The sequence below is a fragment of the Algoriphagus sediminis genome (assembly GCF_030403435.1).
Taxonomy (GTDB): domain Bacteria; phylum Bacteroidota; class Bacteroidia; order Cytophagales; family Cyclobacteriaceae; genus Algoriphagus; species Algoriphagus sediminis.
Genome location: NZ_JAUEPH010000005.1, coordinates 173,015 through 230,685, shown reverse-complemented (window position 1 = coordinate 230,685; position 57,671 = coordinate 173,015). Strand labels below are relative to the sequence as shown.

Below are 57,671 nucleotides of genomic sequence, written 5' to 3'. Positions count from 1 at the left end.
GCCTGTTGCTTTGGTGTACCTCATGGCTGGCACACAGTTTTCCTATAAAATAGTCACAACAGAAGGTGCTACCTTGGCCTTAATCTATGTGGCTATTCTAGGGGTTTTCGGAACAGCAATCGCTTTAATCTTTTTTAATCGACTTGTGAAATCAGCCACACCTGTTTTTGCCAGTTCGGTTACCTATCTAATCCCTATTGTCGCAATTTTCTGGGGCGTCTGGGATGGAGAAACCCTCCTTTTCGGTCATTACTTAGGAATTATTGCTGTCATTTTTGGAGTTTGGATTGGTAATAGAAAGCGATAAACCTTATTTTTCTACATGAAAAATTTTGTGAACCTTCTACTACTTATTTTTAGTCTTCAGGTAATTTCATCCTGCCAAAGCCCTACTCAGAATGAGGATGAGCAGACTAAAACCGAACCCTCTTCGGAGGAGAACTCCATTATTGTCGACTATTTCTTGGGGGATTATGTGACAAAATCTTATCAATCACGGACAGAAGGTTCTGATTGGATTGTGGTGAGAGTTTCAAAGTCTTCGGATGAGCTACTTAAAGTAGAAGTGAGTTCTAGAGCAGATAAAAAGAGACCAACTTGTACTTGGAGCACTACGACCCAAATCAAGGATGACAAAACCCTTTCCACTTTTGCCATGGAGGAGGAAATCCTGATCAAAGTGAATGGAAATACTCTAAATATCCTTGCTGCTAATCCAGAAGAGGATGGTATTCTTAATTATTTCTGTGGAGGTGGGGCTTCTCTTTCTGGAGAAACTTACCAAAAGCTTTCAGAGCCATTGGATGAATCCCAGTTGAAGGCATTTACCATCCAAAAATCCAATAGTCTTCAGGGAATAACTTTCGATATCTCGGCCACTGAGCAGAATCCGAATTCAGAGGTGATTATCACTCCCTCTGGTCTGGAGGCAACTAATGAGCCGATTCGGTTTGAGACTTCAGGGACATTGATGCAGAGCGAAGTAGAAGACTTAAACAGTGATGGCTCACCCGAGCTAATATTATTCTTCACCATGTTTGGAGAGTCGGTTGAAAATTACCTTAAAATTTTTTCAGGGAATAATAATAAATCCATCAGCGAGGTAAGTATACCCGACATTACCGAAGAACAGAAGAAAGGATATGGAGGGGAGGAAGAATGGGCTGTAATAGAAACCTCAGTGGTGGCGAGATTTCCAATTTTTGAAGAAAAGGATGGAGAATGGGTGAGAACTGGAAAAACACGCCAAATCCAATACAAACTAGAGGACGGAGAAAATTCCAGAAAGCTTGTTGTTGACAAGGTGATAGAGTATTAAGGAATTACTTGTCTGCGAAGTATTTCTTTTTTTCTCTTTTACTCATTTCTAGTTCGATAATTTCCTGAGGATGAATAACCTCTAATTCCACCAACTTTGGGATTTCTATAGCTCCGCCCTCAGTTATGAACTGGACGGGTATTAAATCGTAACCCAGCTTATCCCTATCTTTTTTGACAGACTTGAAAGTTGACATTCGAACGTGAGTCCCAGAGCTATAGTTTTCCCCTGCAGATAAAGCTAATTCCTGCCCTGGAAATACCTCATCTCCCAGTTCTACCTTTTGGCTATCCTTTTTTAAGACTGCCAACTTGGTGAAGGTACCATCTTCATGATAGATTTCGATGAAATTATCCTTTCCATCGTATCTAAATTCCCCCTCCTTGGCTTCATACGACATCCTCATATCGGATATCACTCCTTTTCGAGGTGCCACAATTACCGTAGGGGTTTCAAAGTGGAAGGAAACTCCCACATAGTTAGAATTGTATTCTTTCGGCTGCAATTGATTTTCGATATGAGTCATTTGCATCGCTCTTACCATCTGCCCATCAGCTACTGGGATCAAGTAAACTGGATCCTCCTTTATTTTGGCAAGCATATTTCCTTTTGAATAGGAATACGAATATCGATATGAGGTAGCCTGTCCCTCCCTTGAAGGCCTTAATCGTAGGACAGGGGTCCTTCCAGGATTAGCAACCACCAGTGGAGTGCTACCTCCAGGTGTGGTCAAGTTGTTCAGGTTGGAGAAGTTAAATAGCACCGCATAAGGGATGCTCGCAGCATTTGTGGCATAAAAAATAACATTACCGTCTTCGTCCCGCTCGGATTCAAGTTCAACTTGAGCAAAGGATAGACTGGAAAAAAAGCAAAAAAGAAGGGTGAAAATGGGTGATCTCATGAATAATGAATATTAACTAGTCTTTAAGATTAGTTATTAAAAACTCTTTATTCAAACTCTGGTAATAAAATTTAGATTTTTTTAGTTAATGGGTGTCAATAACCCAATTTAGTTCCTCTTCCTCCATGCATGCACCAGCATAGGCATTTGTTGATAGCTTTTAACTCCTTCTTTCACCCCCTGAGTTTTGAGGAAAACATTATTTGCCGCTCGGCTAAATTCAAGGGATATGGGAGGATATCGATCTGCATTCTTCCTTATGGAAAGTATATCGTTCACAATCCCCCTGTTCAAAGTTTTTACCCATTCGGCATATCCCTCAGGATCCATTCTGGAAAAGTCTCTCATGAGATAAAGCAAAAGCCGTAATTGGGAGGTGTAGTTTAGATGTGGATTCTGACTTTCTGAACCTATGACCCATGCCACAAAATTAGCTTCTCCTTCATCGGTCACCCCCAAACTGTGTGACAATTCATGGGCAATAGTAAATGGTTTTTCCAAAGGATGAAGAGCAGCATCAATATAGCTTTCACCTGTAAATGGCCAGTAAATCCCAAGAATTCCCAATCTACGCATCAACCCTTTCGGGGGAACTTGCTTAGTCCTTGGCCTACCGGTGTAGGTAAGCCTCAGAAGATGTGAATGTTCTTCCAGCTCTTTTCTGACTTCTGTTTCAAGTACGGGATAATCCCAAGGAATTTCGAATGCTGAAGTGTCTGAATGAATCTGAGGTCTTAAGCGATTCATTTCCATTTCAGTTTCAAAAATCTCCCTTTTAACCTCTTCCAATTCCAAAGGACGTATGTCTAATCTCAATTTTTTCGTAAGTGGCACTCTTTGATAATTGAAGCCCCAAAGAATCAGGAAAAAGAAAACCAGAGCACCTGTGCCATTTAGGATAGCACGAAAAGTATAGCCCAGTTTATTTCGTAGCGAATCCTTTTTCCTGAGTCGAATGAAAAAGTAAATCAGAACGAGGATTACAGAAAGCCAAAAAAAATAGACGCTTGGAAAAGGAAGAATTCCAAGCGTCTGATCTATGATTTTTCGTATCCAAAGGAAAATTCCCTCAGAGTAAACTTGTTCCGTTTTCTCAGGAAATGTACTGGCTAAAAAGCGAATTCCCAGAAATACCAATCCCAGAATCGCCCAAAACCAGTTTTTTAATTTCATTAATTAAACTCCTTCGGCTTGAACTTCTTTCACTTCAGGAAGCATTCTGGTCAAAAGGTTTTCAATTCCAGCTTTCAAAGTGACCGTACTGGAAGGGCATCCAGAACATGCCCCTTGTAATAGTACTTTTACCACTCCCTCCTGAAAAGAATGAAAAACGATGGCTCCTCCATCCTGTTCCACTGCCGGACGGATATATTCATCCAGAATACCCTTGATTTTCTTCACAGTTTCAGAATCTGCTTCATCAAACAGAGGGTCTTTATCAAAGCTGGCATTAACCACCTTTTTGCCTGACTCCAGATACTTTTTGATATGATCGCGAATGATAGTTTGAATCTCAGCCCACTCTACCGCTTCGTCTTTCGTCACAGTCACAAAATTCGATGCTATAAAAACTCTTTTGACAGCAGCAAAATTGAAAAGCTCTTTCGCTAGTGGTGAATTTTCTGTGCTTTCTGCATCAGGATAATCGAAGCTTACTCCATCCTCAACCAACATAAAATTCGCAACAAATTTTAGCGAATTTGGATTTGGATTGGCCTCCATGTAAAGGTGAACTGGTTTCGCCTGTGCTTGTAACATAGTTTTTTGGTTTTAACCTATTGAACCCATTTTAGAAAATTAAGTTCCCAAATCTTGAGCAGATTTGGGCAAAGCTTAATCAAACGGTTCTCCTGTTGCCGCATACCAAATTCCTCCATAAAGATGCTTCAGGAAGTCATCATCCTCCCAAGCTGAATCCACATGGCCAAGAGCAGTATAAAAAACCCGACCTCCATCAAACTCATGATACCAGGCCATGGGGTGATTTGCACCGTTTCCTCGAGCTACCTCGTAGGTGGTTTCATCAGCATTTATGAGAACTTTGATGTTGGGGTTAATATCTCTGAACTCATAAAGCTCATCGGTCCACATCCAATTTTTCGGTAGATGCCAAGTAGATGGATGATCTTGATCCACTACTTCCAGTCTCAGTGTTTGCTGAGCAGGATGTGCAAGAAAATATGCCCCAATCATTTCATTATACCAGGGCCAATCATATTCTGAATCGGTGGCTGCATGAACTCCAACAACACCCTTCCCGCTCCTGACAAACTTCTGTAAAGAAGCTCTAGTGGTCTCATCGAAGATCGTTCCGGTTGAACTAACCAAAATCAACACATCGTATTTCATTAGATTTTCCTCAGCGAGAACTCTTGGATCCTCAGATGCATGAACAGAAAAAACCTGTTTTGTACCCATTTTTTTCAAAGCCACTACAGCATTCGGAATGGATTGGTGTCGAAACCCTGCTGTTTTTGAGAATACCAAGGCCCTGAATTGTTGAGCACTCACTGAGGCTGACATCAGAAGCATTAAGATCAAAATTGAGCTAATAAGACTTTTCTTCATTTTATTGGGGTTTATCATTTTACAATTTCAAATTTTTCACCGGCAACTTTTCTACTGTAGGCATTGAAGTGCCACCACTCGGAAGTGATCCCGGTAAAACCAGCTTTGGTCATCGCTTCACGCAGAATTTCTCGATTATTTATTTGTTTTTGGGTCAAAACACCTTCCTTTAGCATTTGCTCCTCACGGTCCGGATAGGCGGCATAGCCAAAGAAATCGTAGCCTGTACCCATATCAAGAACTGAATCGGCTGACATATCGAAAATGGTCAGATCCACCGCCACCCCGAAGTTATGTAAACTACCCACCTTTGGATCAGCTACATAAAGTGGCTTGAGACTGTCAGGTTTATCCAGATTGTCCCAAAGAATCTGCTGCACACTGGCAGGGCGGACTCCATCATAAACCATAAAGGTAAAGTCTTCATTAATGCTTTTTAGATATTGTTGAGCCTCTAAAAGCTGTTGTGCCACTTCTTTCTGAAGGTAGGCATTTGTAAGATCCCTGTAAACATCCTCTCCAAAGAAATTATCAGTTGTTGAATACTTTAAATCCACCATGATATCCGGAATCACATCCTGAATATTTACCAGACCCTGATCAATTAATGTTTGTTCCAAAGTCCCAACCGAAGCCTCCTCAGAAGTAACCATAGGTTCAGCTTCCTGCCTCACTTTTTGAGAAAAAGACTCCTGATCACTTTTTGGCGAACGGCAGGATAGTAAACCCAGAAATATCAAATAGTGATAGGGTCGCATATTAGCTTTCTTTATTCACCAATGTGGCAGAAGCCTGCGCAGTGGGAAGAACAACTATATCGGCTAATACTACATGCCTTGGACGGTTTACAACAAACTCTACGATTTCAGCAATATCATCTGCCAAAAGTGGTTCATAGCCTTGGTAAACTTTTTCAGCTCGTTCAGTGTCACCTTTAAACCGCACCTCAGAAAACTCCGTCTCCACTAAGCCTGGATGAATCCCAATTACCTTTATTCCGTACGGATTCAGATCGATCCTCATTCCTTTGGTCAGCGCATCCACAGCATGTTTTGAGCCGCAATACACATTCCCATTCGGATATACTTCCTTCCCAGCAATAGACCCAATATTGATTATAATCCCATTTTTCCGCTCAATCATCCCGGGTATGATGGCTTTTGAAACATAAAGCAGCCCCTTGACATTGATATCCATCATGGCATCCCAATCGTCCAGATTTCCGGTTTGAATTGGGTCCATACCGTGCGCATTACCTGCATTATTCACCAGCACCTGAATATTTTCCCAGTCCTCTGGAATGGTTCCAAGAATCTCAAAAACTTTTTCCCGATTCCTCACGTCAAAGACCAAGGGCAGGAATTTTGTCCCTTCGGGCAAAGCTTTAGCTAATTCATCCAGTCTTTTCTCCCTTCTTCCTGTTGCTATCAAGTCATACCCCATTCTGGCAAGGGTCAATGCTGTGGACCAGCCAATACCAGAAGTGGCTCCGGTGACCAGTGCGATTTTTCTTTCCATAACTGAAAATTAACTATTTCTGAAAATAGTGAAGGACCGCTTATTGAAAATTCAATAGAATCGTGATGGTTTTTGGCTTCACTGAGCCGATAGCATCCGCAAAAAGAGGGTTGGTGTTTTCGGGCTTGTAAATATCCATTAAGCCATGTGAGAAACGAATCTCAGGTGCAAACTTGAAATACTTGAAATAAATTTCAAAACCCATCCCGAGCTCAAGAGTTACATCCTGCCCGTCAACAACCAAATCATCTAAATTCGCTTCATCCTGACCTTTGGTTCTAAATCGGTAGCTACCTCCTCCCAGAAAATACATCCGGGTATTGTTGAATCGCTGAGATCTATATCTAATCAGCAAAGGAAACTCCACCAGTGTCTGCTCTGAGGTGTATCTTTCTATGTTTGTGGGTGGGATGACATTGTCTGGATTCATCGAGTTATCATCCGTGGAAGAAAAATACGTGACATCCACAGAATGCTCATAGAAGCCAATTTTTGGCTGAAGCATAAGGTGAACTTGGTCATGAAACTTCATCATCCCAATAAATCCCAAGGCGAATCCAGGTTTATAGTCGGGCGAAATTCTTGCAACATTTGGTGCTACAGAACCTCCGGAGTTTAGAAAATCATCCGTGTATTTGATCTGATAATAAGAAGTATGCCCGGCCAGAAAAAAACCATACGAGATGAACTGATCATCAGACCCCGCTCCACTCAGCATACCAAACATCCCCTGTCCAAAAGAGATTCCGGATACTGAAAAAACAAAAAATAAGGCAAGAACTACTTTACGCCAACGTAAATCGAGCTTATTCCAAATGTGAGTGGTTTGCATACAGTGCTGGTAAATCCTACTTTTTTAAGTACGGCAAGAAAATCTTCTCCATCTGGAAAGGCCTGTACTGATTCAGGAAGATAAGTATAAGCAGATTTGTCTTTGGATACAACCTTACCTACCTGAGGCAAAACATAGTTGGAATAAAAACCATAAGCTTGTTTCATTGGAAACTTCCTTGGTTTTGAAAATTCCACGATCACCGTTTTACCTCCTGGCTTCAAAACGCGGTACATATCTGCGAGTCCCTTTTCAAGATTTTCAAAGTTCCTTACTCCAAAGGAAACGATAACTGCATCAAACTTATTATCCTCAAAAAGCAATCCTTCGGAATCCCCTAGCTGAAGGTCAATAATGTGATCAAGACCTTTCTTTTTCATTTTCTTTCTCCCCTCGGAAAGCATGCCTTCAGAAATATCCACACCGATAATTTTCTCGGGATTCAGTGCCAAAGCCTCTATGGCAAAGTCTCCTGTGCCAGTAGCAATATCGAGTATCAATTTGGGTTTGTCCTGAGCTAGCATCTTAACTGCTTTCTTTCGCCAGGTGATATCAATTCCCAGACTAAGTACATGATTCAATAAATCATATTTTGGGCTGATGTTATCAAACATCTCCGCTACTTGTGCTTTCTTAGGGTCTCCTTTGTCTTTATATGGAACTACTGACATTCGTACTAATTTGGGTCTGCAATATTACTGAAGAAACCCGAGGAAGCGAAGAATGTTGTAGATATTGATCAATTACCCATTTTCCAAAATGTTCTACTTTTGCAAGAGGACCATTCGCTATGATAAAAGAAGCCAAATTCGTTATAAGTAATTCTAATCCGGGAAATTGTCCCAAACCGGATAGGGCTGAAATCGCCTTTATCGGTCGGTCCAATGTGGGAAAAAGCTCCTTGATCAATGCTATCACAGAACAAAAAGGCCTCGCCAAAACCTCTCAAAAACCTGGAAAAACCCAGCTTATCAATCATTTTCTAATCGATGAGCATTGGTACCTGGTAGATCTCCCCGGATACGGCTTTGCCAAGGTGAATAAAAAGGTAAAGGACGGATGGGAGGCTATGATAAGCACTTACCTGAAAAAGCGAGAAAATCTCTGCGGAGTATGCGTATTGATCGATAGCCGATTACCTCCACAGCAGATTGATCTTGAATTCATCCTTTGGTGCGCTACCGAGGGTGTTCCTGCAGTTTTGGTTTTTACCAAAGCTGATAAGCAATCCAAATCCAAAACCTCCCAAAACATTCAGGCCTTTATACGGAAGCTTGAAAACTTCGTAGAAGAAGCTCCTCAATATTTCATTACGTCCGCAGAAAAAGGCACGGGAAAGGAAGAACTCACAGAATTTCTTGAAGAATTAGTGAAAGAATATGATTCAGGGGAATTGAATCCCTAGACTCTCTATATTTGCAGCTAGAAAACGACCACAATATTTATGGATTTTAAAGATTTAGCAACGGTAGCGGGAAAGCCGGGATTATTTAAAGTGTTAAAGCCCTCAAGAACAGGGGTGATCTTAGAAAGCCTCGATGATAAAAAATCAAAGATGGTGGCAGGCGCTGCACAGCGAGTTTCCATCCTTTCGGATATTTCCATCTACACCACCACGGAAGAAGGCGCTGAGCCATTGCAACAGGTGATGCAGAAAATTGAAGAGGAATTTGAGGGAGACCTTGGCCTGGATAGTAAGCCAGATGATGCCGAGCTTAGGGCCTTTATGAAGCATATTCTGCCTGAAGTAGATGAATCGAGAGTATATGTTTCAGATATTAAAAAATTGATTTCCTGGTATGGAATCATCAGAAAGGAGATGCCAGAAGCCTTGGCACCTGATTCAGAAGAAGAAAAATCAAAAGACTAAATTGAGTCCCGTTATTACGGGACTTTTTTTATGGAAAAAATCACTGAGCAGACATTAGAACTCATTAGAAAAGATTTTGATCTACCCGAGCCTATTCAGGAGTTTAATGAGAATGAGGCCATTTTGCTTTTGAGCAAAGCTTTAAAAGAACTCCTTGATCGGGATTTCGTGCGTTTGCTACAAATCTGCTATCGGGTGGATCTTCCAGAGACGGAATTAAAGAAAATTCTAAATGAAAGTGCCCCAGAAAGCCTTTCTCTTGATTTGGCAACAGCCCTCTGGAAAAGACAGAAGCAGAAAATAGAGATTCGAAAGAGGTATTCTTGAGTTCTTGTCTTCGCTCGAACTAACCCGAATTTTCAAAAAATTAAAAATCTAATCTTTGAAGATTAAAGGCTGTCAGGCTAAGCGCTCGCCTGACCTTCGGGCATAGAGTCGAAGCCTAGAACAAGGGATGGCAATCATTTCTCAATTATCAGGTTTTCTCCACCATGAATTGGGTACTCAGGAACAATGATTATTTTCAACCTTTAACCCAAAACCTCAAAAAAAATGACTCACCCGATCTGGATCATGACCTCGGCTTTCGATACGCTAAGCCTTGATGAAACCATTGAAAAAGCAAAGGAAATCAATGTTCAGGGACTTGATCTTTGTGTTTTCAGAAGGGATGGACAAAGAGATGATTTTGTAGCGACCCATCTGGATTATGAGGATTTTGGCCCTGATCAGGCGAGTAGCATTCTAGAAAAATTCAATGGGGCTAAGCTTCGACTTTCCATTGGAGCCTTCGAAAATCTAATCGGGGGAGATCCGGTGCATAGAGTGGAGAATCAAAATCACCTCCTTCGACTGATTCGAATTGCTCACCTTCTGGGAGGTGATGAAAATGACGTGAAGGTGGGAACCTTTGTAGGATATAATCATGAACTTGGGAATCAGGAAGGAGGCTTCGAAAAAAACCTATTGGAATATCAGAAAATCTTTACTCCGATCATCAAATATGCTGAAGACCTTGGAGTAACAGTTCTTTATGAAAACTGTCCAATGGAAGGCTGGAGACCTGAAAAATTCTCCGGAACATACAACAACCTCACTGGAGTACTCGCCGCCAGGAAATTGATGTACGAATTAATCCCTTCAAAAAATCACGGCGAGATTTATGACCCCTCTCATGATGTTTGGCAGCATACTGATCCTGTAGAAGTAATTGCCCAAACGGATATGGATAGGCTTAAGCGTATCCATGTGAAATCTACCCGGAATCTTCCGGATCCATTTTGGGGAAATATGTATCCCACACAGGCAGTAAATCCTGATTTAGCCAAAAAAGCAGGAGTGCCACAGCCTAGCAGTTCCTGGGATAGACATCATTATGAGGCTACCTTACCGGGATTTGGTTTGGGAGATTCTATGGATTGGAGAGCATTTGTGAATAAGCTGAAAGAAAAAGGCTTTGAAGGACCTTTTGAAATTGAAAATGAGGCTGTGCTTTCTAAGCAAACGGGTAAACTGGGAGCTATTGTTCAGGGATGCAAGGCAGCGGTACAAAACCTCGCCCCGCTACTTTATGAATTGACTGATGAAGGCTGGGTATATCCCTTAAGGAACTTTAAAGAGCTCAAAGATTTTCATCGATCGGATATACCTGTCAAGACCATGGATGGTTTTTAATCGAATTTGAGGAAAAGGGATTCAATTTTCAGAATTTAATTCTGGTTTTCGTACCCTTGATCAACTTTGAGCTGCATTCCTTCAGCTGCCTCAACTGCCAACTGATCACAACGTTCGTTTTCAATGTTCCCTGCGTGTCCTTTTACCCAATGGTACTTGGGCTTGAACTTCATGTGTAGGGGGATATATTTCTGCCAAAGATCTGGATTTTTCTTGCCTTTGAAGCCTTTTTTTTGCCAGCCCCAAAGCCAACCTTTTTCAATAGCGTCTACCACATATTTGCTGTCGGAATAGATTTCCACCTGGTAGTCAGCATGCTTAAGAGCCTCTAATGCTTTGATCACAGCAAGAAGCTCCATCCTGTTATTGGTGGTTAAACGAAAGCCTTCGGAAAGTTCTTTTCTATGCTTTCCGAATTTCAATACTGCTCCATACCCACCAGGTCCAGGATTGCCTTTGGCCGCTCCATCTGTGTAAATTACTACCATCGGTCAAAGAAAATCATAATGCCTGTGGGAAGCAAAAGCAATCCAGGCTTAAGTTGGAAAGACGTTTGTTTTGAAAATTTTGACTGCTATGGAAAGTAGAATAATTCCAAAAATTCTTCTTAGAACATCAAGTCCAGTTTTACCCAGCTTTCGCTCCAGCCAATTAGTGCTTTTCAGAACCACATAAACCAAAGCAAGATTTAATACAATCCCAATGGCTATGTTGATTTGATGAAATTCTGCCTTAAGGGTAAGGATGGTGGTTAAAGTTCCGGCACCGGCAATCAAGGGAAATGCAATAGGGACGATCGAGGCCCCTGCAGTAGCGTCAGGATCAGGTTTAAAAAGTTCGATCCCTAGGATCATCTCCGCTCCAAGTGCAAAAATTATCAAGGCACCTGCTATAGCAAAATCCTCCACACCTATCCCAAAAAGACCTAAAATAGATTCCCCTGCAACCAGAAAAAGAATCATCAAAAGCCCTGCAACCAGTGTAGCTTTCCCAGACTGAACATGTCCAATCTTCTGTCTCAAATTGATGATAATCGGTATAGAACCGAGTATATCTATCACCGAAAACAGGATAAGCGACACGGATAAAATTTCCTTGAGATCAAACATGCCGCAAATGTAGATATTTCTTTTGCAGAAAGGAAAGAAAGAAAGTTTATGGAATTATTAATGATAGAAAATCCATTGAGAAGATTTTGAATGTATGATTAAGACTTATAAAAATAAATCCAAACAAAATACCCGAACACAAGGATGCTTGACATCATGGGAACCGACATTCGGATTAAAAACTCCTTTCCCCTTCCCTCCTTTTTGTATAAGAAATAGGTTACTACTTGGGCCGAAATTGCATATATAAGAGGAAGTTGTAGCCAAATTTTTGATTCTAAGGTAAACGCCGCACCTAAGAAAGGTAGAATGGGCAAAAACAGATATCTTTCCCATTTTTTTATTCTTGAGGACCTGTTAGGTATAGCCTCAATATCATTTCCTTTCCACATAATTTTCAAATTAGAGAAAACTAGTAAGCCACCAAAAAGTCCATTAACCCATCCATCTCCTGATCAGTAATAGCAGGGAAATTGGCAATTCGAAAAGAAGTTGGTTTCAAAGGTCCATAACCACTCCCCAATTGAAAGCCTTGGTCTAATGCCGCAGACTTCACTTTCTTTATAGTCTCCTCAAGGCCTGCCACCCCAAGAACTGTGGTGCTACGGGTAGTGGCATTATCTACTAGAAGGCGAAGACTTTTTGTCCCAATGATACAATCTTCAAGCTTCTTCATTCGCTCACGAAGCGCCTGGTCAAAATGCTGAATCTCAGGCATATCCTTCAGCACTCTGTTCAATAAATAAATTCCAAGGACATTTGGGGTGTAATGCGTCTGGTACCCACGTGCATTTTCGAGCATGAAGCTGAGACTGTTGTACCGTCCAGATTCTCCTTTGCTTTCGGCCTTTTCAATAGCACTTGGGGAAAGAATCAATAACCCAAGACCAGCTGGCAACCCAAAGCATTTTTGAACGGAGGCATACCAAAAATCTGCAAGCTCAAATTTGAGCTCGATGCCAGCCATCGAAGAAGTGGTATCCACAGCAATCAGCTTTTCAGGAAATTTATCCCTGATTTCTTCCAGCTTGGCCATTGGGACCTGAGAAGCATTTGACGTTTCATTTTGAGTGATAGCAATCAAATCATAGTCTTCTGGAATGCTTAATTCTGGAACGTCTATTTCTTCATTCGCAGCAATTTTTTGCCCAGCGCTTTTGGGATTTATATGCTGAGCAAACTTTATCCACTTTGCTCCGAAGGAGCCGGAATAAATATGAAAGCTGGCTGATTCTACGATGGACTGTGAAATTATCTCCCAATTTTCGGTGGCGGAAGAGGTGAATAAAAGCTTATAATCATCAGGCATATGTAGCTTTTCTTTCATCAGGCTTTCGGCCTCCTGATAAAGCCGCATAAATTGATCACTCCTATGATTAGCACTGAGGATTCCTTCAGAATATGCATCCTGCAGATATTTGGGAACAGATTCATAGACCTTAGATGGTCCAGCAGCAAAAGTCAACATGGAAAATAGGTTTAAAGAAAATATTGAATTCCTAGATCGTAGCCCTTCAGGCCTAAGCCGGAAATCATGCCCACACATTCTTTTGAAATAATACTCTTGTGCCTGAACTCCTCACGCTTATAAATATTTGAAATATGAACTTCCAAAACCGGCGTTTCTATCCCGGCAATCGCATCAGAAATGGCTACAGAAGTATGCGTATAGCCTCCAGCATTTAGAAGAATGGCATCATAGGAGAATCCGACTTTGTGAATCTTATCAATTAATTCCCCCTCGATATTGCTTTGGAAATAATGAAGTTCTACCCGAGGAAAAGCATATTTGAGTTGCTCGAAATACTCTTCAAAACTGGTGCTTCCGTAAACCTCAGGTTCTCGGGTTCCCAGGAGGTTCAGGTTGGGGCCATTGATAATTTGGATCTTCAAAACAGGATTGGTTCGATTACTGCTATAAAGTTAAAAGATTCCTTTGGGTAAGTATTCATCATTTGACATTTGAACCTACCAAAATCCGGATCTATTTTTTACTTAGTGATAAGAAATGGACAAATCCTGGGAAATTTACATCAAACGCTTTCGCCATTACCTCAAATTGGAAAGGTCATTAAGTGAGAATTCCATTCTCGCCTACACTCGAGATGTCAATAAACTGGCAAAGTTTGCAAGCCAAAACTTTGAGGGTAAGAGTCCTTTGGGCCTGGAGCTAGAACACCTTAGGAGATTTGTGAATGAACTGGGGAGTATCGGAATCTCAGATTATACTCAGGCCCGGGTGATTTCAGGAATTAAAGCTTTCTACAAATACCTGACGTATGAAGATGAAATTTCTGAGGATCCTGCACAGCTTCTGGAGGCCCCAAAACTGGGAAGAAAACTTCCGGATACGCTTAGCTATCCAGAGATCGAAAAACTCCTGGAAGCTATTCCACTTGGTGAACCTGAAGGACACAGAAACCGGGCAATTTTAGAAATGCTATACAGTTCAGGCTTGCGAGTTTCAGAGTTGACCGAATTGAAATTAGGTCAAATATTTGAAGACATCGGCTTTTTGAGAGTGATAGGGAAAGGAAATAAGGAACGGCTGGTTCCTATCGGTCAGGATGCGATGAAATACCTCAAGATTTATCAAAAGGAAATTCGGGTTCACCAGAAACCGGCCATAGGTCATGAAGAATTTGTTTTTCTAAACCGGAGAGGTAAAAAGCTCAGCCGGGTCATGATATTTTTAATTATCAAAAAAACTGCTAAAAAGGCCGGAATCGATAAAAACATAAGCCCGCATACCTTTCGACATTCATTTGCCACCCACTTGATAGAAGGGGGAGCTGACCTCAGGGCCGTTCAAGAGATGCTTGGGCATGAGAGCATAACCACTACGGAAATATACACTCATCTGGATAGAGATTACTTACGTCAGGTACTAACAGAATTTCATCCCAGGAGGTGAGACTAAGTCTAGTTTTCATAAATTTGCCAAACGCAAAAATCTGACTCGTGTACAAGTCTCTCCTCAAACCCCTCCTTTTCTTAAAGAAACCTGAAGACGCTCACTATATCACATTTGACCTCACCAAATTCGGCTTTAATCTTCCATTGGTTAAGGATGTGGTCAAATCAAGTTTTGAATTCGACGATCCAAGGCTCGAAAGGAAAGTTTTTGGTTTGACTTTCAAAAATCCGGTTGGACTCGCTGCTGGATTCGATAAAGATGCCAGGCTCATTGACGAGATGGCGATGTTGGGTTTTGGCTTCATTGAGATTGGGACATTGACTCCAAAACCGCAAGCTGGTAATCCGCAACCCAGACTTTTCAGACTTCCTGAAGATGAGTCTCTTATAAATAGAATGGGCTTTAACAATGGAGGAGTCTTGGATGCAGTGGAACGGTTACGAAAAAGGAAATCGGACGTAATCGTGGGTGGTAACATTGGTAAAAACAAAGTAACCCCGAACGAAAATGCCATCGATGATTATCTGTATTGCCTGGAAAAACTACACCCCTGGGTGGATTATTTCGTGGTAAATGTGAGCTCACCGAACACACCTAATCTTCGGGACCTCCAGGAAAAAGAGCCTTTGAAAGCTTTGCTCACCGCGGTAAAAGAAGCCAATGATGCCAAGTCTAATCCAAAGCCTATCCTTTTAAAAATAGCCCCTGACCTTACTGATGGGCAGTTGGATGATATAGTAGAAATCGTTTTGGATACCAAAATAGATGGTGTGATCGCTACAAATACTACCATAGATAGGAGCCAACTTAAAACTGACCCAAACCAAGTGGAGGCGATTGGAGCGGGAGGTGTAAGCGGAAAGGTTTTAAAGTCTAGAAGTACCGAAGTGATACGGTACCTTCACACGAAGTCCTCCGGGGCATTCCCCATAGTCGGAGTGGGAGGAATTTCTTCTCCAGAAGATGCCATCGAGAAGCTTGAGGCAGGCGCTTCCCTCATTCAAGTGTACTCGGGCATGATTTATGAGGGTCCTGGGTTAATCAAGCGAATTAAAAAAGGCATATTGGCTTATTTTTCGAGCTAAACTATATTTGTTTAGCCAGAACTCTATCATTCATCAGCACTTGAACCACATACATGGCCGCAAATAAGCCCCGATCAAATACATTCAGAAAAAAAGGAGAATCCCGTAAAACCACAAAATCGGAAAAGAAAGGTTTTTCCATGCCAAAATTTGGTAGTTCTAAAGTGGTTCTGACCCTTGGGGTGATTCTGATTTCTGTGGCACTTTTCCTATTTATTGCCTTTATCAGTTACTTATTGAATGGTCCGGAGGACCAAAGCTTAGTCATGAATGGGGATGGGGAGCCTATTCGGGAGGCTGCCAGAGAGTCGAGTAATTGGCTTGGATATTTAGGGGCAAAGGCCGGGCATCTTTTAATCTATCGCTGGTTTGGAATTGCAGCATTTCTGATTCCGCCATTCTTTTTTATTCTGGGAGTGAAAATGGCATTCAAGACCTCCATTATGTCTTTACCCAGGTATGCTTCCTTTGCCTTATTCTTCACATTTTGGCTTGGATTGCTTACAGGGTATATTGTCATTTTGGTCCAAGGGTATTCCTACTGGAGTTTTCTTTCAGGTGGTTTTGGTTATGAATTAGCAAAGCTTTCAGCGGACTTCCTCAGCTGGGGTACCTTCATTCTGTTAGGTGGGTCATTATTGATATTTTCTATCTTTTTCTTTGACATCAATCAGCTCGAATGGTTTTCCAGTAAAACTGTTCATGAAGGCGATTTGAGTGATCCTGAAGTTCCAGATATGGAACCTATTGAGCCTTTGGCTGGTGCCAATCCATTCGATGACATAAATGAAAAAGAGGAGAAAGAAGAAGAGGAAGAAATCGAGGATGATGGGTCACTCTGGGAGATAAAAACTGAAGAGAAACCTGAGACAAAGACTCCGAAGAAAGAAATCGAGCTATCCGAAGTAAATCTACTTCAGGAGATCGAAGAAAAAGAAGACTCCAAAGAGAAGGCATTTTCAATCAATAAAACTCAGGAAGAGAAAACGGCTGAGGAAGTAGAAAATCTGGACGCTTATGATCCAACATTGGACCTGGCAAAGTACCAATATCCGACGCTTGACCTCCTGAATGAATATGACCTTCAAAAAGTAACGGTAACTCGCCAGGAACTTGAGGACAATAAAAATAAAATAGTCGAGACCCTGGAAAACTTTAAAATCGGAATTCAGGAGATTAAAGCGACTATAGGACCGACTGTAACCCTCTACGAAATTGTTCCAGAACCTGGGGTAAAAATCTCCAAAATCAAAAACCTGGAAGATGACATAGCGCTAAGCCTGGCTGCACTTGGGATCAGAATCATCGCCCCGATTCCTGGAAAGGGAACAATCGGTATAGAAGTACCAAATAAAAACAGAGAGCTTGTGCCTGCGAGAGCAGTATTGAGTACGGAAAAATTCCTCAGGTCAGATAAGGACCTTCCCATAGCCTTGGGTAAAACCATTTCGAATGAAGTGTTTGTGGGGGATTTGGCTAAAATGCCCCACCTCCTTATGGCTGGTGCTACGGGGCAAGGTAAATCCGTTGGCTTAAATATGATTCTGGCTTCTTTAATCTACAAAAAACATCCAGCCCAGTTGAAGTTTGTCCTGGTCGATCCAAAGAAGGTGGAATTGTCGCTTTTCAACAAAATTGAAAGGCACTTTTTAGCGAAACTTCCTGGCTCAGAAGAGGCCATCATCACTGATACTAAAAAGGTGATTTACACCCTGAATTCCCTTTGTATCGAAATGGATAACAGGTATAATTTGCTAAAGGATGCCGGAGCCAGAAATTTGAAAGAGTACAATGCGAAGTTCATCGCTCGGAAATTAAACCCCGAAAAAGGCCATAAATACATGCCATACATCGTCCTGGTCATTGATGAACTTGCGGACCTGATGATGACGGCTGGAAAAGAAATTGAAGGACCAATTGCAAGACTGGCACAGCTTGCCAGGGCAATAGGGATTCACCTGGTAGTGGCGACGCAAAGACCATCTGTAAATGTGATCACCGGAATAATCAAGGCGAATTTCCCAGCCAGACTTTCTTTCAGAGTTACCTCTAAAATTGACTCCAGAACGATTCTGGATGCAGGGGGTGCAGATCAATTAATTGGGATGGGAGATATGCTTCTTTCCCAGGGTTCAGAAATGACACGACTTCAGTGTGCTTTCCTGGACACTCCTGAGGTTGATGCCATTTGTGATTGGATCGGTGAGCAAAAAGGCTATCCCGATGCCTATTTACTTCCCGAATACGAAGGTGAAGACGGAGACAGCAGTATTGGGGAAGTGGACCTGTCGGACAGAGACCCACTTTTTGATGATGCCGCGAAGCTTATCGTCATGCATCAGCAGGGAAGTACATCCCTAATTCAACGTAAACTCAAACTTGGTTATAACCGGGCCGGGCGGATCATTGATCAGCTGGAGGCCGCAGGTGTAGTCGGTTCTTTTGAAGGTTCAAAAGCCCGAGAAGTACTCATCCAGGATGAAGCCAGTTTGGAACAGTTATTGAATAGTTTGTAGGGTCGAATTTTAAGCTCGACTTACAATCCATGAAGAAGTTTATTCTACCCGTTTTCCTATTGTTTTTAAGCTTTTTGTCCTTTCAGGCCAAAGCTCAGAAAGATCCTCAGGCAAAGAAAGTTCTAGATGCCATGAGCCAGAGATATCAAGCAATGAATGGGTTCAAAGCTGATTTTGATTTCACATATAGGGATGCAGCCGGAACCAGCGATAAGCAAACAGGAGAGATAGCGGTGAAGGGCGAACAATATCGCCTAAAACTTCCCGATCAGGAAATATTCAATAATGGTAAGACGGTTTGGACATTCATTTCGACTGATACTTACAAGGAGGTTACCGTCAACGATGTCACCCAAATGGAAGGTGAGCTCACACCTTCGAACATCTACAGGATGTATGAAGAAGGCTTCGATTACAGGCTGCAAGCCGAAAAGCAGTTTCAGGGACAGACAGTTCAGGTTGTTGAATTAATTGCTTTGCGGTCAGGGTCTCCTTTCGAAAGAGTTAACCTTTTCATCAATAAATCCAACAAGAACCTCATGGGTTGGGAAATGCATGATGGTCAGGGAACTGTCTTTGCTTATACTTTCGTGGATCTTCAGGAAGGACCAAATTTCCAAAACAACTATTTCACCTTTGATCCAAAAGAGCATCCGGGTGTGGAAGTAATTGATCTTCGCTAGATTTGATCAGCGAATTCCTCGACCAATTCTTCCATCTTATCTAAGGTTTCCTGAATCACAGGAAGAAAGGGATCTAACAAATCCACAAAGAATGGCGCAATCGGTTCGATATAAGGTAATGCCTGGCTTTTACGAGTCCATTCTTTGGGTAAATCCAAATCAAAAAGATTAGCCATATATAGAAATAGGCTAAGAAAAAATGCGACTCTAACCACTCCCAACATCAGGCCAGCAACTTTATCCAGGGAACCAAGAAAGACGGTTTCCATTGTTTTCTTCAGAAGCCAACCTACCCCATTGATCAATAATGTGGTTAGCACAAAAATTAAAAAGAAGGCCACGATGGGATAGCCTATATTTAAGGATTTGACATTGTCAGATAGCCAATCTGCCATCGTATCCATAAAATAGAAAGCCAAAATAATGGCTATAATAAAACCAAAAAGGCCTATGATACCCATGAGGAAACCCTTTTTGAATCCCTCCAAAGCACCCAGGCCAATGATGATTAAGATAACAACATCAATAATTTCCAATTTATGCAGATAATAGTGCTTTGACTTTATCAGCAATCATCTTGCCATCCGCTTTTCCCGCTAGTTGTTTACTTGCAATTCCCATCACCTTACCCATATCTTTCATGCCTTCCGCACCAGTCTGAGCAATGATAGTAGAAACAGCCAGCTCCACTTCCTCTTCGGAAAGGGCCTTCGGTAGAAATTCCTGAATCACTTCCAACTCAGCGTTTTCCACTTCAAACAAATCCTCTCGACCTTGCTCCTTGTAGATGGCTGCCGAATCTTTCCTTTGTTTCGCTGCTTTAGTCAGAAGCTTCATTTCATCAGCTTCAGAAAGCCCGTCTCCTGCACCTCCTTTAGTCTCTTCCAGCAAAATCATGGATTTTACCGCCCTTAGAGCCGTTAACCTAGTTTTATTTTTGGCGATCATTGCAGCCTTTATTTCACTATCTATCTTCTGCTTTAAACTCATTCGTTTTAAGTTTGTATTATACCATAGTTTACTATTCAAAATTACCGTTTCTAATCGGATATGACGAAGCTTAGCGTAAATATTAATAAGATTGCCACACTCAGAAATGCCCGTGGGGCAAATAATCCCAATGTAGTCCAAGTTGCCAAAGATTGCGAACGCTTCGGCGCTCAGGGAATCACAGTCCATCCAAGACCTGATGAAAGACATATTCGACATCAGGATGTTTTTGATCTGGCGGAGGTTGTGACCACTGAATTTAACATTGAGGGGTATCCTGATAAACGATTCTTGGATTTGGTGAAAAAGGTGAAACCTGCCCAAGCCACTTTGGTACCAGACCCGCCTGATGCGCTTACGTCTAATACCGGTTGGGATACCATTACACATCAGCATCTACTCCGAGATGTGGTTGCTGAGCTTCAATCGGAAGGAATCAGAGTTTCTATCTTTATTAATCCCGAAGTGAAATATTTCGAACCGGCAAAACAAACAGGGACTGATCGTGTGGAATTATACACTGAACCTTATGCTGCAAATTATCATCAGAAGAGAGAACAAGCTGTAAAGCCATACGTAGAGGTATCAAACTTGGCAAAAGAAATCGGGTTGGGACTTAATGCAGGTCACGATTTAGATCTTCACAACCTTCAGTTTTTAAAGAAGTCAATTCCTTTTTTGGATGAAGTATCTATTGGTCATGCCCTCATTTGTGATGCACTATATTATGGACTTGAGAATACCATCCAGATGTACAGGAGGAAGTTGGACACTGAATAGTGAGAAAATTGTGAACTACTTAACATGAAACTAAACTATAAAAAGACAGGCTCTGGGCCACCTCTGGTTATTCTACATGGACTTTTCGGTTCTGCTGACAATTGGTTTTCGATAGCCAGGGAACTACAAGAAGACTTCACCTTGTATTTGGTAGACCAAAGAAACCATGGCGATTCTCCAAAATCTGATGAATGGAATTATCAGGTAATGGTAGAAGATCTTTATGAACTTCTTGGTGAAATCGATGAGGATAAAATCTTTTTAATGGGCCATTCTATGGGAGGTAAAACGGCTATGAATTTTGCCTTGACTCACCCTGAAAGGGTTGAAAAACTTATCGTTGCGGATATCGCGCCGAGATATTACCCAGTTCATCACGAGCAAATCCTGCAAGGTCTGAATTCACTAAACTTAGCTGAAATCCAATCCAGAAAAGAAGCCGATGAAAAATTAGCCGAGTTTATCCCCGTGGCCGGAATTAGGCAATTTCTTTTGAAGAGCCTTGGCCGGGATTCTGATGGTTTTATCTGGAAAATCAATCTTCCAGTGATCACTGAAAATATTGAAGAGGTGGGCCAGAAACTGGAAAGTGATGAACAATTTTTCGGAGAAACGTTATTCTTAGCTGGAGCAAATTCGGATTATATCAAGGATTCTGATTGTGAGGATATCTATTCCTTCTTCCCAAATTACCAATTGATCAAAGTGGCAAATGCAGGACACTGGCTACATGCGGAGCAACCCAAAGCTGTCATAGAAGAAATACGAAAATTCCTGCTTTAAAAGTAAACATCAAATGGAGAAATCATACGACTATATCATAGCAGGATCAGGTCTGGCGGGCCTGAGCTTATTGTATAGGCTTCTCCATGCTAAACCGCTTAGGGAAAAGAGAATTCTAGTTGTTGATTCAGAGAAAAAAACAAAAAATGATCGCACATGGTGTTTTTGGGAAAAAGGCCATGGAACCTTTGAACCTATAGTTCATTACTCCTGGGATACTTTGAGCTATTATGCTCCTAACGTGGCCCAAACCTTCAAAATGAAGGAGTATAAATACAAGATGATTCTGGGTGACCAGTTTTATTCCCATGTGCTTGATTTTGCTAAAAAAGCTAAGAACGTGACCTTCTTGCAATGCGACATAAATGAAATAACTGAGGAAGGTGAAAAGGGAATTATCAAAACAACCGAAGGGGATTTTGAGGGAGATTATATCTTTAATTCTACTCCACTTTTCTACCCTGACATCAATCCTCAAAACTCCCTTCTCCAACATTTCATGGGATGGAAGATCAAAACAGACAAACCGACTTTTGATCCCTCCAAAGCAACCTTAATGGATTTTACATTGAAGCAGACTCATGGTACCACTTTCATGTATGTGCTTCCTACTAGTGAAACCGAGGCTTTGGTAGAATACACGCTCTTTACTGAGGAAGTTCTAGAAAAGGAAGAGTATAAAAAGGAGCTTCAAGATTACATCGAAAACAAGTTGGGAATCTCCAAATATGCGATCGCCCATGACGAATTTGGTGTAATCCCTATGTCTCTCGCAAAATTCGACAGGTCAGAGGGGCTAAATGACAAAATTATAAACATTGGGACCGCCGGCGGATTTACGAAGGCGAGTACAGGTTATACTTTCTATTTCGTTCAAAAACACCTGGAAAAACTCGTTAAAAATCTGCTTGAAGGAAAACCCCCTCTCATTGAAAAAAACTTCGAGGATAAAATGTATGATTGGTACGATCGTACTCTTCTAGATGTACTACTTAGGAAGAAAATGGAGGGAAGAGATATTTTCACCAAGCTTTTCACTAAAGTTAACCCAGAGTCCGTCATGGCCTTTCTGGCTAATGAAAGTTCCTCATTAGAAGAATTTAAAATCAGACATAGCCTACCACCTTATACTTTTGCAAGTTCCGGGTTGAAGCAGCTGATCAAATAGTTCTTTTTCTATTATTCGGATTACTTTTCTAACTTCCGCTTATGCCTTTAGGAAAGCTTTATCTTATTCCGAATGTTCTTGCAGAAAATACTGCAGACCAAGTGATCTCCCCGCAAATCAGAGAAGTCATTACAAACACTAAAGTCTTTTTGGTGGAAAACCTGAGAACCAGCAGGCGATATATCAGCAGCCTAAAACTTGGGGTGAAGATCGAGGAATTACACATGGAAATTCTAGATAAACATTCTAGCCCTGAGTCTATAAATCGCCTGATGCAACCTTTATTCAATGGAGCGGATATTGGGGTGATTTCTGAAGCCGGATGTCCAGGGATTGCTGATCCAGGAGCCTTAGCTGTCGAATATGCCCATCAAAAGGGAATTCAAGTTGTCCCGCTTTCCGGTCCAAGTTCCATGTTTATGGCCTTGATGGCTTCAGGTTTTTCAGGACAGTCCTTTGCTTTTCATGGCTACCTGCCGATTGATAAAAGAGAAAGAGCTAGCAAGATCAAAAGTCTTGAGAATGAATCGGCAAAGGAAAGCCGATCCCAAATCTTCATGGAAACTCCTTTTAGAAATAATCAGCTTCTCAAAGATTTATCAAACACCCTTAATCCAGGGACCAAGCTTTGCATCGCAAAAAATATCACAGGGTCGGACGAACTGATTCAAACCAAAACCATAGCCGCTTGGAAAAAGAGCCCAATAGATCTTCACAAAATCCCCACAGTTTTCATCCTCCAAAGCTTTTAACATGTTTACCATAGACGCCCACCTGGACCTCAGCATGAATGCCCTAGAATGGAACAGGGATTTAACCAAACCTATTGAAGAGATAAATGCCAGAGAGCAAGGTCTTTCGGATAAGCCCGATCGGGGTAATGCTTTGGTGTCTCTTCCTGAGCTTCGCAAAGGGAACATTGGGCTTGTGGTAGCCACACAAATCGCCCGGTTCGTGAGTCCTGAAAGTTCTCTTCCTGGATGGCATTCTCCTGAGCAGGCCTGGGCTCAAACCCAAGGCCAATTTGCATGGTATAAGGCGATGGAGGAGGCTGGTGAAATGCGGCAAATCAAGAATCTGAAAGGTTTAGAAAACCATCTAAGCGATTGGTCAGAGACTTCGATTACTACAAAGAAACCTATAGGTTTCATTCTATCACTTGAGGGAGCAGATTCTATTGTTAATCTTGATTACTTGGATAAAGCCTGGGAATATGGACTCCGAGCTCTAGGCCCAGCTCATTATGGCCCAGGAAGGTATGCTTACGGCACTAATGCTTCTGCACCTCTTACCAAACAAGGAAGAGAGTTGCTTCGCAAAATGGAGGAATTAGGAATTATTTTGGATGCCACTCATTTATGCGATAAGGCCTTCTGGGATGCACTGGAAATTTTCAAAGGACCAGTCTGGGCTAGTCATAACAACTGCCGGTCCTTGGTGAATCATAATCGACAGTTTTCAGATGAGATGATCAAGGCACTAATCGATCGTGGAGCCGTTATAGGTGGAGCCATGGATGCATGGATGCTAAGTCCTGATTGGGTTCGAGGGAAATCTACCCCTCAGGAAAGGAATGTCACACTGGAAACGGTGATTGACCATCTTGATCATATCTGTCAGATAGCAGGAAATGCTGATCATATCGGAATAGGATCAGATTTAGACGGAGGGTTTGGCTCTGAGCAGGCACCGCATGATCTTAGTTCTATAGCCAATCTCAAAACCATTCCTGAACTGCTTAAAAGGCGAGGCTACTCAGATGAGGATATTCAGAAGGTCATGAGTGGAAATTGGCTTCGCTATCTAAGGAAGGTCTGGCATAAATAAAATATGGGCTATACAGGGTTAAGTCTTTTCCTTCCAAAGATCCTCCCAACCTAAATCCTTGAAATGGGGGCCGGTAGTTGATTCGGAGAAGACGATTCCAGGATGGCCAGTATTCCATTCCATGATCTTTATTTCTTCATTTTTATCCAAAGCTACATCCCATCCTATGAGCTCTAAATGGGGAATTCCATTGTGTAAATTCTCACAAAACCTTTTCATTTCCTCAAACTTCGGTATGACTAGTCCTTCAAGGCGAGTATCCGTTGAGGGATGTCTCTCGAAAGTCTCCCATTTGGGAGAAATTGCACAGTAAAATAGCTTTCCTGTTTGGGTGTAAACTGGAACTCGTAAGGCCTTCTGACTTTGAATAAATTTTTCAGATTCTCTGCCTATTCTGAGGCCGCATAACCTAGTTTCGGCAAGCTTACCAAATGGTTTTACCGTAGTTACTCGAATAGTTGCGACTGCATTTGGACTCAGTTTATCAAAAAATGTGTGTTGATAGATGGGTGCTTGAATCACAAAGTCACCTAATTCGCTAAACTTTAAATTTTCAAATTCTGTCTTAGTTGATTTTGTTATCCCAAGACCTTGAAAAGTGAAATCCCCCTTTAAATAGACCTCAGAAAATTGATCAAAACATAACTCATAAACCTGTGCCAATCTCAGAGGTCTTCCATCTGTATCTATCCAAGAACCATTAACAGAATATGCCAGGTCTGGAATGGAATCCGAGTTAATTATTCGTCTAGTCAAAGTCTTATACTGGGCAAGTCCCTCCAATTCGCCATTTACAGCCGGCCCCACCACTCTGCCAATATAATTATCTGGAATCCATCCCTCCTTAAATTCTCCTTGAAACGCGGTATAAACTTTCAACCAGCCAGCAAAAGCTACTGATCCCAAAACCTCTTTTGCATATTCCTGACATTGAAAGTTTTGTACCGGGGTCAGTTCCTTTCCATTTGCCCTTAATGTGGCTAATATTAATTCAGTCTTACGATAATGAGGTAAATCAAATAACCTGTTCCATCGTTTCTTTCTTGATTTTCTGAATTCTGACTTAAGGACACTGATGAATTTCATATTTAAATAGGATCAGAGATTTTTGAAGAAGCTAAGAATTTTCTAAAAAAATTATTGAAGAAGATTTTAAAAAAGTGATGGGTCAAAACTGACTCTGATTTTACAAAAGCGCCTGGAAAGGCTAATCATTCTATTCCTCAATTAATTGCATAAGTTATTCTTATTGATTTTTTTGCGACCTGTTAATCACCAACCGAGTCTTTATGAAACTTAAATCTTTACTGATTACCCTATTTTTATTTTCAATCGCCCTTACCACTTTCTCTCAAAAACTTACCATTACTGCTAATCATTCGGATGCAAAATTTTACATGCTGAATGATTTAGATAATTCTCCAGTAGCAGAAATAGGTACCGGTGTGATCGAATTGAAACTGGATAAAAACAGCCGAAACAGGATTATGGTAGCAAAAACGGGTTATGAGCCTGTAATAAAAGAATACCCGAAATCCATAAAATGGGATAAAACCCAAACGGTTTCCCTGGAGAATAGAATGGTGGAAATAACCACTGAACCTTACGATGCCGAAATCTATGTGGACGGCCGAATGGTAGGTTCTAAGCAAATCAACCTGATAGTAGGAAAAGGAAGGTTTTTAAATGTAGAAATCAGAAAACCAGGATTCGCACCTGAATCCAAAACCTACTACAACTCCCCAGATCGTGAAACCCCTCCGGTCAAAGATTATTTCGAATTAAAGGATAGACAAGTTCGGCTAGAAGTAATCCCAGCAGATGGAAATGTATCTGTAAATGGTGTCACAGTTGGGAAAGGGAATCAAGATGTGAGAGTACCACTAGGTGATTGCGTAACCGTAAATGTCACTAAGGATGGTTTTGTAGAATACACCAAGGTATTTTGTAATAAACCTGATACGGATCCAGAACCACCCATCAGAGAATCCGCAAGACTTGAAGATCGATTGGTTCAAATCACTTCTCAGCCAGATGATGCCGCAATTGAAATCGCAGGTAAGCGAGTAGGTGTTGGTTCTTACGACTTGAAGGTACCAAAGAACGCTTGCGTTGAGGTAAGAATTTCCAAAGAAGGATATATCCGATACGTGAAAAATTATTGTAATCAGGACAATATGCAGGAACCACCCTCAACTGATTTTATAGAAATGGCAATAGATGAGGCCTACTCTTCTTCGGTATCTTCCGATCTTGCCAATGTTCGGATCACTGTTCCTGTTAACACAGATTTTTCAGCTGAAGAGGCTTGGAGAATTTTAAGTTCTATAGTGACCCGATACTTTGATATTCTGGAGACCGTAGACTTCAATACTGGATATCTTACAACTTCCTGGCAGGTAGAAAATTTCCAATCTTCCATTATCCGAACAAGAGTAATCGTAAGTAGTGGTGGAAATTCAGACCAGCTAGCCTATTCAGTCAAACTGATCAGCCAAGAAGCTTTCCTTGACGGACAAAATCAGGTGACAGTCAAAGATGACGAGAAGTTCGAAGATTGGGAACGAATACTTAAAAGGTATGAAGGCCTGATCCAAGAAATTCAAGCCAGACTTCAATAATCTAAAAATACCCCGCCAAACCGGGGTATTTTTTTTGACCTGATCTGGAAGATTTCATCGCCGATTAAAAAAACTTTTTACTAACCCGGAATTTCAAACGATTTCCAAAAAAAACTCCTTCAAACTCTACCTGAAGGGCCTTTGACCCTAGAGTAAACTTTGTATTTTGCCCAATATTGTTTTGAGATTTCATGACTTGATATCTCATTTTCCTTGCCCAAAATACTCCTACTTTAATGTCAAAAGTCAAACTCTCATTTACCCAAATAATCAACATGAACGTTGGTTTTTTTGGGATTCAATACAGCTTTGGGCTTCAGCAAAGTGCCGTCAATCCAATCTATGACATGCTCGGTGCCGCTCCGGATGAGATTCCGATTTTAAATTTGGCGGGTCCCATGACCGGCCTCTTAATCCAACCCATCATAGGAGCCTTAAGTGACAGTACCTGGAGTGATCGCTTTGGCAGAAGAAAACCATTTTTCTTTATCGGAGCGCTCTTCTGCAGCATCTGCCTTTTCTTTTACCCATTTAGCAGTTCTTTATGGATGGCGGCGGGACTTTTATGGGTACTAGATGCAGCAAATAACACTGCCATGGAGCCTTACCGGGCTTTAATTGCGGATGTACTTCCCGACGAACAGTACAGCAAAGGTTTTCTGACCCAGTCTTTTTTCACTGGTTTGGGCATCACACTGGCCAATGTCTCCTTATTCGTGTTCCAAAAATATATTCCAGGAACCCTCGGCTCACTCCCCTATTGGGTTTACGCATCTTTTTTTCTCGGAACCGTCTGTTCGATTGGTTCGGTGCTATGGAGCATAAGTAAAACCCCAGAATACCCTCCTTCACCTGAGGAATTGGAAAAGCTAAAGGAAAGAAATAGAGGACTGCCACATCCCGCCATTCAGTTCTTCCTATCCATCTTCACCTCACTATTCGCATACACTATTCTGGCCTTGCTTCTGATCCCATCGATTTTTGATCGAAAGGTCATACCAAAAACCATTAAATGGGCTGAGGATCACCCTACGGCAAAAGTACTTTTTGCTCAAAATCTTGAGATTGTCGAGGCGATTACTGAGATGCCCAAAGTCATGTGGCAGCTATCCTTGGTTTATCTTTTCCAGTGGTATGCCTTATTCTGCTATTGGCAAAATGCAGCAAAAAGTATCGCTCAATCCGTATGGAATACCAGTCCATCTGATAACCCGACCTTGTATGAAGAAGCAGTAGGTTGGACAGGTCTGGTGAATGGTTGGTATAATATTGTGACCTTTCTTTCAGCCTTCTATCTGGCACGGATGGCAAATCGGTTCGGACCAAAAAATGTTCATTTTGTCTGTCTTATTCTAGCAGGTATTGGACTATTGGCCTTTCCATTTATTGAAGACAAATACTTATTGTTTGCCCCAATGACAGGTTTTGGAATAGCTTGGGCAAGTATGATGGGAGTTCCATATCTCATTGTGGTCAATGATATTCCAAAGGAAAGATATGGGGTCTACATGGGTGTGATTAATATGATGATCGTGATCCCTATGATTTTGCAAACGCTCACTTTCGGATACATTTCCAAGTCTTTCCTTCAAAATGATCCCGGTCTCGCTATTGGCTTTGCCGGAGGACTTTTGCTCATCGCCTCCTTGGCTACTCTTAGAATTAAACCAACAAAAGAAGAACCCGGTCAAGCATTGAGAGGATAAGATAGACCGAATTAAAGTACCCTTGAATCATGATTGAATCTCTCGAAAAAATTAATGCCTCAGCAGACCCGCAGTTCGATGAGCGGCTAAGCAAGGCTTTGCCTATCCTTGAAAGCCTGTTTAAAAAAATATATCCCGGTGATGAATCGGATGTTCACCTTCTGGAATTATTAAAAAGGTTAGCCAAGGCTAGAAAGGATCGCCCATCTTACCTTAAGCAAGAGGACAATCGGAAGTCTACAGATTGGTTCCTGAGCAATGAACTATGTGGGATGAGCCTTTATGTAGACCGCTTTTATGGAAGCCTTTCAAAAATGTCTTCTAAGCTTGATTATTTAGAAGAACTAGGCGTGAATCTCTTACATTTAATGCCTCTTTTTGAAAGTCCTGAAGGAGAAAGCGATGGTGGCTACGCAGTTTCGAACTATCGAAAAGTTGATCCAAAATTTGGTACCCTAGAAGAGCTCAAAGCCCTTCAGAAAAAGATGCATTCTAAAGGGATGTATCTCATGCTTGATATTGTTCTCAACCACACTTCCCATCATCATGAATGGGCTCATAAAGCGCGAAAGGGAGAAAAAGAATTCCAAGACTATTATTACATGTATGATAATCGCTGGATTCCCAATCAATTCGAAGAATCTATGCCCGAGATCTTTCCTGAAAGCTCTCCGGGAAATTTCACATATGTGGAAGAATGTAATAAGTGGGTGATGACGGTATTTCATGATTACCAATGGGATCTGAATTTTATGAACCCGAGGGTTTTGACGGAAATGGTTGACAACGTTCTCTTTTATGCGAACCTTGGAGTGGATATCCTCAGAATTGATGCACCTGCATTTATTTGGAAGGAAACGGGAACATCCTCGCAAAACCTCCCACAGGTACACACTCTATTACAGCTCATTAAGCAATGTGTGAAAATAGTGAGCCCCGGAATGGCTTTGCTCGGAGAGGCCATCGTCACCCCAAAAGAAATCATGAAGTACTTTGGGACTGAAGATTTCCTAGCCAAAGAATGTGATTTTGCATATAACGCCACTCATATGGCTCTTTCATGGGATATGTTGGCCACTTCTGAGACCATGGTGATGCTGGCAGGACAATATGATATTTTGCAGAAACCTGAAGGGACCTCCTGGATTAATTATACACGTTGTCATGATGACATTGGCTTAGGCTTCGCTGATCAATCTATTTTGGATTCAAACAAAGATCCACACGCTCATAGGAACTACTTGAAGGATTATTTTTCAGGGGTGTTTCAAAATAGTCCTTCCCGAGGAGCCCTTTTTTCCTCAAATCCAAAAACGGGTGATGCAAGAATCAGTGGTACCCTTGCTTCCCTTTGTGGTCTTGAATGTGCAATAGAATCTCAGGACCAGAAATCCATAGACCTATCTATTTCTAAAATCCTTTTGATGCAAGCACATTCTATGTTCCTTGGAGGTCTTCCAATGCTTTTCTATGGAGATGAAATTGGTTACACAAACGATTACTCCTTTCAGCTAGACCCTGCAAAAAGTTATGACAATCGCTGGATGCATCGACCAAAAATCGATTGGGGAAAAGTTGAAAAACGTAAAGAATCCGGGACTATAGAGAATCTGGTTTTTTCTCAAACCAAAAAACTCATTCAAATTAGGAAGAGTCTTCCCGTCATTTCAGACCACAGTAATTTGGAATGGATGAGCCCACATAATATCCATGTGGCTGGATATATTCGGAAGTCAGAAGCCGAAAAATTTATAGGTGTATTCAACTTTTCGGACCAAGAAGCCAATCTCACCTGGTACGCTTTCCGTGAAAAAGGTATTGTCAATGTCAGCTTAAAAGACCACTGGTCCGGAGAAAAATTCTTGGTGGGTCGGGACAATGAACATTTAAGTGTTCAGCCCTATGGATTTTATCTTTTTGAAGTGGAGTTGAATTAGTATCGTCTTGAGGAATCTCTGACTACCAATTCGGTTGGAATAATATGGGTTTCATCCTTTCCAATCTTCCCGCTCTTCAAAAGATCAATAAGAATTTGGCAGGCCTTTTCACCCATTTTAAAGGCATGTTGGTCCACAGAGCTTAAAGCGGGTGTCACAAAATTGGCCATATTCCAGTTGCTAAAGCCAATTAACCCTACGTCATCTGGGATTTTCTTGCCAGTCTCTTTGAGAAACTTCATAGATCCCATGGCTACTAAATCCGTGATGCAAAAAATCGAGTCTGGAGGGTTGGGCAGCTGCATCAGTTGCCGGGTGAACTCAAATCCTTCCTCTTCCGAAATATCCTTGCAGTGAATGATAAAGTCCTCCCTTATTTCCAATCCAGAATCTGTAAGAGCCTGTTTATACCCTCTTAATCTTTCTGCAGAATTTTTAACGGTCGAAAACCCATTAAGATGTGCGATCGATCTGTACCCTTGCTCAATAAGATGTGTTACCGCATTGTAAGCTCCTTGAAAATCATCCACGATAACCTTTGGGGTGGGAAGCTCTTCAAGAACTTTATCAAATTGAACCACTGGCCTTCCTTCTTCGAGAAGTTCATTTAAGTGTTCACCATTGATTGTTTGATTGGAAAGAGATATCAGTATTCCATCCACACTACTGGCTATCATGGTCCGTGCGGCATAGACTTCATTGCTCAGTAATTCATCTGTTTGACTCACCAAGACTGTATATCCTCTTTTTTTGGCTTCCGCCAAAGCTCCACTAATTGCTGATGAGAAAAAGTAATGAACCAGTTCCGGAACTATCAAGCCCAAGGTTAAGGTCTTGTTTTTCCTGAAATTGACAGCCATAGTATTAGGAACATAATTATGCTTTGCTGCATAATCCTTAACAAGCTTGATGGTATCATCCGAAATACCGGAGTAAGAATTAAGGGCACGGGATGCTGTGGAAACAGAAATCCCAAGGTTTTTAGCAATATCCTTTAGCGTAATCCTCTTTTTCTCAGACATGAGCAGAAATTAGTTTAACAAAATAGAGATTTAGCAAAAAACTCAGCCATAAAAAAAGGGGCAAAGCCCCTTAATATCGATAAATAATTTATCAGAAACTATTCTTAATCTCTTTGTTCTTGATCACGTATCCAACTGAAATATAGAACATGTTACTGCTTGTTGGATTAAAGTCTAACCCGTCTATATTTAGCATCTGATTCTCCGTCAGGTAATCATTTAGATAGTACTTGAAGCGAATGAAGTTTCCTTCTTTTCCGACTACTTCCACGAAAACTGAAGGTTGGAAAATTTCTACCCTGTCATCAAACCAAGAGCTCGATTTCCTCTTTTCACCATTCACATACACTTTCTGCTTGTAGGCGAAAGCAAACTCAGCTTCAAAGCCACCACTAAATCTCCATCCCTCAACATCCCCAACTTTAAAAGCAATGGGAATACCTAGGTTGTATGTTCTTTGCTTTACCCTAATTTCATCCTCTACGGATGGGCCATCAAGATCAGTTATAATACCCACATTTCGGACGTTCAACCCGGTAAATAGTCCAAAGCTATTACTGAAATCAAAGTGTAATTGCTGTCCGAAATTGAAAAACGGCGTAAACCTGGCAACCGTACCGGTATTCAAGGGTTCTGCTTCAACCATTCCAAAAGACAAAATCGTCTCACCGGTAGAGGCGGTGTAAATATTAGTCCCTTTTCCAGAGTCTTGAGCGAAAGATGCCTGTACGAAGAAAAGCACTAAAAAACCAAGTAGTATTTTTTTCATATTTAATTTGATTTAAAAAGGAGTTACAAGATGCTAAAAAGACAGTTTAAATAAAAAATCCTCTTCTAAAAAAAGAGGATTATTTGGTAGCCCCGGCAAGAATCGAACTTGCATCTAAAGTTTAGGAAACTTCTATTCTATCCATTGAACTACGGGGCCAATTTTCTCAACCGTTATCATTGCACCAATATTGAGAAAATCTCTTCCATTTTATCCCCGTCCGAATGGGTTCATCCAGACGGGCATTGAACTAAGGGGCCAAACGGACAAGTAATTCCAGAATTCAAGATTAAAGAAAAGCCTTTGACACTCCAAATAATTTTAAATCAACTTATGGCAATACAAGTATTTACCCTATCTTTGCACTCCAAAATTAGGATGGACGTGATCCATCCACTAACTAAATACATTTAATTATATGTCAGTAAAAATCAGATTAGCACGACGAGGTAGAAAGAAAATGGCTATCTACGACGTGGTTGTCGCTGATGCGAGAGCTCCACGAGATGGACGCTTCATCGAAAAGATTGGGACATACAATCCCAACACAGACCCTGCTTCTATCAACATCAACAATGAGCGCGCTCTTAAATGGTTGTTGAACGGAGCTCAGCCAACAGACACCGTGAAAGCAATGCTTTCTTATAGAGGTGTAATGCTGAAAAAGCACCTTCAGGTAGGTGTATTGAAAGGAGCCATCACTCAAGAACAAGCAGATGCTAAGTTTGAGGCATGGTTAAATGAGAAAGAGGCTAAAATCGCAGGAAAAGCTGAAAGCATTCAGAAAACCAAGCAAGATCTTCGTGATAAAGCTTTGGCAGCTGAAGCCGCTAAGAACCAGGCGAGATTGGATGCTATCAAAGCTAGAGAGGAAGAAGCTCAGGCCGCTATTGCTGCTGAGGAAGCCGCTGCCGCTGCAGAGGCCGGAGATGTCGAAGCTCCTGTAGAAGAAGCTCCAGCTGAAAAAGCAGAAGCCACTGAAACCACTGAAGAAAAGGTTGAAGAGACTCCAGCTGAAGAACCAGTTAAAGATGAAGCTCCAGTAGCTGAAGCTGAAGAGGCTAAAGCTGAAGAGCCAGCTGCAGAAGAAACTCCTGCAGAAGAGCCTGCAAAAGAAGAAGCTCCAAAAGCATCTTCTGAAGACGAGGATAAGGCGAAAGCTTAATAAATATAAGGTCATGAACAAAGACCAATGTTTTCAAATAGGATACATTTCTAAAGTTCATGGTCTTCAAGGTGAAGTAGTAATTGTATTGGATGTTGATTATCCTGAAGAATATGAAGACATCCAGCACTTGTTCATCGAACAGAAATCCAGGCTAATACCCTACTTTCTTGAGCACTTTGTGCTACAGCCGGGAAATAAAGTGTTAGCGAAGTTTGAAGAGCTTGATCGGGTGGAAGATGTGAGTCCTTTAGTAGGCTCAGAATTATTTCTCCCAATTACAGAGCTCCCAAAGCTGGACGATGATCAATATTACTTTCATGAATTAATCGGATTTGAGGTCATAGATGAGACCAAGGGTTCGATAGGGAATGTGGAACAAATTTATGATCTGCAAACCCAAGACCTCCTCGGGGTCACACATATGGAAAAGGAAGTCCTGATCCCAATTCAGGATGGAATTATTCAGAAAGTGGATAAGACAGAGAAGAAAGTTCACTGTCGGCTTCCCGAAGGATTACTTGACATTTATTTGGAAGACTGAGGATGCACATTGATATAATCAGCGTAGTTCCCGATCTACTGGCAAGCCCCTTTTCTCACTCGATTTTAAAAAGAGCAGAGGACAAAGGAATAGCTACGGTCAGGACTCATAACTTACGCGATTATGCCACCGGTAAACAGAAGCAGGTCGACGATTATGCTTTTGGCGGGGGTGCAGGAATGGTCATGATGATTGAGCCGATTGCTCGCTGTATCGAATCTCTCAGGAAGGATCGTGAATATGATGAAATCATATACATGACTCCTGATGGAGAAAAATTTGATCAGGGAATGGCGAATTCACTTTCACTCAAAAAAAATCTATTGATCCTTTGTGGACATTACAAAGGCGTGGATGAAAGAGTGAGAGAGAAATTTATCACAAAAGAGATCAGCATTGGAGACTTTGTCCTCTCTGGAGGAGAAATCGCTGCAGCAGTAGTTGCAGATGCTGTGATCAGACTAATTCCTGGAGTACTCAATGATGAAACTTCAGCACTTACAGATTCTTTTCAGGATGATCTCCTGGCTCCACCGGTCTATACCCGGCCTTCAGAATACGAAGGAATGAAAGTTCCCGATGTATTGCTATCAGGACATGAAGCCAGGATTAATGAATGGAGGTTTGAAGCATCGGTACGCCGGACAAGAGAACGAAGACCAGACCTTATGGAAAAGTCTGATTCTCACACGGAGGATAGCGAGTCAAAAAATAATTGAATAAGCCACGTGTTGGCCAAACAGCGAAAGCATAAAATATAAAAGCTATGAGCGATCTAATTAAAATAGTAGAAGAGGAATTCAACGAGGTTAGAGCCAAATTCCCTTCTTTCAAGGCTGGAGATACAGTGAATGTTCACGTTCGTATTAAGGAAGGCAATAAGGAGCGTATCCAGCAGTTTCAGGGTACAGTAATCCAAAGAAGAAACCCTAACTCTAACGGAGAAACTTTCACAGTTAGAAAGATTTCTAACGGTATCGGAGTGGAACGTATATTCCCTATCCTTTCTCCATCTATAGAGAAAATTGATCTATTGAGACAAGGTAGAGTAAGAAGAGCAAGACTTTTCTACCTAAGAGGCCGCCAAGGAAAGGCTGCTCGTATCAAGGAGAAGATCAGAGTGAAGCACTAAGCTTTCACTTAAGTAAAGTAAAAAGGGAGCCCGTGATATCCGAGCTCCCTTTTTTACGCTTAAAACTGAGAAAATAACCTTGCTAAAAACTATTTCCTTTTATTTCTCCCCCTCTCACCACCGGGTCCGGATTTCTTTTTCTTCCTATTGGCGAAAAACTCCTGTCGCCTTCTATTTTTTTCTTTCTCAAACTCCTTTCTTTCTGCAGCTGACATAGGTTTATCGGTTTGTGGGAAGGGATTCTTTTCGATAACCTCGATTTTTTTCTTGATTAGCTTTTCGATATCACGAATGAACGCATTCTCCTCTGGTTCCGAAATAGAAATCGCCACCCCAGCAGCACCTGCACGACCTGACCGTCCTATCCGATGAACATAGGTTTCGGCAATATTTGGAATATCATAGTTGATTACATACTGTAGGTCATCGATGTCAATACCACGGGCCGCTATATCGGTAGCCACGAGCACTCTTATCTGCCCATCCTTAAATTGCTGAAGGGCCTTTTGCCTCTGATTCTGGCTCTTATCTCCGTGAATTGCAGCGGATTTGATTTTTTCATCCCTCAGGTATCGATTGACCCTGTCTGACCCGTGCTTTGTTTTTGCAAAAATCAAAACCTGATCCATTTCTTGATCTTCCAATACATGTAAGAGCAGGTTCTTCTTAGTGGATTTATTGGTGTAATAAAGAAACTGATTAATTGTTGCCGCTGTGGAAGAAACCGGATTGACCTCTACTTTTTTGGGATGGTTGAGAATTTTCCTAGAAAGGTCAAGAATATTATCAGGCATGGTCGCTGAAAAGAACAACGATTGTCTCCTTGAAGGCAGTTTAGCAATGATCTTTTTAATGTCATGTATGAACCCCATGTCCAACATTCGGTCCGCTTCATCTAAAACAAAGTATCGGATATCATTTAGACTTATGAAGCCTTGATTCATTAAATCCAAAAGTCTTCCTGGGGTAGCTACGAGAATGTCTACTCCCTTCTTCAAAGCATCTATTTGCTTTGACTGATTAACTCCTCCAAAAATCACCGTATTCCGAATCCTTGTATGTCTTCCATAAGTGGAAAGGCTTTCACCAATTTGGATGGCCAGTTCCCGAGTAGGAGTAACAATTAAACCTTGAATTTTACTTTGTCTTTGATCTCCTTTCTTTCCAAGGTGGAGATGCTGTATGATGGGAATGGAAAAAGCTGCTGTCTTTCCGGTACCGGTCTGTGCACTACCTAGCACATCCTCTCCTGCCAATACCATAGGAATAGCTCTTTCCTGGATAGCTGTTGGTTTTGTGTAGCCTTCTTCCCGGACTGCTTGCAAAATGGGCTCAATAATCTCTAAATCTTCAAATCTCATATATTCTTTCTTAAATGGCCTTTGCGCGGGTCTCTTTTCTCAATCCTTTATGCAGGGCATTTGCAAAGCTAAGGGACTATTCTTGTGAATCTTAGTAAATCACTTTTTATCAGCCCGGGATTAAGCTTATTTATGAGTTAGGCTCAATTCATAAGCAGAAGGTCGATAAAAAGGGTTCTTTCCGCCAGCTTTACTTATCTTTGCAGCTTTGTTCAAAGAATCAAAAACTACCTGCCTTACGGCATATTTTCACTATGACCCAAGAAGTTCGAGTACGATTTGCCCCTTCTCCTACCGGTCCACTACATATCGGTGGAGTCCGCACTGCTTTATACAACTATCTCTTTGCCCATAAAATGGGCGGAAAATTTATAGTCCGAATAGAAGATACAGACCAAGCGAGGTTCGTTCCCGGTGCTGAAGAGTACATCAAAGAATCCTTAGACTGGCTAGATATTCAGGCAGATGAAAGTCCATGGCAACCAGGCGAAACCGGGCCATACAGACAGTCTGAAAGAAAGCCCGACTACATGCAATATGCCCTCGATCTGGTGAAAAAAGGTCATGCCTACTATGCCTTCGACACCCCAGAAGATCTTGAGGCGATGAGGGAGCGGCTGACTGCAGCTAGGGTGGTTCAGCCACAATATAATAACATCACCAGGACCCAGATGAAAAACTCCCTCACCTTACCTGAAGATGAGGTTGAACGAAGATTGGCATCAGGGGAACCGTACGTTATCAGAGTGAAAATCCCTCGTCAGGAAGAAGTAAGGCTTAAGGACTTGATCCGAGGCTGGGTAGTCGTTCATACGTCCACGCTTGATGACAAGGTTTTGATGAAGTCAGATGGTATGCCCACTTACCATTTAGCCAATATTGTGGATGATCACTTGATGGGAATAACCCATGTGATTCGTGGGGAAGAATGGCTCCCTTCTGCTCCTCTTCATGTTTTACTATACCGTTATTTGGGATGGGAAAACAGTATGCCTGAATTTGCACATTTGCCACTATTGCTAAAGCCAGATGGCAATGGCAAACTGTCTAAAAGAGATGGTGATAAATTAGGTTTCCCTGTTTTCCCTCTGGACTGGAAAAATCAAAAAGATGGCTCATCGGCACCAGGGTTTAGAGAGCAGGGGTATTTACCAGAGGCTTTGTTAAACTTTCTGGCATTTCTAGGCTGGAACCCAGGTGATGAGCGTGAGCTTTTCACAAAGGAAGAGCTTATTGAGGCCTTTTCTTTGGAGAGAATTGGTAAATCAGGAACTAAGTTCGACATAGAAAAAGCGAAATGGTACAATGAGCAGTATCTCAAAAAAATGGATAATGAGGTCCTCGCCAAGTACATCATAGACGATGCGAAAAAGGATGGTTTTGATATTTCCGTAGAGCTTGCCTCGGCTGCTGCATCTCTAAACAAAGAAAGGGTAACTTTTCCTCAGGAGCTGTGGGAAGCCAGTAAATTACTTGTTATTGCTCCAAAGACCTTCGACGAGAAGGTTGCCACCAAAAGATGGAATCAGGATGCCATAAAAGTTTTAAATAAGTATGTAGAAAAGCTTTCGGGCTACCACGGAGTGTTCAATTCTGAAACTGCAAAAGAGCTTCTTAACTCATCAGCAGAAATTGAAGAGATCAAACTCGGAAAAGTGATGCAGGCGGTCAGACTTGCCGTTACAGGTTTAGGTGCCGGACCTGATTTGATGCAGGTTTTTAGTATTTTAGGGAAAGAGGAAGTAAAAAACCGAATCAATTTTGCTCTGCAAGAGTTAAAACCTATAGACTAATCGAGTGATGGCAAAAAAGAAAAAAGCAAAAAAAGATAACCCAAAGGTCCATGAGGAACTAGAGGGCTTCAAAATGGAAATCAATTCATTTGGAGAAATTTCATCCTCATTCCCAGTGGATAAAATCAATGAATTCCTGAATAAAAAGGTAGAGGATAAAAAATTAAAAGACAGGGATGATATCGATGACCTGAAAAAGGATAAAGATGAATAGACCTCTCTGATTTCATTATCAATTGCTCCCTGAACGGGAGCTTTTTTTAAATATTGAATGGTTAAAGCGTGGCTTTGCAATTCAAACTCATTTTTGATTATTCAATCCTGCCAAAAATTGGAAAAAGTTTGAGGTATTTTTGGGTTTGAAAAACCCTATAAGGAAAATTCCGATTAAACATTTAATTGCATAAAAAATCTAACCTTAAACTCCTTAATGAAAAAAGCTCTATTCTCATTCACTCTTTTTTTTGGAGTTTTGCTTACTGCTTTTGCCCAAACTGCCATTGTCAAAGGTTTGGTCACCGATGCTGAAACAGGGGAAACACTTCCTTTTTGCAATGTTTTCGTAAATAACACCACCATGAGCACAGCTACAGAGATGGATGGAACTTATGTTCTCTCTGGATTAGAGCCTGGCACATTTGAGATAGGATTTTCATTTTTGGGCTATGTGGCCGAAACCAAAACTGTAACTCTGAGCCCTGGAGGGGAATTGACACTTAACCTAAAAATGGAGCCTTATGTATCTGAGCTTAGCGATGTGGAAATCAAGGCATCCAGAGACAAAGCCTGGGAGCGTGACTTAAGGAAATTTGAAAACCTTTTTCTTGGAAATGATCCCATCGCCAAAGAATCTGAAATATTGAATCCATGGGTAATTGATTTCCCAGAGCCAGAAGAAAAAGGAAACTTTACAGCCTCCTCCCAACAACCATTGGAAATCATAAATAACCATTTGGGTTATAAAGTCATTTTTGACCTCAAGGAATTTTATCAATCTCGAACCAATTCCAAAATCGCAGGACCTGCCAGGTTCGAGGAGCTGGTACCAGTCTCCGATGTACAAAAAGCTACTTGGGACCAAAATAGAGCAGAGGCCTACCGGAAGTCTCCTATGAATATGTTTAGGTCCATAGTCAAAGGTGAGCAGGAAAAGGAAGGCTTTTTTCTATATGGAGATAAACCTGGCGGGTCTCCAAGCATGAATATGCGCTCAGACATTTTTGCTAATGAACTCGGGAATTCAGTGATCCCTTATGAATCAGACCAATTAGTTAAAGCCGCTGATAAGCCAGGTGAATACCTAATTCATTTAAAAGGACGAATAGAAATTCATTACCAAAAAGGTTATTCACAGGTCAACACCTATGCAGATGCCCCCTATCCAGTTTCATGGCTCGAAGTGGCCGGAGAATATGTAAGGGTAAAAGAAAACGGATTCATTTTGAACCCAGATAAGCTTGTGTTCTCCGGAGATATGGAAAGAAAGCGAATTTCTACCCTTCTCCCATTGGATTACGATGCTGAGAAAGCCATTCTGCTCCAGAATCTACAAAAGACAGCTCAAAATTATCAGGAGAAAATCTATTTGCACACTGACAAGCCATACTACTATGCCGGAGATGCAATTTTCTTCAAAGGCTACTTAAACTATGGGAACCCTTACCTGAGAAATGAGCTGAGCAAAGTACTCCATGTAGAGCTGGTGGATGCAGATCGAAATGCCGTCTTAACTAAAAAGTTTCAAATACGGGATGGTTTGGTTTATGGGAATTTTTATCTCCCAACAGACTTAGAGAAAGAAAAGTATTTTCTGCGGGCGTACACAAACTGGTCAAGAAACTATGGTCCTGATCATTACTTTACCACAGCTTTACGAGTTCTCACACCATTTCAGCGGGTAAATGAAAATGAAAAAGCTGACTTTGAAGAGCCCTTCCGTGTACAAGTTTTGACGGATCAGCAGAGTTATTCACCAAGAGAGAAGGTGACTCTCTCAGTTAAGATTTTTAACAAGGAAGGTAGGCCTGTTCCCTCCACATTGTCCATTTCAATCACAGATCAAACTCAAATAGTACCTGTCAGCCAAGGCAATGATATCAAGAGCGCTTTGGAACTTGCGGAAATTCCAGAAACTATGGGATTAGACAGATTCTCTTATCCGGTCGAAGTAAACTTAAAAGAAGGTTGGACACTAATTGATCGAAAGGATAAGCCCACCTCTGGAGAAATTGTTGCTTTTGTCAATGATTTTGAAGGTATGGTAAACCTCGAAGCAAATCGAGAAGGGGAGTTTTATATGGAGGGAATGGAGTTTTATGGAACCATGAAATTGGCTATGCAAGCGTCGGATGGAAAAGGTAGACCTGTGAAAAAAATTACAAAAATGTTACCCTCCAGACCTCCTATGTCTTTCCCTAAGGACATAAATTTTCCGGAAACAAAGGTCGTGGAAGAGCCAATTAGGCCTCTTTTGGAAGAAGAGGAATTTGAAGAGCTGGAGGAAATAGTCGTTGAAGAAGAGGCAGAGGTAGAAAGCAAAGCTTTATATGGAAAACCAACCTATGTAGTTAAAGGCGAAGATCTTTTTGGTCAAGGAAGTACCTCAGATCTTGTGAACAGTTTGGCAGGAAATGTACCTGGGATGAGGGTGACCATTGCCGGAGCTAGTGGCCGGCAGCAGATTAGAATTCGAGGCGGAGCAAGCTCAATTCAAGGCCCTATGGAACCCCTGGTGATGTTGAATGGAAGTGTGATGGTAACCTCCCCAAGTAGCACTGCCGCTGATAATCTTAGGAGTATCAACCCATTTGATATCGATAGAGTGGAAGTGGTTTCGAGGGTCGTTTCCATGCTTGGAGATGAGGGGAGAAATGGTGTGATCGCGGTTTATCTAAAAGAGTATGACCCCAATGCCCCCTCACCTCTGGGGGAGCAAAATGATGGAGACTTTGCTGAATTTGAGATTGAGGGATTTGAAGCGCCTATCGACTTTTATGAATTGGACTATGAGCAGGAGCCTCAAAAAGATATCGAAGATAAACGCCAAACTTTATTTTGGAACCCCTATCTGGTTACCGATGAAAATGGCCAGGTATCAGTTTCCTTTTACACCAATGAGATAGCTGGGCCAATGACTGTTTCAGTAAGGGGCCTGGGACTAGATGGAATTCCTATCTCAGGAACTTTTACAATCAATCCTAATTAATTGTAGCAGCGTGTAGCTTTTATGTACTTTTGAGCATGGTAAAAAGCTTTGTCAGCCTTTTTCTCTTCTTTCTTATAGGCATTGCTTCTGCCCAGACCAGTGTGGGAATTCGTGGAGGAATTGCTTCGTCCACTTATAATTACCTCCCAACCGCCGGAACCAGAAGTGTAGAAGTACCTGGTCTTGGAGGCCCCACTTTTGCCTTGGTAATCGAACATTTCAACACAAAAAATGCCGGTATTGAGGTGAATATCCAATACCTACCCTCTGGATTCCGACAGAGCACAGATGATGAGTTAAATCCACAGACAAATGAAACTGCGTTGGATTATCTAAAAGTACCGGTTCTTTCCAGCTTTTATATTGGTAAAGGAGGTCGTTTCCAGATCAAATTAGGGCCCCATTTCGGATTTCTACTCAATGCAGAAGATGTTCAAAGAGAGTTTTCAAATACCAATCCACCTGAACTACCTACGTTCGGAGGTACAGATGATAACACCAACAACTTCATGTATGGCCTGACGGGAGGGGCCGGATTATCCAAACTATTTGGAAAAAGTACATTGAGCGCAGAAGCAAGATTTTCTTTCGACTTCACCAATCCGGACTCTAAAAATGACCGTGTATTTGACATGAATTTCACCACACTGGAGTTTACATTGGCCTATCTTTTCCAAATAAGAGAGGGGGAAAAATAGTTTAGTTGCCCGCTAAAATGAGTACGCCCTGAAGGAAAAAATGATCAATTTTTAAAATAATACGTATAAAAGACATTTATTTTGAACATTCCCAAGGTAATTGCTTGTTAGCATATCGATTGGGTAAAACTCATTAAAGATGAAAATTGGAATTGTTTGCTACCCTACCTTTGGAGGTAGTGGAGTGGTAGCTACAGAGCTAGGAATTGGCCTAGCGCGAAATGGACATGAAGTTCACTTCATTACCTACCGGCAACCCACTAGGCTGGATTTCTTCAGTGAAAATTTGTACTATCATGAGGTTGACATTAAGAGTTATCCGCTTTTTGAACATAGGCCCTATGAACTTGCCTTGGCGAGTAAGATGGTAAGTGTAGTGAAATATGAAAAGCTTGATCTTCTACATGTTCATTATGCTATTCCTCATGCTTCAGCTGCCTATATGGCAAAACAAATCCTGAAAACTCAGGGAATAGAAATACCTGTGGTCACTACACTTCATGGGACTGATATCACTCTAGTTGGCAAGGATCCTAGTTACGAACCTGTAGTTACTTTCAGTATTAATAATTCAGATGGAGTAACTGCAGTATCTGAAGACCTAAAAAAGGAAACGCTGGAGCATTTTGAGATAAATAAAGAAATCAAGGTTATTCCCAACTTCATTGATTTGAACCGATTCAAAAAACAAAGGAAAGAGCACTTCAAAACCGCAATCTGTCCTAATGGAGAAAAGCTTCTCGTTCATACTTCGAATTTTAGAAAAGTGAAGCGGGTGGAAGATGTGATCAAGGTATTCTTCGAACTTCGAAAAACCATTCCTGCCAAACTTCTACTCGTGGGTGATGGACCAGAAAGAGAACCCATGGAAAGGCTTTGCCGCCAATTAGGCACCTGTGATGATATCCGATTCCTTGGAAAACTTGAGGCAGTTGAAGAAGTTCTTTCAGTTTCGGATTTATTCTTGATGCCTTCCGAAAAAGAAAGTTTTGGTCTAGCTGCACTTGAAGCTATGGCTTGTGAAGTGCCAGTCATCAGCTCTGATGCTGGAGGAATTCCAGAACTCAATATCAATGGCAAAACTGGTTTTGTTTGTAAGGTTGGGGACGTAGAGGACATGGTGAAAAAATCAGCCGTTATTCTGTCTGAAGAAAACCTTCCAACATTCAAAATGAATGCCCTCGCCCGGGCAAAAGAGTTCGATATAACGAATATTTTACCCAGATACGTGGAGTTTTATCAGGAAACTATCGAGTCTGTTTTGACCAAAGCCTGATCAAAAACAGCTTAATTCTATCGTTTTTATTATCCAGATACCTCAAAAAGCGATATCTTTGTATTGAAAACTATTACCTATTATTCTGATCAAAAGCGGATTAAGATTATGAAGAAGATTGGAAGACTGGAGCGCCCGGATAATTTTGGATCAGCCAAAATGTTTGAAAATCCCATTCTTGAAAGAATCTCCAGAACGCATATATCTATACCTATTACCATGTTTGTGGGCATCAGCTTAGTGCTTGAGTATTATGCGATTACCACCACTGAAATCACATGGTATGTAGGAATTGCTTTATTCCCTTTAGGCTTTTTGGCTTTTACCCTTGTGGAGTATTTGATGCATAAGTATTTCTTTCATATGGAGCCAAATAATCCAATTAAGGACAAGCTTCAATACAGTGTTCATGGTGTACATCACGATTATCCAAAGGATAAAGACCGCCTTGCAATGCCACCATTCGTAAGTGCTGCCTACGCAGCAATTATCTATCTGGTGTTCAACCTGCTCTTAGGTGATTACGCCCTTTATTTCGTTCCAGGATTTTTGTTTGGATATGCAGCATACTTGGGAGTTCATTACGTGGTTCACGCCTATCAGCCACCTAAAAACTTTCTAAAAACCCTTTGGGTAAATCATGCGATTCATCATTATAAAGATCCTGATGTGGCCTTTGGTGTAAGCACCCCGATTTGGGATTACGTCTTTGGCACAATGCCAAAAAAAGAATAAACAAAAACCTCCTTCAAGGAGGTTTTTTTATACTATGAAAAAAATCAGTATCGTCGGTCTTGGTTGGCTTGGCAAAGCTTTAGCAGAAAAACTTTCCTCCGAGGAGTATGATGTCCTAGGTAGTACCACAACCGAAGAAAAAGCAAAAAGCCTGAGTCAGGAAGCCTATTCAGTAGTTACCTTGAAGCTAGCTCCACACCCTACGGGCAAAGGATTCAATAAGCTTTTTGAGGTAGATACCTGTGTAATCACCATTCCTCCGAAGACAAGGTCCCAAAGCCAGGAATTTTACTTTCAGCAACTTACATTTCTTAAAAAACTCATCGATCAATCCAAGGTCAAGCGAGTAATTTTTATTTCCAGTTCCGGGGTTTATCCTAATGAACCCAGAGAAATCCCTTATGATGAAGAGGATGAAATTAATCCTGACAATACAGGGAATCCAGTGATTCTGGAAGCTGAAAGGATTATTTCTGAGAGGCGCTTATATGAACTAAGCATAATTCGATTCGGTGGTCTGATGGGTGGAGGCCGAATCCTGGCCAAATATTTCCAGGGTAGAGAAAATGTGGATGGTGAAGCTAGGGTGAATTATATCCATCAAACTGACGCCGTAAATCTATGCCAATGGATAATTGAGCAAGGACATTGGGAAGAAGTTTTCAATGGAGTAGCCCCAGAACATCCAAATAAAAAATCTATCATCGAAAAGAATCTGAAGGAATTTAACTTCGATCCTCCAAAATCTTATTCTGAATTACACCATGAGACTTTTAGGTTGATTTCTTCTGAAAAGTTGATAGAAATGGGTTTTGAGTTTACCTACCCTGATCCATTATATTTTGATTACAATTCTTGATTTCTTAGTACTTTGGGTATAGAATTCTCTGCTGCCAAAGGTTCTTATGAAATTAAAAATCCTTCCACTTCTCTATTCTATCGTTTTACTAGCATGCCAATCCGAGCCAGCAAAAGTTGATTATACCGATTGGTCACACTATGGCGGCCCCTCAGACGGATCTAGGTATTCTTCGCTTTCCCAAATCAACAGAGGTAATGTGGACCAACTCGAGGTAGCTTGGATCTACAATAGTGGAGACGCTACTGACCGAAGTCAAATCCAGTGCCAGCCAATAATGAAAAATGGACTTCTCTACGGTAGCACACCTAGCCTTAACATTTTTGCACTGAATGCAGAAACTGGTGAAGAGGTATGGAGATTTGATCCTTTTGAGATTTTAGGAGGGGAAAATTCTTGGGCTGGAACAAACCGGGGGGTGACTTATTGGGAGAAAGGTGAGGACAAAAGGATTCTTTTTGGTGCAGGGAATTGGCTTATGGCACTTGATGCTGAAACAGGGGAAGCCCAATTAGATTTCGGCGATAATGGTAAGGTAGACCTCAGAAAAAATCTGGATACAGAGAGGGAAGACTTCCTCATTGTTGCTAATGCACCCGGGGTGATTTACGAAGACTTGATAATTATGGGAATGCGGCTTTCAGAAGGTCTTGATGCTGCCCCTGGTCATATTCGGGCTTACAATGTGATAAGCGGGGAATTGGAGTGGATATTCCACACCATCCCACACAAAGGAGAGTTTGGGTTTAACACCTGGAATTCGGAATACATTTCAGAAATAGGAGGAGCCAATAATTGGGCTGGGATGGTTATGGATTATGATCGTGGAATTGTGTTCGTCCCGACCGGATCTGCTACTTATGACTTCTATGGAGGCTACCGACATGGAGATAATCTTTTTGCAAATTCTCTTTTGGCTTTAGATGCCAAAACCGGAAAGCGCATTTGGCATTTTCAGGGAGTTCATCACGATGTCTGGGATAGGGATTTCCCTGCAAATCCCAACCTAATTCGGATTCGAAAAGAGGGTCAATGGATCGATGCAGTGGCCCAGATTTCCAAGCAGGGTTACACTTATGTTTTTGATCGGGAGACTGGTGAACCTATCTGGGAAATCGAGGAAAAGGAAGTCACACAAAGTATTTTACCTGGAGAAAAAACCTCGCCCACTCAACCCATTCCCAGTTTGCCTGAACCATTTATGAAAATGGTTTTTGAGAGAGAGGATATCCTAAGCCTTAAAGAAGAATGGAAGGCAGACATCCAAAATCAACTCGAAAACGCCCTTTTGGGTGATACTTGGCTTCCCCCAAACCCTCACAAACCAATAGTCCTATTCCCAGGTATGGATGGCGGTGGAGAATGGGGAGGAGCTGCTTTTGATCCAAAAACACAGACTTTCTATGTCAATGCCAATCAAATTCCATGGATCATCAATATGACTCCCAATGCGAAATTTGAAAACCTTGGGCAGTCTATTTACACAAACTACTGCGGCAACTGCCATGGGCTCGACCGAAAAGCTAATCCTCCAGCCATTCCATCCCTTATCGGACTTGAAGAGAAATATTCCAGGGATTCCCTAGTAGCTTTGATCAGAAAAGGAAGAGGCGCCATGCCTGCTTTTGATTACATCAGTGAAGAGGAAAGACTGGTTTTAGCCGATTATCTTCTTGGTAATGCACCAGCTGAGGGAGATAAAAAGGAACTTGAATCTCTGAGTTCAAGGCTCTACCCCAGATACTACATGGATGGATACAAACGCCTTACCACTGAGGAAGGCTTGTATGGCAGTCAGCCACCCTGGGGGCTTTTGACCGCAATAGATATGAATACCGGTACAAAGAAATGGCAGATCCCATTGGGCGAAATCGACTCACTTTCGGCTATGGGGTTTGAGCCTACAGGTACAGAAAATTACGGTGGCCCTGTGGTCACCGCGGGAGGACTTCTCTTCATTGCCGCTACCAAGGACGAGAAAATTCGAGCCTTTGATAAAGAAACGGGCGAAAAGCTTTGGGAGGCAAAGCTCCCGGCATCAGGTCATGCCACACCAGCCATGTATGAAATGAATGGAAGACAATTTCTGGTCATCGCTTGCGGTGGAGGCAAAGGAACACCAAGCGGTGATAGTTATGTGGCCTTCTCCCTTCCGGATTGATTTCTATTCATTAAAGAAAGGCTTCATCTCATTGTGGATGGTTTCTCTGAGCGTTTTTAGCCTTGTAGCATATTCGGCTAGTTTAATTTCCTGTGGTGTATTTGGGTTCCAGGGTTTAACAGGCTTAGGACTGCCATTTTCATCCACCGAAACAAAAATGATAATGCAGTGAGTCTTTTTCTCGAAATCTTTTTCTTCAAATCCCCTGGAATAAATCTCCACCATAATATGGATGCTGGTTTTCCCTGTGTAAATAACCGTCGCATCGATTTTGATCACCTCACCTATATTGATGGGTTTGTAAAAACGAATGCCTCCTACATAGACAGTGACACAGTAGCTTTCTGCCCAGGTCCTTGCACAAGTGTAGGCCGTCTGATCTATCCATTTCATCACTACGCCTCCATGTACCTTCCCTCCAAAATTCACATCTGAAGGTTCACTGATAAATTGGAAGGAAGTTTTATGAAAGTCCTCAGTGGTATTTTCGTCTGTCATTTTAGGTGTGATTTACTTAATCCAATTAAAATACACAAAGCCTCCCAAAAAACAGATTATCCGTCCCTTCATAGCTATGACACCTCCCACCATAAAAGGCTTGTATTTTTAAGTTATTTCATACTAACTTCTGCTTTTTAAAAACCACCATATGCTCAAGAAATTCAAACTCTCAATCCTCTTCTGTTCATTGGCTGCCCTTTCCTATGGGCAGGAAATGGCCGAAATTCTAAATGGATATTCATTCCGAAATGTTGGACCCCTTCGTGGCGGCAGGGTCACGGCTGTAGAAGGAGTTGAATCGAAACCTTCTACATTTTACATGGGGGCTACAGGAGGTGGACTCTGGAAAACTGATGACTTCGGCCATTCTTGGGACAATGTTTCAGATGGCTTTTTCCCTACGCCATCCATCGGTGCCATCTCAGTTTACCAACCTGATCCCAAAATTATCTATGTAGGCACAGGTTCTGACGGATTAAGGTCAAATGTGATCACAGGAAAAGGAGTTTTCAAATCTACAGATGAGGGAAAAACCTGGGAATTGATTGGTTTGGAAAAGACCGGTCAAATCGGTGCCGTAGAAATTCATCCGAATAACCCGGAAGTAGTTTATGTGGCAGCCATTGGACAAGCCTTCGGAAAAAATGAAGAGCGTGGAGTATTCAAAACCACCGATGGAGGCCAATCTTGGGAAAAGGTCTTTTATCATTCTGACAGTGTTGGTGTTTCTGACTTAGAAATGGCCCCAGATGACCCTAATACCTTGTATATCGGTGCTTGGAGAGGGGAAAGAAAGCCTTGGACCATCATTTCAGGTTCATCCGAAGGAGGGGTTTATAAATCAACAGATGGTGGTGATTCTTGGACAAAGTTGGAGAATGGACTTCCCACAGCTTTGACCGGAAAAATTGACTTTGCAGTGTCTCCGGCAGACCCAAATGTAGTTTATGCAAATATCGAGGCCTCTGAGGACCAGGGAGGTTTGTATAGATCAGGTGATCGAGGTGAGAGCTGGGAGTTTGTATCAGATAATCCAAATCTCACAAATCGCCCATTCTATTACACCAATATTTATGCGAATCCACTGGATGCAAATACAGTGTATAATAACTCCTTAAGATTTCTCAGATCTTATGATGGCGGGAAAAGCTGGGAGAGACTTTCAACTCCCCATGGAGACAATCATGATATTTGGATAAATCCAAATGACACCACTATATGGATTCAGGCAAATGACGGAGGAGCAAATGTGACAATTAACAATGGTAGAACCTGGTCAACCCAATTCAATCAACCGACTGCAGAATTATATCAAGTGGAAGTGGATGATCAGTACCCCTACTACTTATATGCCGGACAGCAGGATAATTACAGCACAGTGGCCGTACCGAGCATGCCTCCGATAAGTGTTCAGGCCGGAAGCAATTCGTTTATCCTTAATACAGGGGGATGCGAGACAGGCCCTGCGGTGCCAAAGCCAGGAAATCCCAATATCGTTTATTCAAATTGCAAAGGCCGCTTTGGAGTTTACGACAAAAGAACCGGCCAAGAGTTGCAATATTATGTCGGTGCCACAAATATCTATGGGCACAATCCAAAGGATCTAAAGTTCAGGTTCCAGCGTGTGGCTCCAATTCACGTTTCCCCTCACAATCCTGATGTAGTTTATCACACATCCCAGTATGTACATAAAACAATGGACGATGGGAAAACCTGGGAAATTATTTCTCCTGATTTGACTGCATTTGATCCTGATAAACAAGTGGTTCCGGGTTCTCCGATCACCAGAGATGTAACTGGAGAGGAATATTATAGTACTATCTACGCCATCCAGGAATCCAAGATTCAGGAGGGTTTAATCTGGGTAGGTGCGAATGATGGTCCAGTCCATGTCACCAGAGATGGAGGTAAAAATTGGGAGAATGTCACCCCTGACATGCCTGAAGGTGGACGGGTAGATGCAGTAGAGCCTTCACCACATAATCCTGCCAAGGCTTATGTAGCAGTTTTGAGGTATCAATTAAACGACTACAAACCTTATATCTACAAGACTGAGGATTATGGACAAACTTGGGATTTATTAACACCAGGTGACAACGGAATTCCTGAAGATTTCCCAACGAGGGTAATACGAGAAGATCCTGAGAAAGAAGGAGTTCTTTATGCAGGTACCGAATTCGGACTTTTCATCTCTATGGATGATGGCCAAAATTGGTCATCCTTCCAAAGTAATCTTCCAGTAACTCCAGTTACCGACATCAAAATCCACAGAGATGATTTGGTAATGTCTACGATGGGAAGAGGTTTTTGGATAATGGATAATCTGATTAGCCTCAGAGGATTGGCAGATCTTGAAAATAAAAACCTGGCCCTTTTCGATATCCAGGAAGCTGTTAGAAATCAAATGTCAGCTAGTAGTGAAAAAAATGGTCCAGAGTACCCAAGAAGTGGCGCCACCATTGATTTCTTTTTAGCAGAAGAAACTGATGATATTAGATTGGAAATATTAAATGAAAGTGGTGAACTAGTCAGGGCTTTTGAACCTAATCAAAAAGAAGAGGAAGTAGATACGGAACGCGATATGAGTACAGAATTCCGAAATCCTCCTGCAGCTTCTGGACTGCCCAATGAAAAGGGAATCAATCGCTTCAAGTGGAACATGAGACATCATGGTGGCTGGAACAAGGATCCTGAGAGAGCATACACCGGTAATGGGCCTATGGTAGCCACAGGCAAATATGTTGCAAGGTTGATTTCCCAGGGTGAGGTTCTAGAAAAGCCCTTCGAGGTAATCCTGGACCCAAGAATTACTTTAGTTTCTGATGAGGACGTGGCTGCCCAGGAAGAATTAGCTCTTGAAATTCAAGAATTCAGAGATGAAATAAACAAGCTGATAGCATCCATGGATGAGCAGAAAAAGGAGATGGAATCGGCCATTGAATTGGAACAAAGCAGCAATCAAATCTCTTTGAAGAAAAAGGAGCTTGAGGAACTTTACTACAGAGTAGTTACTCCTGAGGGAACGTATATGCAGCCCATGTTAGAAGATCAAACCAGATACCTGTTTTCAATGATTGGCAGAGCTGATCAAAGGCCAGGAAAGGATGCCTATGAAAGGCTCGAAGAGCTTCAAAATGATTTTGAGGACATTAAGGCTGAATTTGAAAAACTACGTGATTAATCAAAGATAGCCATGAGCTGAGGCCCCAATGTTGCCATCAAACCATGCATTGGGGCCAAAGGCTGTTTGAACCCAACCGATATAAATCCGACTTACAAAGCTGTTTGCAGTTATTCCATAACCACTTCCTTCATCGTGTAGGATATCGTAAACATCATTTTGACAGTTTCGATCGGTGATACTGTATCCTTCACCACTTCGTTTATTCATTATCCAAGTGGCTTGCTCAGGATTTACATTTTGAACATCCAGCCTTTTCCATTCAGTGTAAGGATCACTATGGTACGTTCCTGGTTTCAAATTAAAACCGTTTTTATCCTTGGCCCCTGGAGGGATTACCACTGTTTTCCTCGTCTGAAAAAGGTTTACTATTGAAGCAAAATTATTAGGACAGTCCTGTGTCCAAAATCCCTTGTAAGCAGCGGAAGTATACGGATGCCCAACCTGATTTTCGGTAGACATACATCTTACTAGGCCATTTCTGAGTAAAAAAGCACATCCGACATGCCCAAGTCCGCCAGCTCCTTTACGATTAAGAAAAACATATGCAAAACCATTCATTATCTATTCGGATTTGAATTCTGGTTCTAGGTTACGAGAAGCCATTTTAAATTTTCTTAGCCTTTCATTTTTGGATGTGAGGCCCATTGTCCTTCCCATTTCAATGTCTACCTGCCTTTGCATGGCTTTTATTCTAGACTCTTGGGCTCTATTCTGTTTTACAAATTCTTGAATCAGTAAAAAGTGCAAAAGCAAAAGGCCTGCAATTACCATTAAAGCCAGAAAGCTAAATATGGACCATTGAAAAAAAGTGATACCTAAAAACTCCATTACTAGGTTTTAATGTATCCAAAAATAGAGGCAATAGAGACACCAAAACATACGGCAAAAGCCCTATATTTTTCCACTTATCAAAATTAAGCTTAGTGGAATAACCTTCGAAGGTTCTTTTATTCAGGGGTTTAAGAAAGAAAACTTTTGTCATTTGATCGTTCAGCCAAACAAACTCAAAGCTCCCCAAAAAAAGTCCAATTCTAATCAAAAATTAGGGCTTTTGGCACTGTCAAACTAATTATGAAACTTGGGGTTTAGAAAATATAAACCCAAATAAAAATACATGTTCAATATAGATCTTAATGAAAATCAGCGAATGATTGCTGATATGATCAGGGACTTTGGAGCCAAAGAAATAACACCCTTTAGAAATGAATGGGATGATAAACAAATCTTCCCACTAGAGTTATTTAAAAAGCTCGGAGAACTCGGATTGATGGGCGTTTTAGTACCCACAGAATATGGGGGTTCTGGCTTTGGTTATTTTGAATATGTAACTGCCATCACAGAATTATCCAAACTGGATCCTGGAGTTGGTTTATCAATGGCTGCCCACAATTCTCTTTGTACCAATCACATCCTGATGTTTGGTAATGAGGAGCAAAAGCAAAAATATATTCCAAAATTAGCTACCTGCGAATATCTCGGAGCATGGGGACTTACTGAACCTAACACGGGTTCGGATGCAGGAAACATGCGGACTGTAGCGAAAAAAGAGGGAGAATACTGGATAATTAATGGAGCCAAGAATTTTATCACTCATGGAGCATCTGGAGATGTAGCTGTTGTAATTGCTAGAACAGGAGATGTAGGTGATTCGCATGGAATGACCGCTTTTGTGATTGAGAGAGGTACACCAGGTTTCGAAGCAGGACGAAAGGAAGATAAGCTTGGGATGCGTTGCTCAGAGACAGCCGAAATGATTTTTACCGACTGTAAAGTTCATGAAAGCCAGGTTTTGGGAGAAATTGGTGAAGGTTTCATACAGTCCATGAAAATTCTGGATGGGGGAAGAATTTCCATTGCAGCCCTATCATTGGGTATTGCTGAAGGAGCCTTAGAAGCTTCCATACAGTATTCTAAAGAAAGAAATCAGTTCAACCAGCCTATCTCAAAATTTCAGGGAATCTCATTCAAACTGGCTGATATGGCTACTCAAGTAGAAGCCGCAAGCCTTTTGACGTTTAAGGCCGCTGACTTGAAAAACCGTGGAGAAAAAGTCACCCTTGCCGGAGCCCAAGCCAAATATTATGCATCAGAAGTTTCAGTTTCAGTTTCAAATGAAGCTGTCCAAATATTTGGTGGGTATGGATTTACAAAAGACTACCCAGTAGAGAAATACTATAGAGATGCTAAGCTTTGCACCATAGGTGAAGGTACTTCAGAAATTCAGAAACTGGTTATTTCCAGAGAAATCCTTAAGAAATGATCACCAAAAGAACTATTCCATGGCCTCATAAATGAGGTCATGGATTTCAGTTCTTATTCCCTCCCTCAATAACCTCTTGTTATTTGGGTCTGGATATACCCTATTGGAAAGGAAAATGTAAATCAAATCATTTTCTGGATCCGCCCAGGCACAGGTTCCCGTGAAGCCAGTGTGTCCAAAAGAGCTTTTTGGCGCTAGGTCTCCAGCGGAGCCTCCATTATCTTTTTCTTGTTCCGGTTTATCCCATCCCCATCCCCGTCTACTTTGGGTTGATTGTCGTTTCGTGAAGGTGGAAACTACGCCTGGCCGAAGAAGATAAACATCACCGTAATATCCTTTATTTAGCATCATCTGCATCATTACGGCTAAATCCATTCCTCTTCCGAAAAGCCCAGCATGGCCGGCTACTCCTCCATACATAGCCGCACCGGGATCATGAACATATCCACGAACCAGCCTTTTACGAAATACCACATCGTCTTCCGTTGGAGCAATCTGTTCAAGCGGAATCTTGTTATAAGGGTTAAAAGTCATGGTACTTAAACCCAGAGGACTGTAGAAATTCTGATCAAGAAATTCATCTAAGGGTTGGTTCACTACTTTTTCAACTACCGCCTGCATGAAATACATCGTCAGATCGGAGTATCGATATCTATTTTTACTCGCACCTCTGGGTTTAGGCGTTAATTCAGACTCTACGGTCCAAACCCAAATACTGTCTCTTAAAAAATCCGCACCGTACATGCGGTTAGACACCGGTCTGGAAAATCCCGGAACAGAACTTTCCTGATAGTAATCTCTTTTCCAGTTGCCATCCTTTACGGTTTTGGCATAATGAGGAATGTAAGCTTTCAGTCCTGCCTCATGCGCCATCACATCACTTAAGACCAAATCGGCCTTATTGGTACCTCTAAGCTCAGGAAGATAATCCCCGAGCGTTTTACTCATGTCAATTTCACCCCGACTTACCAGAAACATCACAGCTTGTGTAGTAGCCAAAACCTTGGTAATGGATGCCAAATCCCAAACCGTCTCTGAAGTAATCTCAGGTGAGCTTTTGTATTCCTGTCTTCCGTAGGACCGCTCAAAAACCACCTTTCCATCTTTTGCTACCAAAACATGAGCACCAGGTGCAGCTTGAATTCGTACCATTCTTTCAGCTACCTCATCGATTTTATCCAGTTTTTTGGAATCCAGCCCCACCGTTTCTGGCTTCGCAAAAGCAAGGCGATTCATATCATCCAGAAACCCACCGACTCCCTGAACCATATTTTCACTTACTGTTACAGGCAAAATACCCCTCGCCGGACGTCCCCCAAATAATATCTGAGGAACAAGGCTTTGTGTAAAATCATTGTTCTCATAGGCTAATACAAGCTGCTCTGCATCTTCGAAAAATTGGGCTGAATATGCATTTCCAAAAAGTACCGTGATTACCTTATGGCTTTTTTGGAGCTCCTTGATTAGGGATACATCTGACTCAGAAACCCCAAACTTCCTTTTTGGACTGTTGCTGAGTCCCATCATTCCTACCACTATCACGTCATGCTCTTTCAGCTTTTCAACCAAATCTATATTAGAGGCACTCCCAGCTCCTTTTTTTACGGAGAAATGCTCAAAACCTGCATACTTATTCAAGTAGTTTTGGAAGGTTTCTCCTCCACCTCCAATAGTAAGACTGGCAAAATTTTTCAGATCAAGCTGCTTGAAGGGTAAAATATTTCCCTTGTTAGATGCTACCGTGATTGCCTCTGAATAAAGTTCTTCAATGAGAGCTTCCGTTTTTGGAGTGTAAACTCTCTCAGCCAACTTGTAAGTATTGATAGGCCTCATCTTATGTAATCCTGCCCAGTACTTGGCCTTAAGAATTTTTTTCACTCTTCTCTCAACCTCTTCTTTGGAAATCCTTCCTTCGTCAATCGCTTTTCTTATTTCTTGCTTTGCCCTAGGCACATCCATAGAGTAGAGAAGTACATCATTACCCGCGATTAAGGCCTCCACGTCAACCACCCCTGGAGGAAACTGATCTGCCACCCCCTTCATATTCAAGGCATCGGTGAAGATTAATCCACCAAAACCCATTTCTTTCTGAAGTAGGTCTGTAACCACTGGTTTGCTCAAACTAGTTGGTCTTCCACTTCCACCATCCAGGCTGGGAATATTCAGGTGAGCCACCATCACGGACATGAGGTTTTCCTGGATTAATGCTTTGTAAGGGTATAAATCTACTGTCTCGATCCTTTCTTTAGAATGCTTGATCACAGGCAATGAATAATGGCTATCCACCTGAGTATCTCCATGTCCTGGAAAATGCTTTGCGTTAGCTATAACTCCATTATCCTGAAGGCCTTTTACATATGCAATTCCCTTTGATGCTACTTGTTCCGGGTTTTCACCAAAGGCTCTATAGCCTATCACAGGATTATTAGGGTTAGAATTCACATCAACTACCGGCCCGAAATTGATATGCATCCCTATTTCTTTAAACTGCCTGGCCATCTCCTCCCCCATCCTGTAGATTAACTCTTCATTTTGGATAGCACCCAAGGTCATAGCTTTAGGAAAGTCAGGAATCGAGTCAAATCTCATACCCAAGCCCCACTCTGCATCCATTGCAATAAAAAGAGGCGTTTTGGCCTCAGCCTGATACAGGTTAGTTAAACGAGCCTGCCGGTTCGGCCCTCCCTGAAAAAAGATGAGACCTCCTAGGTTTTCATCTCTCACTAATTGCCGAATAGAATTTACATGGGCATCGCCTTTATTCGAGTAGGCCGCAACCATAAAAAGTTGGCCCAACTGCTGATCAAAATTCAGGCTTTGGAAAACAGAATCAACCCAAATGCTTTGCTCCAAAGGAGACAGGGCTTCGAGAGGATCAAAAACGGAATCCTCTACGTCAACTTTGCTTCCTGAAACCATAAATGCCAGCAAAGTGATCATCAATCCACGCAGTAATCCTAATCTCATTTAAGCAAAAGTTTTATATCCGTTTAATTTAAAATAAATTTACCCTTCATTCTCCGCGGAGCCTCCAAACAGCTTGTTCATAACTGTTTTCTGTATTTGAAACAAGTTAAAAAAGTTAAGGCAACATTGGAGAAGAAAAGGGGTTAAATAGAGTATATTTATGATGTCTGGTTCTAAGGCATGTGAATTCTTTGTGGTTCTTTCCGTCAGCCAAAATTGACCCAAAAGAATAAGTAATTTTATGAAGTTTCCATCCATCTTTCGTACGAACTCACCCATGAGGTTTGATATCAAACCAAGGTATTATGACCCCGTGAAGGAAGAAATCGAGCAAAGAACCTCCCAGATCAAAAAGGACCTTGAGGCTCAGGGCCTTTTGGATAAGTCGGGAGAAGAAGGCGAGAATTATGAAAGCTCCATTCGCGGCTCATTTGCCAACTACCGGGGTGGAATAAAAGAACGAAGTAAGAATCCTTTTTCGTCTACCGCAATGATCAGAACCATGATCATCTTGTTTTTGGTTGGATCGCTTTTCGGATACATCTACTTCGGCCCGATCGTATTTGAAATTATAGCCTACTCTGCTCTACTGATCATCGCTATTTATTTATTCTTCCGGCTTAAACCAAAAAAGGGTAGATGAGCAATATCATCCAACTCTTACCTGATGCCATAGCAAATCAGATCGCCGCGGGTGAAGTAGTCCAAAGACCTGCTTCCGCGCTAAAAGAGCTATTAGAGAATGCTGTGGATGCAGGAGCGACTGATATTCAAGTAATAGTCAAAGATGCCGGAAAGCAGCTGGTTCAGGTTATTGACAATGGTAGCGGTATGTCCAATGTGGATGCCCGAATGAGCTTTGAGAGGCATGCCACGTCAAAGATCAAACAGAGTAATGACCTCTTTTCAATCAAAACTTTTGGATTCCGGGGAGAAGCATTGGCTTCCATAGCTGCAGTTTCTCAAGTCGAACTTAAAACTAAATCAGAGGATGAGGAAACCGGAACACTGATTCAGATAGAGGGCTCGGAGCTGAAAAAACAGGAGCCAATTGCAGCAAAAAATGGAACTTCTGTGGCCATGAAAAATCTATTTTTCAATGTCCCAGCTCGCAGAAATTTCCTAAAATCTAACCCGGTGGAAATGCGTCATCTAGTCGATGAGTTTCAGAGAGTAGCTTTATCTTATCCGGAAATTTCTTTTTCCTTGATGCAAAATGACATGGAAATTTATCGC

The 57,671-nt window shown here is 41.6% G+C and carries 56 protein-coding genes and 1 tRNA gene (2 of these 57 running past the window's edge); 34 read left to right on the top strand and 23 right to left on the bottom strand.

The window, feature by feature from the left end; genetic code table 11:
* A protein-coding gene (locus QVH07_RS12695) for a DMT family transporter (protein ID WP_290000857.1) crosses the window boundary here: on the top strand, positions 1 to 307 show its 3' portion. It extends 593 nt beyond the left edge of the window; only the last 307 of its 900 coding nucleotides appear in the window; the start codon falls outside the window, past its left edge; its stop codon occupies positions 305 to 307.
* A 15-nt stretch (positions 308 to 322) separates the two neighbouring features.
* Positions 323 to 1,318 carry a hypothetical protein gene (locus QVH07_RS12690; protein WP_290000856.1) on the top strand — a complete coding sequence of 332 codons (996 nt, stop codon included), beginning with the start codon at positions 323 to 325 and terminating at the stop codon, positions 1,316 to 1,318.
* Positions 1,319 to 1,322: 4 nt separating this feature from the next.
* On the opposite strand, the gene QVH07_RS12685 is transcribed toward QVH07_RS12690, so the two are convergent.
* From QVH07_RS12685 to ubiE, 8 genes are all read right to left on the bottom strand, one after another.
* A complete protein-coding gene (locus QVH07_RS12685; RefSeq protein ID WP_290000855.1) occupies positions 1,323 to 2,219 on the bottom strand; it encodes a M23 family metallopeptidase in 897 nt (298 codons plus the stop codon).
* A gap of 108 nt (positions 2,220 to 2,327) precedes the next feature.
* Complete coding sequence (locus tag QVH07_RS12680; RefSeq protein ID WP_290000854.1) at positions 2,328 to 3,392, bottom strand: DUF3810 domain-containing protein; 1,065 nt, start codon at positions 3,390 to 3,392, stop codon at positions 2,328 to 2,330.
* Between the two features lie 3 nt (positions 3,393 to 3,395).
* Positions 3,396 to 3,977 carry a NifU family protein gene (locus QVH07_RS12675; protein WP_290000853.1) on the bottom strand — a complete coding sequence of 194 codons (582 nt, stop codon included), beginning with the start codon at positions 3,975 to 3,977 and terminating at the stop codon, positions 3,396 to 3,398.
* Between the two features lie 75 nt (positions 3,978 to 4,052).
* Positions 4,053 to 4,787: a ThuA domain-containing protein gene (locus QVH07_RS12670; RefSeq protein WP_290000852.1), complete on the bottom strand. Its 735-nt coding sequence runs from the start codon at positions 4,785 to 4,787 to the stop codon at positions 4,053 to 4,055.
* 14 nt (positions 4,788 to 4,801) lie between these two features.
* Positions 4,802 to 5,545 carry a M15 family metallopeptidase gene (locus tag QVH07_RS12665; RefSeq protein WP_290000851.1) on the bottom strand — a complete coding sequence of 248 codons (744 nt, stop codon included), beginning with the start codon at positions 5,543 to 5,545 and terminating at the stop codon, positions 4,802 to 4,804.
* Between the two features lies 1 nt (position 5,546).
* Positions 5,547 to 6,305 carry an SDR family NAD(P)-dependent oxidoreductase gene (locus tag QVH07_RS12660; RefSeq protein WP_290000850.1) on the bottom strand — a complete coding sequence of 253 codons (759 nt, stop codon included), beginning with the start codon at positions 6,303 to 6,305 and terminating at the stop codon, positions 5,547 to 5,549.
* 40 nt (positions 6,306 to 6,345) lie between these two features.
* Entirely contained in the window at positions 6,346 to 7,137 is a 792-nt protein-coding gene (gene porT, locus QVH07_RS12655) for a type IX secretion/gliding motility protein PorT/SprT (RefSeq protein ID WP_290000849.1), read from the bottom strand.
* Complete coding sequence (ubiE, locus tag QVH07_RS12650; RefSeq protein WP_290000848.1) at positions 7,086 to 7,808, bottom strand: bifunctional demethylmenaquinone methyltransferase/2-methoxy-6-polyprenyl-1,4-benzoquinol methylase UbiE; 723 nt, start codon at positions 7,806 to 7,808, stop codon at positions 7,086 to 7,088. The genes porT and ubiE overlap by 52 nt, the downstream gene beginning before the upstream one ends.
* A 119-nt stretch (positions 7,809 to 7,927) precedes the next feature.
* Here ubiE and yihA point away from each other — a divergent pair, with 119 nt between their 5' ends.
* From yihA to QVH07_RS12630, 4 genes are all read left to right on the top strand, one after another.
* Positions 7,928 to 8,542, top strand: coding sequence for a ribosome biogenesis GTP-binding protein YihA/YsxC (gene yihA, locus QVH07_RS12645; RefSeq protein WP_290000847.1), 615 nt, complete (start codon positions 7,928 to 7,930; stop codon positions 8,540 to 8,542).
* A 39-nt stretch (positions 8,543 to 8,581) separates the two neighbouring features.
* Positions 8,582 to 9,007, top strand: a complete 426-nt coding sequence (locus QVH07_RS12640; protein WP_290000846.1) for a DUF5606 family protein — start codon at positions 8,582 to 8,584, stop codon at positions 9,005 to 9,007.
* Positions 9,008 to 9,037: 30 nt separating this feature from the next.
* Positions 9,038 to 9,334: a hypothetical protein gene (locus QVH07_RS12635; protein ID WP_290000845.1), complete on the top strand. Its 297-nt coding sequence runs from the start codon at positions 9,038 to 9,040 to the stop codon at positions 9,332 to 9,334.
* 225 nt (positions 9,335 to 9,559) lie between these two features.
* Positions 9,560 to 10,681, top strand: a complete 1,122-nt coding sequence (locus tag QVH07_RS12630; protein ID WP_290000844.1) for a sugar phosphate isomerase/epimerase family protein — start codon at positions 9,560 to 9,562, stop codon at positions 10,679 to 10,681.
* Between the two features lie 35 nt (positions 10,682 to 10,716).
* Here QVH07_RS12630 and rnhA read toward each other — a convergent pair whose 3' ends face one another.
* The 4 genes from rnhA to aroQ form a co-directional block, all read right to left on the bottom strand.
* Positions 10,717 to 11,169 (bottom strand): ribonuclease HI, encoded by a 453-nt coding sequence (gene rnhA, locus QVH07_RS12625; RefSeq protein WP_290000843.1) that lies wholly within the window; start codon positions 11,167 to 11,169, stop codon positions 10,717 to 10,719.
* A gap of 48 nt (positions 11,170 to 11,217) precedes the next feature.
* The gene (locus QVH07_RS12620) at positions 11,218 to 11,790 is read right to left on the bottom strand and encodes a MarC family protein (RefSeq protein WP_290000842.1); all 573 of its coding nucleotides are present in this window, start codon (positions 11,788 to 11,790) and stop codon (positions 11,218 to 11,220) included.
* Between the two features lie 412 nt (positions 11,791 to 12,202).
* Positions 12,203 to 13,258, bottom strand: a complete 1,056-nt coding sequence (locus QVH07_RS12615; protein ID WP_290000841.1) for an aminotransferase class V-fold PLP-dependent enzyme — start codon at positions 13,256 to 13,258, stop codon at positions 12,203 to 12,205.
* Between the two features lie 11 nt (positions 13,259 to 13,269).
* A complete protein-coding gene (gene aroQ, locus QVH07_RS12610) occupies positions 13,270 to 13,683 on the bottom strand; it encodes a type II 3-dehydroquinate dehydratase (RefSeq protein WP_290000840.1) in 414 nt (137 codons plus the stop codon).
* Positions 13,684 to 13,798: 115 nt separating this feature from the next.
* On the opposite strand from aroQ, the gene xerD reads away from it, so the two are divergent.
* Together xerD and QVH07_RS12600 are read left to right on the top strand one after the other, a co-directional pair.
* On the top strand, positions 13,799 to 14,704 hold the full coding sequence (gene xerD / locus QVH07_RS12605) for a site-specific tyrosine recombinase XerD (RefSeq protein WP_290000839.1): 906 nt from the start codon (positions 13,799 to 13,801) through the stop codon (positions 14,702 to 14,704).
* A 47-nt stretch (positions 14,705 to 14,751) separates the two neighbouring features.
* Positions 14,752 to 15,792 carry a quinone-dependent dihydroorotate dehydrogenase gene (locus QVH07_RS12600; RefSeq protein WP_290000838.1) on the top strand — a complete coding sequence of 347 codons (1,041 nt, stop codon included), beginning with the start codon at positions 14,752 to 14,754 and terminating at the stop codon, positions 15,790 to 15,792.
* A 1-nt stretch (position 15,793) separates the two neighbouring features.
* On the opposite strand, the gene QVH07_RS12595 is transcribed toward QVH07_RS12600, so the two are convergent.
* Positions 15,794 to 15,934, bottom strand: a complete 141-nt coding sequence (locus QVH07_RS12595) for a hypothetical protein (RefSeq protein WP_290000837.1) — start codon at positions 15,932 to 15,934, stop codon at positions 15,794 to 15,796.
* Between QVH07_RS12595 and QVH07_RS12590 the strand changes: the two genes are divergently transcribed.
* Both QVH07_RS12590 and lolA1 read left to right on the top strand, forming a co-directional pair.
* Positions 15,933 to 18,308: an FtsK/SpoIIIE family DNA translocase gene (locus QVH07_RS12590; protein ID WP_290000836.1), complete on the top strand. Its 2,376-nt coding sequence runs from the start codon at positions 15,933 to 15,935 to the stop codon at positions 18,306 to 18,308. The genes QVH07_RS12595 and QVH07_RS12590 overlap by 2 nt on opposite strands.
* 29 nt (positions 18,309 to 18,337) lie before the next feature.
* Positions 18,338 to 18,991, top strand: coding sequence for an outer membrane lipoprotein periplasmic chaperone LolA1 (gene lolA1, locus QVH07_RS12585; protein ID WP_290000835.1), 654 nt, complete (start codon positions 18,338 to 18,340; stop codon positions 18,989 to 18,991).
* Here the strand turns inward: lolA1 and QVH07_RS12580 are convergent.
* Positions 18,988 to 19,527, bottom strand: coding sequence for a CvpA family protein (locus tag QVH07_RS12580; protein WP_290000834.1), 540 nt, complete (start codon positions 19,525 to 19,527; stop codon positions 18,988 to 18,990). The genes lolA1 and QVH07_RS12580 overlap by 4 nt on opposite strands.
* 1 nt (position 19,528) lies before the next feature.
* The gene (locus QVH07_RS12575) at positions 19,529 to 19,981 is read right to left on the bottom strand and encodes a GatB/YqeY domain-containing protein (protein WP_290000833.1); all 453 of its coding nucleotides are present in this window, start codon (positions 19,979 to 19,981) and stop codon (positions 19,529 to 19,531) included.
* A gap of 60 nt (positions 19,982 to 20,041) precedes the next feature.
* Between QVH07_RS12575 and QVH07_RS12570 the strand changes: the two genes are divergently transcribed.
* From QVH07_RS12570 to QVH07_RS12550, 5 genes are read left to right on the top strand one after another with little or no spacing between them, the layout of a single operon-like run.
* Positions 20,042 to 20,761: a pyridoxine 5'-phosphate synthase gene (locus QVH07_RS12570; protein ID WP_290000832.1), complete on the top strand. Its 720-nt coding sequence runs from the start codon at positions 20,042 to 20,044 to the stop codon at positions 20,759 to 20,761.
* 24 nt (positions 20,762 to 20,785) lie between these two features.
* Entirely contained in the window at positions 20,786 to 21,544 is a 759-nt protein-coding gene (locus QVH07_RS12565; protein WP_290000831.1) for an alpha/beta fold hydrolase, read from the top strand.
* Positions 21,545 to 21,557: 13 nt separating this feature from the next.
* A complete protein-coding gene (locus tag QVH07_RS12560) occupies positions 21,558 to 22,712 on the top strand; it encodes a lycopene cyclase family protein (protein ID WP_290000830.1) in 1,155 nt (384 codons plus the stop codon).
* A gap of 41 nt (positions 22,713 to 22,753) precedes the next feature.
* Positions 22,754 to 23,464, top strand: a complete 711-nt coding sequence (locus QVH07_RS12555) for an SAM-dependent methyltransferase (RefSeq protein WP_290000829.1) — start codon at positions 22,754 to 22,756, stop codon at positions 23,462 to 23,464.
* A 1-nt stretch (position 23,465) separates the two neighbouring features.
* Positions 23,466 to 24,539: a dipeptidase gene (locus QVH07_RS12550; protein ID WP_290000828.1), complete on the top strand. Its 1,074-nt coding sequence runs from the start codon at positions 23,466 to 23,468 to the stop codon at positions 24,537 to 24,539.
* Positions 24,540 to 24,557: 18 nt separating this feature from the next.
* Here the strand turns inward: QVH07_RS12550 and QVH07_RS12545 are convergent, their stop codons facing one another.
* A complete protein-coding gene (locus QVH07_RS12545) occupies positions 24,558 to 25,625 on the bottom strand; it encodes a sugar-transfer associated ATP-grasp domain-containing protein (RefSeq protein WP_290000827.1) in 1,068 nt (355 codons plus the stop codon).
* 203 nt (positions 25,626 to 25,828) lie between these two features.
* Between QVH07_RS12545 and QVH07_RS12540 the strand changes: the two genes are divergently transcribed.
* From QVH07_RS12540 to QVH07_RS12530, 3 genes are all read left to right on the top strand, one after another.
* The gene (locus QVH07_RS12540) at positions 25,829 to 27,160 is read left to right on the top strand and encodes a PEGA domain-containing protein (RefSeq protein WP_290000826.1); all 1,332 of its coding nucleotides are present in this window, start codon (positions 25,829 to 25,831) and stop codon (positions 27,158 to 27,160) included.
* 236 nt (positions 27,161 to 27,396) lie between these two features.
* Entirely contained in the window at positions 27,397 to 28,866 is a 1,470-nt protein-coding gene (locus tag QVH07_RS12535; RefSeq protein WP_290000825.1) for an MFS transporter, read from the top strand.
* 29 nt (positions 28,867 to 28,895) lie between these two features.
* On the top strand, positions 28,896 to 30,803 hold the full coding sequence (locus QVH07_RS12530; protein WP_290000824.1) for an alpha-amylase family glycosyl hydrolase: 1,908 nt from the start codon (positions 28,896 to 28,898) through the stop codon (positions 30,801 to 30,803).
* Here the strand turns inward: QVH07_RS12530 and QVH07_RS12525 are convergent.
* The 3 genes from QVH07_RS12525 to QVH07_RS12515 all read right to left on the bottom strand — a co-directional run bounded on the left by QVH07_RS12525 (position 30,800) and on the right by QVH07_RS12515 (position 32,753).
* On the bottom strand, positions 30,800 to 31,825 hold the full coding sequence (locus QVH07_RS12525) for a LacI family DNA-binding transcriptional regulator (protein WP_290000823.1): 1,026 nt from the start codon (positions 31,823 to 31,825) through the stop codon (positions 30,800 to 30,802). The two genes, QVH07_RS12530 and QVH07_RS12525, sit on opposite strands and share 4 nt — an antisense overlap.
* Positions 31,826 to 31,916: 91 nt before the next feature.
* A complete protein-coding gene (locus QVH07_RS12520; protein WP_290000822.1) occupies positions 31,917 to 32,594 on the bottom strand; it encodes a hypothetical protein in 678 nt (225 codons plus the stop codon).
* An 84-nt stretch (positions 32,595 to 32,678) separates the two neighbouring features.
* Positions 32,679 to 32,753: transfer RNA gene (locus QVH07_RS12515), tRNA-Arg, on the bottom strand.
* Between the two features lie 259 nt (positions 32,754 to 33,012).
* On the opposite strand from QVH07_RS12515, the gene QVH07_RS12510 reads away from it, so the two are divergent.
* Genes QVH07_RS12510 through rplS form a run of 4 tightly spaced genes read left to right on the top strand, consistent with a single transcriptional unit; the run spans position 33,013 to position 35,435 of the window.
* The gene (locus QVH07_RS12510; RefSeq protein WP_290000821.1) at positions 33,013 to 33,759 is read left to right on the top strand and encodes a 30S ribosomal protein S16; all 747 of its coding nucleotides are present in this window, start codon (positions 33,013 to 33,015) and stop codon (positions 33,757 to 33,759) included.
* 13 nt (positions 33,760 to 33,772) lie between these two features.
* The gene (gene rimM / locus QVH07_RS12505) at positions 33,773 to 34,303 is read left to right on the top strand and encodes a ribosome maturation factor RimM (RefSeq protein ID WP_290000820.1); all 531 of its coding nucleotides are present in this window, start codon (positions 33,773 to 33,775) and stop codon (positions 34,301 to 34,303) included.
* A gap of 2 nt (positions 34,304 to 34,305) precedes the next feature.
* Positions 34,306 to 35,022, top strand: a complete 717-nt coding sequence (gene trmD, locus QVH07_RS12500; RefSeq protein ID WP_290000819.1) for a tRNA (guanosine(37)-N1)-methyltransferase TrmD — start codon at positions 34,306 to 34,308, stop codon at positions 35,020 to 35,022.
* A 47-nt stretch (positions 35,023 to 35,069) separates the two neighbouring features.
* Positions 35,070 to 35,435, top strand: coding sequence for a 50S ribosomal protein L19 (gene rplS, locus QVH07_RS12495; protein WP_290000818.1), 366 nt, complete (start codon positions 35,070 to 35,072; stop codon positions 35,433 to 35,435).
* A gap of 89 nt (positions 35,436 to 35,524) precedes the next feature.
* On the opposite strand, the gene QVH07_RS12490 is transcribed toward rplS, so the two are convergent.
* A complete protein-coding gene (locus QVH07_RS12490) occupies positions 35,525 to 36,796 on the bottom strand; it encodes a DEAD/DEAH box helicase (protein ID WP_290000817.1) in 1,272 nt (423 codons plus the stop codon).
* Positions 36,797 to 37,050: 254 nt separating this feature from the next.
* On the opposite strand from QVH07_RS12490, the gene gltX reads away from it, so the two are divergent.
* The 8 genes from gltX (at position 37,051) to QVH07_RS12450 (ending at position 47,523) form a co-directional block, all read left to right on the top strand.
* Positions 37,051 to 38,589: a glutamate--tRNA ligase gene (gene gltX, locus QVH07_RS12485; protein ID WP_290000816.1), complete on the top strand. Its 1,539-nt coding sequence runs from the start codon at positions 37,051 to 37,053 to the stop codon at positions 38,587 to 38,589.
* 7 nt (positions 38,590 to 38,596) lie between these two features.
* On the top strand, positions 38,597 to 38,803 hold the full coding sequence (locus QVH07_RS12480) for a hypothetical protein (RefSeq protein WP_290000815.1): 207 nt from the start codon (positions 38,597 to 38,599) through the stop codon (positions 38,801 to 38,803).
* A 216-nt stretch (positions 38,804 to 39,019) separates the two neighbouring features.
* The gene (locus QVH07_RS12475) at positions 39,020 to 41,794 is read left to right on the top strand and encodes a TonB-dependent receptor (RefSeq protein ID WP_290000814.1); all 2,775 of its coding nucleotides are present in this window, start codon (positions 39,020 to 39,022) and stop codon (positions 41,792 to 41,794) included.
* A gap of 35 nt (positions 41,795 to 41,829) precedes the next feature.
* Positions 41,830 to 42,492, top strand: coding sequence for an outer membrane beta-barrel protein (locus tag QVH07_RS12470; protein WP_290000813.1), 663 nt, complete (start codon positions 41,830 to 41,832; stop codon positions 42,490 to 42,492).
* A gap of 139 nt (positions 42,493 to 42,631) precedes the next feature.
* Positions 42,632 to 43,768, top strand: coding sequence for an N-acetyl-alpha-D-glucosaminyl L-malate synthase BshA (gene bshA, locus QVH07_RS12465; protein WP_290000812.1), 1,137 nt, complete (start codon positions 42,632 to 42,634; stop codon positions 43,766 to 43,768).
* A 108-nt stretch (positions 43,769 to 43,876) separates the two neighbouring features.
* Positions 43,877 to 44,503, top strand: a complete 627-nt coding sequence (locus QVH07_RS12460; RefSeq protein ID WP_290000811.1) for a sterol desaturase family protein — start codon at positions 43,877 to 43,879, stop codon at positions 44,501 to 44,503.
* Between the two features lie 34 nt (positions 44,504 to 44,537).
* On the top strand, positions 44,538 to 45,362 hold the full coding sequence (locus QVH07_RS12455) for an NAD-dependent epimerase/dehydratase family protein (RefSeq protein ID WP_290000810.1): 825 nt from the start codon (positions 44,538 to 44,540) through the stop codon (positions 45,360 to 45,362).
* 46 nt (positions 45,363 to 45,408) lie between these two features.
* The gene (locus tag QVH07_RS12450) at positions 45,409 to 47,523 is read left to right on the top strand and encodes an outer membrane protein assembly factor BamB family protein (protein WP_290000809.1); all 2,115 of its coding nucleotides are present in this window, start codon (positions 45,409 to 45,411) and stop codon (positions 47,521 to 47,523) included.
* A 3-nt stretch (positions 47,524 to 47,526) separates the two neighbouring features.
* On the opposite strand, the gene QVH07_RS12445 is transcribed toward QVH07_RS12450, so the two are convergent.
* On the bottom strand, positions 47,527 to 48,021 hold the full coding sequence (locus QVH07_RS12445) for an acyl-CoA thioesterase (protein ID WP_290000808.1): 495 nt from the start codon (positions 48,019 to 48,021) through the stop codon (positions 47,527 to 47,529).
* A gap of 151 nt (positions 48,022 to 48,172) precedes the next feature.
* On the opposite strand from QVH07_RS12445, the gene QVH07_RS12440 reads away from it, so the two are divergent.
* Complete coding sequence (locus QVH07_RS12440; RefSeq protein ID WP_290000807.1) at positions 48,173 to 51,205, top strand: WD40/YVTN/BNR-like repeat-containing protein; 3,033 nt, start codon at positions 48,173 to 48,175, stop codon at positions 51,203 to 51,205.
* On the opposite strand, the gene QVH07_RS12435 is transcribed toward QVH07_RS12440, so the two are convergent.
* Positions 51,206 to 51,766, bottom strand: coding sequence for a hypothetical protein (locus tag QVH07_RS12435; protein WP_290000806.1), 561 nt, complete (start codon positions 51,764 to 51,766; stop codon positions 51,206 to 51,208). It lies immediately after the preceding gene.
* 556 nt (positions 51,767 to 52,322) lie between these two features.
* Between QVH07_RS12435 and QVH07_RS12430 the strand changes: the two genes are divergently transcribed.
* On the top strand, positions 52,323 to 53,468 hold the full coding sequence (locus QVH07_RS12430; protein ID WP_290000805.1) for an acyl-CoA dehydrogenase family protein: 1,146 nt from the start codon (positions 52,323 to 52,325) through the stop codon (positions 53,466 to 53,468).
* Between the two features lie 12 nt (positions 53,469 to 53,480).
* Here QVH07_RS12430 and QVH07_RS12425 read toward each other — a convergent pair whose 3' ends face one another.
* Positions 53,481 to 56,435 (bottom strand): serine hydrolase domain-containing protein, encoded by a 2,955-nt coding sequence (locus tag QVH07_RS12425; protein WP_290000804.1) that lies wholly within the window; start codon positions 56,433 to 56,435, stop codon positions 53,481 to 53,483.
* Between the two features lie 241 nt (positions 56,436 to 56,676).
* Between QVH07_RS12425 and QVH07_RS12420 the strand changes: the two genes are divergently transcribed.
* Entirely contained in the window at positions 56,677 to 57,078 is a 402-nt protein-coding gene (locus tag QVH07_RS12420) for a hypothetical protein (protein ID WP_290000803.1), read from the top strand.
* A protein-coding gene (gene mutL / locus QVH07_RS12415; protein ID WP_290000802.1) for a DNA mismatch repair endonuclease MutL crosses the window boundary here: on the top strand, positions 57,075 to 57,671 show its start. The gene runs 1,236 nt beyond the window's last position; the window shows 597 of its 1,833 coding nt (coding positions 1-597); its start codon is at positions 57,075 to 57,077; its stop codon lies off the right edge, out of view. Before QVH07_RS12420 ends, mutL begins: the two co-directional genes overlap by 4 nt.

Coding starts and splice junctions, on each gene's coding strand:
- QVH07_RS12690 (WP_290000856.1), top strand. CDS start 323: ATGAAAAATTTTGTGAACCTTCTACTACTTATTTTTAGTCTTCAGGTA.
- QVH07_RS12685 (WP_290000855.1), bottom strand. CDS start 2,219: ATGAGATCACCCATTTTCACCCTTCTTTTTTGCTTTTTTTCCAGTCTA.
- QVH07_RS12680 (WP_290000854.1), bottom strand. CDS start 3,392: ATGAAATTAAAAAACTGGTTTTGGGCGATTCTGGGATTGGTATTTCTG.
- QVH07_RS12675 (WP_290000853.1), bottom strand. CDS start 3,977: ATGTTACAAGCACAGGCGAAACCAGTTCACCTTTACATGGAGGCCAAT.
- QVH07_RS12670 (WP_290000852.1), bottom strand. CDS start 4,787: ATGAAGAAAAGTCTTATTAGCTCAATTTTGATCTTAATGCTTCTGATG.
- QVH07_RS12665 (WP_290000851.1), bottom strand. CDS start 5,545: ATGCGACCCTATCACTATTTGATATTTCTGGGTTTACTATCCTGCCGT.
- QVH07_RS12660 (WP_290000850.1), bottom strand. CDS start 6,305: ATGGAAAGAAAAATCGCACTGGTCACCGGAGCCACTTCTGGTATTGGC.
- porT (WP_290000849.1), bottom strand. CDS start 7,137: ATGCAAACCACTCACATTTGGAATAAGCTCGATTTACGTTGGCGTAAA.
- ubiE (WP_290000848.1), bottom strand. CDS start 7,808: ATGTCAGTAGTTCCATATAAAGACAAAGGAGACCCTAAGAAAGCACAA.
- yihA (WP_290000847.1), top strand. CDS start 7,928: ATGATAAAAGAAGCCAAATTCGTTATAAGTAATTCTAATCCGGGAAAT.
- QVH07_RS12640 (WP_290000846.1), top strand. CDS start 8,582: ATGGATTTTAAAGATTTAGCAACGGTAGCGGGAAAGCCGGGATTATTT.
- QVH07_RS12635 (WP_290000845.1), top strand. CDS start 9,038: ATGGAAAAAATCACTGAGCAGACATTAGAACTCATTAGAAAAGATTTT.
- QVH07_RS12630 (WP_290000844.1), top strand. CDS start 9,560: ATGACTCACCCGATCTGGATCATGACCTCGGCTTTCGATACGCTAAGC.
- rnhA (WP_290000843.1), bottom strand. CDS start 11,169: ATGGTAGTAATTTACACAGATGGAGCGGCCAAAGGCAATCCTGGACCT.
- QVH07_RS12620 (WP_290000842.1), bottom strand. CDS start 11,790: ATGTTTGATCTCAAGGAAATTTTATCCGTGTCGCTTATCCTGTTTTCG.
- QVH07_RS12615 (WP_290000841.1), bottom strand. CDS start 13,258: ATGTTGACTTTTGCTGCTGGACCATCTAAGGTCTATGAATCTGTTCCC.
- xerD (WP_290000839.1), top strand. CDS start 13,799: ATGGACAAATCCTGGGAAATTTACATCAAACGCTTTCGCCATTACCTC.
- QVH07_RS12590 (WP_290000836.1), top strand. CDS start 15,933: ATGCCAAAATTTGGTAGTTCTAAAGTGGTTCTGACCCTTGGGGTGATT.
- QVH07_RS12595 (WP_290000837.1), bottom strand. CDS start 15,934: ATGGAAAAACCTTTCTTTTCCGATTTTGTGGTTTTACGGGATTCTCCT.
- lolA1 (WP_290000835.1), top strand. CDS start 18,338: ATGAAGAAGTTTATTCTACCCGTTTTCCTATTGTTTTTAAGCTTTTTG.
- QVH07_RS12575 (WP_290000833.1), bottom strand. CDS start 19,981: ATGAGTTTAAAGCAGAAGATAGATAGTGAAATAAAGGCTGCAATGATC.
- QVH07_RS12570 (WP_290000832.1), top strand. CDS start 20,042: ATGACGAAGCTTAGCGTAAATATTAATAAGATTGCCACACTCAGAAAT.
- QVH07_RS12565 (WP_290000831.1), top strand. CDS start 20,786: ATGAAACTAAACTATAAAAAGACAGGCTCTGGGCCACCTCTGGTTATT.
- QVH07_RS12560 (WP_290000830.1), top strand. CDS start 21,558: ATGGAGAAATCATACGACTATATCATAGCAGGATCAGGTCTGGCGGGC.
- QVH07_RS12555 (WP_290000829.1), top strand. CDS start 22,754: ATGCCTTTAGGAAAGCTTTATCTTATTCCGAATGTTCTTGCAGAAAAT.
- QVH07_RS12550 (WP_290000828.1), top strand. CDS start 23,466: ATGTTTACCATAGACGCCCACCTGGACCTCAGCATGAATGCCCTAGAA.
- QVH07_RS12545 (WP_290000827.1), bottom strand. CDS start 25,625: ATGAAATTCATCAGTGTCCTTAAGTCAGAATTCAGAAAATCAAGAAAG.
- QVH07_RS12540 (WP_290000826.1), top strand. CDS start 25,829: ATGAAACTTAAATCTTTACTGATTACCCTATTTTTATTTTCAATCGCC.
- QVH07_RS12535 (WP_290000825.1), top strand. CDS start 27,397: ATGTCAAAAGTCAAACTCTCATTTACCCAAATAATCAACATGAACGTT.
- QVH07_RS12530 (WP_290000824.1), top strand. CDS start 28,896: ATGATTGAATCTCTCGAAAAAATTAATGCCTCAGCAGACCCGCAGTTC.
- QVH07_RS12525 (WP_290000823.1), bottom strand. CDS start 31,825: ATGTCTGAGAAAAAGAGGATTACGCTAAAGGATATTGCTAAAAACCTT.
- QVH07_RS12520 (WP_290000822.1), bottom strand. CDS start 32,594: ATGAAAAAAATACTACTTGGTTTTTTAGTGCTTTTCTTCGTACAGGCA.
- QVH07_RS12510 (WP_290000821.1), top strand. CDS start 33,013: ATGTCAGTAAAAATCAGATTAGCACGACGAGGTAGAAAGAAAATGGCT.
- rimM (WP_290000820.1), top strand. CDS start 33,773: ATGAACAAAGACCAATGTTTTCAAATAGGATACATTTCTAAAGTTCAT.
- trmD (WP_290000819.1), top strand. CDS start 34,306: ATGCACATTGATATAATCAGCGTAGTTCCCGATCTACTGGCAAGCCCC.
- rplS (WP_290000818.1), top strand. CDS start 35,070: ATGAGCGATCTAATTAAAATAGTAGAAGAGGAATTCAACGAGGTTAGA.
- QVH07_RS12490 (WP_290000817.1), bottom strand. CDS start 36,796: ATGAGATTTGAAGATTTAGAGATTATTGAGCCCATTTTGCAAGCAGTC.
- gltX (WP_290000816.1), top strand. CDS start 37,051: ATGACCCAAGAAGTTCGAGTACGATTTGCCCCTTCTCCTACCGGTCCA.
- QVH07_RS12480 (WP_290000815.1), top strand. CDS start 38,597: ATGGCAAAAAAGAAAAAAGCAAAAAAAGATAACCCAAAGGTCCATGAG.
- QVH07_RS12475 (WP_290000814.1), top strand. CDS start 39,020: ATGAAAAAAGCTCTATTCTCATTCACTCTTTTTTTTGGAGTTTTGCTT.
- QVH07_RS12470 (WP_290000813.1), top strand. CDS start 41,830: ATGGTAAAAAGCTTTGTCAGCCTTTTTCTCTTCTTTCTTATAGGCATT.
- bshA (WP_290000812.1), top strand. CDS start 42,632: ATGAAAATTGGAATTGTTTGCTACCCTACCTTTGGAGGTAGTGGAGTG.
- QVH07_RS12460 (WP_290000811.1), top strand. CDS start 43,877: ATGAAGAAGATTGGAAGACTGGAGCGCCCGGATAATTTTGGATCAGCC.
- QVH07_RS12455 (WP_290000810.1), top strand. CDS start 44,538: ATGAAAAAAATCAGTATCGTCGGTCTTGGTTGGCTTGGCAAAGCTTTA.
- QVH07_RS12450 (WP_290000809.1), top strand. CDS start 45,409: ATGAAATTAAAAATCCTTCCACTTCTCTATTCTATCGTTTTACTAGCA.
- QVH07_RS12445 (WP_290000808.1), bottom strand. CDS start 48,021: ATGACAGACGAAAATACCACTGAGGACTTTCATAAAACTTCCTTCCAA.
- QVH07_RS12440 (WP_290000807.1), top strand. CDS start 48,173: ATGCTCAAGAAATTCAAACTCTCAATCCTCTTCTGTTCATTGGCTGCC.
- QVH07_RS12435 (WP_290000806.1), bottom strand. CDS start 51,766: ATGAATGGTTTTGCATATGTTTTTCTTAATCGTAAAGGAGCTGGCGGA.
- QVH07_RS12430 (WP_290000805.1), top strand. CDS start 52,323: ATGTTCAATATAGATCTTAATGAAAATCAGCGAATGATTGCTGATATG.
- QVH07_RS12425 (WP_290000804.1), bottom strand. CDS start 56,435: ATGAGATTAGGATTACTGCGTGGATTGATGATCACTTTGCTGGCATTT.
- QVH07_RS12420 (WP_290000803.1), top strand. CDS start 56,677: ATGAAGTTTCCATCCATCTTTCGTACGAACTCACCCATGAGGTTTGAT.